Source organism: Geodermatophilus sp. SYSU D00879 (genome assembly GCF_054050375.1).
Window position 1 is genome coordinate 1 of record NZ_JBJGZF010000025.1, and the last position, 46,561, is coordinate 46,561.

General features: G+C 76.0%; 52 protein-coding genes and 1 tRNA gene. 33 read left to right on the plus strand and 20 right to left on the minus strand.

What is annotated here, in order from left to right:
• Positions 1 to 124: 124 nt before the first annotated feature.
• Positions 125 to 1,717, minus strand: coding sequence for an MFS transporter (locus ACI79B_RS21490; protein WP_456926031.1), 1,593 nt, complete (start codon positions 1,715 to 1,717; stop codon positions 125 to 127).
• Between the two features lie 78 nt (positions 1,718 to 1,795).
• On the opposite strand from ACI79B_RS21490, the gene ACI79B_RS21495 reads away from it, so the two are divergent.
• Genes ACI79B_RS21495 through ACI79B_RS21505 form a run of 3 tightly spaced genes read left to right on the plus strand, consistent with a single transcriptional unit; the run spans position 1,796 to position 4,403 of the window.
• A complete protein-coding gene (locus ACI79B_RS21495; protein WP_456926030.1) occupies positions 1,796 to 2,299 on the plus strand; it encodes a metallophosphoesterase family protein in 504 nt (167 codons plus the stop codon).
• The gene (locus ACI79B_RS21500) at positions 2,296 to 3,522 is read left to right on the plus strand and encodes an MFS transporter (RefSeq protein WP_456926029.1); all 1,227 of its coding nucleotides are present in this window, start codon (positions 2,296 to 2,298) and stop codon (positions 3,520 to 3,522) included. The genes ACI79B_RS21495 and ACI79B_RS21500 overlap by 4 nt, the downstream gene beginning before the upstream one ends.
• Before the next feature lie 29 nt (positions 3,523 to 3,551).
• Positions 3,552 to 4,403 (plus strand): putative RNA methyltransferase, encoded by an 852-nt coding sequence (locus ACI79B_RS21505; protein WP_456926481.1) that lies wholly within the window; start codon positions 3,552 to 3,554, stop codon positions 4,401 to 4,403.
• A 62-nt stretch (positions 4,404 to 4,465) separates the two neighbouring features.
• Here the strand turns inward: ACI79B_RS21505 and ACI79B_RS21510 are convergent, their stop codons facing one another.
• Positions 4,466 to 4,744, minus strand: a complete 279-nt coding sequence (locus ACI79B_RS21510; protein ID WP_456926028.1) for a GlsB/YeaQ/YmgE family stress response membrane protein — start codon at positions 4,742 to 4,744, stop codon at positions 4,466 to 4,468.
• A 205-nt stretch (positions 4,745 to 4,949) separates the two neighbouring features.
• On the opposite strand from ACI79B_RS21510, the gene ctaD reads away from it, so the two are divergent.
• Positions 4,950 to 6,707, plus strand: coding sequence for an aa3-type cytochrome oxidase subunit I (gene ctaD, locus ACI79B_RS21515; protein ID WP_456926027.1), 1,758 nt, complete (start codon positions 4,950 to 4,952; stop codon positions 6,705 to 6,707).
• Positions 6,708 to 6,872: 165 nt separating this feature from the next.
• Positions 6,873 to 8,141 carry a phosphoserine phosphatase SerB gene (gene serB, locus ACI79B_RS21520; RefSeq protein WP_456926026.1) on the plus strand — a complete coding sequence of 423 codons (1,269 nt, stop codon included), beginning with the start codon at positions 6,873 to 6,875 and terminating at the stop codon, positions 8,139 to 8,141.
• A gap of 122 nt (positions 8,142 to 8,263) precedes the next feature.
• Here the strand turns inward: serB and ACI79B_RS21525 are convergent, their stop codons facing one another.
• Together ACI79B_RS21525 and ACI79B_RS21530 are read right to left on the minus strand one after the other, a co-directional pair.
• Entirely contained in the window at positions 8,264 to 8,830 is a 567-nt protein-coding gene (locus ACI79B_RS21525) for an isochorismatase family protein (protein ID WP_456926025.1), read from the minus strand.
• A gap of 14 nt (positions 8,831 to 8,844) precedes the next feature.
• Entirely contained in the window at positions 8,845 to 10,128 is a 1,284-nt protein-coding gene (locus ACI79B_RS21530; protein WP_456926024.1) for a nicotinate phosphoribosyltransferase, read from the minus strand.
• Between the two features lie 72 nt (positions 10,129 to 10,200).
• On the opposite strand from ACI79B_RS21530, the gene clpS reads away from it, so the two are divergent.
• Positions 10,201 to 10,497, plus strand: a complete 297-nt coding sequence (gene clpS / locus ACI79B_RS21535) for an ATP-dependent Clp protease adapter ClpS (protein WP_456926023.1) — start codon at positions 10,201 to 10,203, stop codon at positions 10,495 to 10,497.
• Entirely contained in the window at positions 10,494 to 10,991 is a 498-nt protein-coding gene (locus tag ACI79B_RS21540) for a DUF2017 family protein (protein ID WP_456926022.1), read from the plus strand. Before clpS ends, ACI79B_RS21540 begins: the two co-directional genes overlap by 4 nt.
• Here ACI79B_RS21540 and ACI79B_RS21545 read toward each other — a convergent pair.
• A complete protein-coding gene (locus ACI79B_RS21545; RefSeq protein ID WP_456926021.1) occupies positions 10,930 to 11,286 on the minus strand; it encodes a hypothetical protein in 357 nt (118 codons plus the stop codon). The genes ACI79B_RS21540 and ACI79B_RS21545 overlap by 62 nt on opposite strands.
• A 107-nt stretch (positions 11,287 to 11,393) precedes the next feature.
• Here ACI79B_RS21545 and ACI79B_RS21550 point away from each other — a divergent pair, with 107 nt between their 5' ends.
• The 8 genes from ACI79B_RS21550 (at position 11,394) to ACI79B_RS21585 (ending at position 17,730) form a co-directional block, all read left to right on the plus strand.
• A complete protein-coding gene (locus ACI79B_RS21550; RefSeq protein WP_456926020.1) occupies positions 11,394 to 11,867 on the plus strand; it encodes a Mov34/MPN/PAD-1 family protein in 474 nt (157 codons plus the stop codon).
• Between the two features lie 159 nt (positions 11,868 to 12,026).
• Complete coding sequence (locus tag ACI79B_RS21555) at positions 12,027 to 12,305, plus strand: ubiquitin-like small modifier protein 1 (protein ID WP_456926019.1); 279 nt, start codon at positions 12,027 to 12,029, stop codon at positions 12,303 to 12,305.
• 44 nt (positions 12,306 to 12,349) lie between these two features.
• Positions 12,350 to 13,300, plus strand: coding sequence for a PLP-dependent cysteine synthase family protein (locus ACI79B_RS21560; RefSeq protein WP_456926017.1), 951 nt, complete (start codon positions 12,350 to 12,352; stop codon positions 13,298 to 13,300).
• Entirely contained in the window at positions 13,297 to 14,007 is a 711-nt protein-coding gene (locus ACI79B_RS21565; protein ID WP_456926016.1) for an HAD-IA family hydrolase, read from the plus strand. The genes ACI79B_RS21560 and ACI79B_RS21565 overlap by 4 nt, the downstream gene beginning before the upstream one ends.
• A 54-nt stretch (positions 14,008 to 14,061) precedes the next feature.
• Positions 14,062 to 14,799 (plus strand): MBL fold metallo-hydrolase, encoded by a 738-nt coding sequence (locus ACI79B_RS21570; RefSeq protein WP_456926015.1) that lies wholly within the window; start codon positions 14,062 to 14,064, stop codon positions 14,797 to 14,799.
• Between the two features lie 40 nt (positions 14,800 to 14,839).
• A complete protein-coding gene (locus tag ACI79B_RS21575; protein WP_456926014.1) occupies positions 14,840 to 15,793 on the plus strand; it encodes a DNA polymerase domain-containing protein in 954 nt (317 codons plus the stop codon).
• Between the two features lie 115 nt (positions 15,794 to 15,908).
• Complete coding sequence (locus ACI79B_RS21580) at positions 15,909 to 16,388, plus strand: DUF4262 domain-containing protein (protein ID WP_456926013.1); 480 nt, start codon at positions 15,909 to 15,911, stop codon at positions 16,386 to 16,388.
• 100 nt (positions 16,389 to 16,488) lie between these two features.
• On the plus strand, positions 16,489 to 17,730 hold the full coding sequence (locus tag ACI79B_RS21585) for a low temperature requirement protein A (RefSeq protein ID WP_456926012.1): 1,242 nt from the start codon (positions 16,489 to 16,491) through the stop codon (positions 17,728 to 17,730).
• A 16-nt stretch (positions 17,731 to 17,746) separates the two neighbouring features.
• Here the strand turns inward: ACI79B_RS21585 and gndA are convergent, their stop codons facing one another.
• The gene (gene gndA, locus ACI79B_RS21590; RefSeq protein WP_457000246.1) at positions 17,747 to 19,219 is read right to left on the minus strand and encodes an NADP-dependent phosphogluconate dehydrogenase; all 1,473 of its coding nucleotides are present in this window, start codon (positions 19,217 to 19,219) and stop codon (positions 17,747 to 17,749) included.
• A 175-nt stretch (positions 19,220 to 19,394) separates the two neighbouring features.
• Here gndA and ACI79B_RS21595 point away from each other — a divergent pair, with 175 nt between their 5' ends.
• Positions 19,395 to 19,985: a QsdR family transcriptional regulator gene (locus tag ACI79B_RS21595; protein WP_456926011.1), complete on the plus strand. Its 591-nt coding sequence runs from the start codon at positions 19,395 to 19,397 to the stop codon at positions 19,983 to 19,985.
• A 4-nt stretch (positions 19,986 to 19,989) separates the two neighbouring features.
• Here ACI79B_RS21595 and bcp read toward each other — a convergent pair whose 3' ends face one another.
• Both bcp and ACI79B_RS21605 read right to left on the minus strand, forming a co-directional pair.
• Positions 19,990 to 20,472, minus strand: a complete 483-nt coding sequence (gene bcp, locus ACI79B_RS21600) for a thioredoxin-dependent thiol peroxidase (RefSeq protein WP_456926010.1) — start codon at positions 20,470 to 20,472, stop codon at positions 19,990 to 19,992.
• Between the two features lie 48 nt (positions 20,473 to 20,520).
• Positions 20,521 to 20,925, minus strand: coding sequence for a YjbQ family protein (locus ACI79B_RS21605; RefSeq protein ID WP_456926009.1), 405 nt, complete (start codon positions 20,923 to 20,925; stop codon positions 20,521 to 20,523).
• A gap of 61 nt (positions 20,926 to 20,986) precedes the next feature.
• Between ACI79B_RS21605 and rph the strand changes: the two genes are divergently transcribed.
• The 3 genes from rph (at position 20,987) to ACI79B_RS21620 (ending at position 23,491) form a co-directional block, all read left to right on the plus strand.
• Complete coding sequence (rph, locus tag ACI79B_RS21610; protein ID WP_456926008.1) at positions 20,987 to 21,709, plus strand: ribonuclease PH; 723 nt, start codon at positions 20,987 to 20,989, stop codon at positions 21,707 to 21,709.
• Complete coding sequence (rdgB, locus tag ACI79B_RS21615; protein WP_456926007.1) at positions 21,706 to 22,317, plus strand: RdgB/HAM1 family non-canonical purine NTP pyrophosphatase; 612 nt, start codon at positions 21,706 to 21,708, stop codon at positions 22,315 to 22,317. The genes rph and rdgB overlap by 4 nt, the downstream gene beginning before the upstream one ends.
• Before the next feature lie 88 nt (positions 22,318 to 22,405).
• Entirely contained in the window at positions 22,406 to 23,491 is a 1,086-nt protein-coding gene (locus ACI79B_RS21620) for an HPP family protein (RefSeq protein WP_456926006.1), read from the plus strand.
• 2 nt (positions 23,492 to 23,493) lie between these two features.
• Here ACI79B_RS21620 and ACI79B_RS21625 read toward each other — a convergent pair whose 3' ends face one another.
• Positions 23,494 to 24,450, minus strand: a complete 957-nt coding sequence (locus tag ACI79B_RS21625) for a hypothetical protein (protein WP_456926005.1) — start codon at positions 24,448 to 24,450, stop codon at positions 23,494 to 23,496.
• A 223-nt stretch (positions 24,451 to 24,673) separates the two neighbouring features.
• On the opposite strand from ACI79B_RS21625, the gene ACI79B_RS21630 reads away from it, so the two are divergent.
• On the plus strand, positions 24,674 to 25,594 hold the full coding sequence (locus ACI79B_RS21630) for a DUF6910 family protein (RefSeq protein ID WP_456926004.1): 921 nt from the start codon (positions 24,674 to 24,676) through the stop codon (positions 25,592 to 25,594).
• Between the two features lie 8 nt (positions 25,595 to 25,602).
• Here ACI79B_RS21630 and ACI79B_RS21635 read toward each other — a convergent pair.
• Positions 25,603 to 25,683, minus strand: a tRNA-Leu gene (locus tag ACI79B_RS21635).
• A 102-nt stretch (positions 25,684 to 25,785) separates the two neighbouring features.
• Here ACI79B_RS21635 and ACI79B_RS21640 point away from each other — a divergent pair.
• Both ACI79B_RS21640 and ACI79B_RS21645 read left to right on the plus strand, forming a co-directional pair.
• The gene (locus tag ACI79B_RS21640; RefSeq protein ID WP_456926003.1) at positions 25,786 to 26,016 is read left to right on the plus strand and encodes a DUF3618 domain-containing protein; all 231 of its coding nucleotides are present in this window, start codon (positions 25,786 to 25,788) and stop codon (positions 26,014 to 26,016) included.
• A gap of 8 nt (positions 26,017 to 26,024) precedes the next feature.
• The gene (locus ACI79B_RS21645) at positions 26,025 to 26,522 is read left to right on the plus strand and encodes a DUF427 domain-containing protein (RefSeq protein ID WP_456926002.1); all 498 of its coding nucleotides are present in this window, start codon (positions 26,025 to 26,027) and stop codon (positions 26,520 to 26,522) included.
• A gap of 3 nt (positions 26,523 to 26,525) precedes the next feature.
• Here ACI79B_RS21645 and ACI79B_RS21650 read toward each other — a convergent pair whose 3' ends face one another.
• Positions 26,526 to 27,137: a TetR/AcrR family transcriptional regulator gene (locus ACI79B_RS21650; protein ID WP_456926001.1), complete on the minus strand. Its 612-nt coding sequence runs from the start codon at positions 27,135 to 27,137 to the stop codon at positions 26,526 to 26,528.
• Positions 27,138 to 27,258: 121 nt separating this feature from the next.
• Here ACI79B_RS21650 and ACI79B_RS21655 point away from each other — a divergent pair, with 121 nt between their 5' ends.
• Entirely contained in the window at positions 27,259 to 28,356 is a 1,098-nt protein-coding gene (locus tag ACI79B_RS21655; RefSeq protein ID WP_456926000.1) for an EAL domain-containing protein, read from the plus strand.
• Here ACI79B_RS21655 and ACI79B_RS21660 read toward each other — a convergent pair.
• Positions 28,334 to 28,915 carry a histidine phosphatase family protein gene (locus tag ACI79B_RS21660; protein ID WP_456925999.1) on the minus strand — a complete coding sequence of 194 codons (582 nt, stop codon included), beginning with the start codon at positions 28,913 to 28,915 and terminating at the stop codon, positions 28,334 to 28,336. The genes ACI79B_RS21655 and ACI79B_RS21660 overlap by 23 nt on opposite strands.
• 128 nt (positions 28,916 to 29,043) lie before the next feature.
• Here ACI79B_RS21660 and ACI79B_RS21665 point away from each other — a divergent pair, with 128 nt between their 5' ends.
• Positions 29,044 to 29,898 (plus strand): aldo/keto reductase, encoded by an 855-nt coding sequence (locus ACI79B_RS21665; protein WP_456925998.1) that lies wholly within the window; start codon positions 29,044 to 29,046, stop codon positions 29,896 to 29,898.
• 60 nt (positions 29,899 to 29,958) lie between these two features.
• Here ACI79B_RS21665 and ACI79B_RS21670 read toward each other — a convergent pair whose 3' ends face one another.
• Complete coding sequence (locus tag ACI79B_RS21670) at positions 29,959 to 30,498, minus strand: STAS domain-containing protein (RefSeq protein WP_456925997.1); 540 nt, start codon at positions 30,496 to 30,498, stop codon at positions 29,959 to 29,961.
• Positions 30,499 to 30,688: 190 nt separating this feature from the next.
• Here ACI79B_RS21670 and ACI79B_RS21675 point away from each other — a divergent pair, with 190 nt between their 5' ends.
• Together ACI79B_RS21675 and ACI79B_RS21680 are read left to right on the plus strand one after the other, a co-directional pair.
• Positions 30,689 to 31,843, plus strand: a complete 1,155-nt coding sequence (locus ACI79B_RS21675) for an acyl-CoA dehydrogenase family protein (RefSeq protein ID WP_456925996.1) — start codon at positions 30,689 to 30,691, stop codon at positions 31,841 to 31,843.
• Positions 31,836 to 32,510, plus strand: coding sequence for a PaaI family thioesterase (locus tag ACI79B_RS21680; protein ID WP_456925995.1), 675 nt, complete (start codon positions 31,836 to 31,838; stop codon positions 32,508 to 32,510). The genes ACI79B_RS21675 and ACI79B_RS21680 overlap by 8 nt, the downstream gene beginning before the upstream one ends.
• A 19-nt stretch (positions 32,511 to 32,529) precedes the next feature.
• Here ACI79B_RS21680 and ACI79B_RS21685 read toward each other — a convergent pair whose 3' ends face one another.
• The 6 genes from ACI79B_RS21685 to ACI79B_RS21710 all read right to left on the minus strand — a co-directional run bounded on the left by ACI79B_RS21685 (position 32,530) and on the right by ACI79B_RS21710 (position 38,092).
• Positions 32,530 to 33,192: an MBL fold metallo-hydrolase gene (locus ACI79B_RS21685; RefSeq protein WP_456925994.1), complete on the minus strand. Its 663-nt coding sequence runs from the start codon at positions 33,190 to 33,192 to the stop codon at positions 32,530 to 32,532.
• A 141-nt stretch (positions 33,193 to 33,333) separates the two neighbouring features.
• The gene (locus tag ACI79B_RS21690; protein ID WP_456925993.1) at positions 33,334 to 34,575 is read right to left on the minus strand and encodes a dihydrofolate reductase family protein; all 1,242 of its coding nucleotides are present in this window, start codon (positions 34,573 to 34,575) and stop codon (positions 33,334 to 33,336) included.
• Between the two features lie 261 nt (positions 34,576 to 34,836).
• Positions 34,837 to 35,955 (minus strand): NAD-dependent epimerase/dehydratase family protein, encoded by a 1,119-nt coding sequence (locus ACI79B_RS21695; protein WP_456925992.1) that lies wholly within the window; start codon positions 35,953 to 35,955, stop codon positions 34,837 to 34,839.
• A gap of 9 nt (positions 35,956 to 35,964) precedes the next feature.
• Positions 35,965 to 37,254, minus strand: a complete 1,290-nt coding sequence (locus tag ACI79B_RS21700) for an MFS transporter (RefSeq protein ID WP_456925991.1) — start codon at positions 37,252 to 37,254, stop codon at positions 35,965 to 35,967.
• A complete protein-coding gene (locus tag ACI79B_RS21705; RefSeq protein ID WP_456925990.1) occupies positions 37,251 to 37,832 on the minus strand; it encodes a helix-turn-helix domain-containing protein in 582 nt (193 codons plus the stop codon). Before ACI79B_RS21705 ends, ACI79B_RS21700 begins: the two co-directional genes overlap by 4 nt.
• Positions 37,833 to 37,891: 59 nt before the next feature.
• Positions 37,892 to 38,092, minus strand: a complete 201-nt coding sequence (locus tag ACI79B_RS21710) for a hypothetical protein (protein ID WP_456925989.1) — start codon at positions 38,090 to 38,092, stop codon at positions 37,892 to 37,894.
• A gap of 204 nt (positions 38,093 to 38,296) precedes the next feature.
• On the opposite strand from ACI79B_RS21710, the gene ACI79B_RS21715 reads away from it, so the two are divergent.
• Genes ACI79B_RS21715 through ACI79B_RS21725 form a run of 3 tightly spaced genes read left to right on the plus strand, consistent with a single transcriptional unit; the run spans position 38,297 to position 42,959 of the window.
• Positions 38,297 to 39,853, plus strand: a complete 1,557-nt coding sequence (locus tag ACI79B_RS21715; protein WP_457000245.1) for an MFS transporter — start codon at positions 38,297 to 38,299, stop codon at positions 39,851 to 39,853.
• Positions 39,850 to 41,532 (plus strand): FAD-dependent oxidoreductase, encoded by a 1,683-nt coding sequence (locus tag ACI79B_RS21720; protein ID WP_456925987.1) that lies wholly within the window; start codon positions 39,850 to 39,852, stop codon positions 41,530 to 41,532. Before ACI79B_RS21715 ends, ACI79B_RS21720 begins: the two co-directional genes overlap by 4 nt.
• Complete coding sequence (locus tag ACI79B_RS21725) at positions 41,529 to 42,959, plus strand: ATP-binding protein (protein ID WP_456925986.1); 1,431 nt, start codon at positions 41,529 to 41,531, stop codon at positions 42,957 to 42,959. The genes ACI79B_RS21720 and ACI79B_RS21725 overlap by 4 nt, the downstream gene beginning before the upstream one ends.
• 3 nt (positions 42,960 to 42,962) lie before the next feature.
• Here ACI79B_RS21725 and ACI79B_RS21730 read toward each other — a convergent pair whose 3' ends face one another.
• Positions 42,963 to 43,796, minus strand: a complete 834-nt coding sequence (locus tag ACI79B_RS21730; protein ID WP_456925985.1) for an alpha/beta fold hydrolase — start codon at positions 43,794 to 43,796, stop codon at positions 42,963 to 42,965.
• Positions 43,797 to 43,861: 65 nt separating this feature from the next.
• On the opposite strand from ACI79B_RS21730, the gene idi reads away from it, so the two are divergent.
• From idi to ACI79B_RS21750, 4 genes are all read left to right on the plus strand, one after another.
• Entirely contained in the window at positions 43,862 to 44,401 is a 540-nt protein-coding gene (gene idi / locus ACI79B_RS21735) for an isopentenyl-diphosphate Delta-isomerase (RefSeq protein ID WP_456925984.1), read from the plus strand.
• A 116-nt stretch (positions 44,402 to 44,517) separates the two neighbouring features.
• Complete coding sequence (locus ACI79B_RS21740; RefSeq protein WP_456925983.1) at positions 44,518 to 45,300, plus strand: polysaccharide deacetylase family protein; 783 nt, start codon at positions 44,518 to 44,520, stop codon at positions 45,298 to 45,300.
• Between the two features lie 108 nt (positions 45,301 to 45,408).
• A complete protein-coding gene (locus tag ACI79B_RS21745) occupies positions 45,409 to 46,182 on the plus strand; it encodes an SDR family NAD(P)-dependent oxidoreductase (protein WP_456925982.1) in 774 nt (257 codons plus the stop codon).
• On the plus strand, positions 46,179 to 46,436 hold the full coding sequence (locus ACI79B_RS21750; RefSeq protein WP_456925981.1) for a hypothetical protein: 258 nt from the start codon (positions 46,179 to 46,181) through the stop codon (positions 46,434 to 46,436). Before ACI79B_RS21745 ends, ACI79B_RS21750 begins: the two co-directional genes overlap by 4 nt.
• Positions 46,437 to 46,561 lie beyond the last annotated feature (125 nt).

Genomic DNA, 46,561 nt, shown 5'->3' on the forward strand with positions numbered 1-46,561 from the left:
CGACGACCCCGAGCTGCAGCCATAAAACGCCCCCCTCCGCAAGCACGCAACCCCCCCCGGCACCTGAACGCGGCACCGCCCGCGACCCGGGGCGGGGACGCGGGCGGTGCGCTGCGGAGGGGGGTCAGCCGACGTGGACGGCGACGTCGCCGGCCGGCAGGTCCTCCTTGGTGGCCTTGATGAGCACCGCGGCCACCAGCGCGCCGACGACGAGCAGCGCGGCCGCCCAGGTGAAGGCGGTGGTGTAGCCCTCCACCTGGCCCTGCAGGCCGACCGCCGGGTCCCGCGGGTCGGCGCCCGAGGTCAGCGCGTCCGCGGAGTAGGCGCTGATCGCGCCCACCGACAGCGAGGCCAGGACGGCGGTGCCGATCGAGGCGCCGACCTGCTGGGTGGCGTTGAGCATCGCGCTCGCCGCCCCCGCGTCGTGCTCGCCGGCGCCGACCAGCGCGAGGTTGGACAGCGGCACGAAGGTGAAGCCCAGGCCCAGGCCGAGCAGCAGCTGGCCGGGGAAGGGCAGCTCCCAGAAGCCCGTGTCCAGGCCGACGAACGACAGCGTGAACAGCCCGCCCGCGGCGAGCAGGCCGCCGAGCACCATGAGCGGCTTCGGGCCGACCCGCGGCACCAGCGCACTGGCCGCGCCGGCCGAGATGAACACGCCCAGCGTCGTCGGCAGCGAGGCGACGCCCGCGACGACCGGCTCGTAGCCGAGCACCTGCTGGAAGTACAGGCTCAGGAAGAAGAACGCCCCGATGAGCCCGGCACCGACCAGCGTCGAGGTGAGGTAGGCGCCGCCGCGGTTGCGGTCGAGCACGATGCGCATCGGCAGCAGCGGGTTGCGGGTGCGCAGCTCCAGCAGCACGAACAGCGCCACCAGCACGAGGCCCGCGACGATGAACACCCACGCCAGGCCGTCGGCCCAGCCGCTCTCGGGTGACACCAGCGTGGTGCCGCCCTGCGCGGCGGCCTGGGCGTTGGCGGCCGCGGCCTCGGCGGCGTTGGTCTGCGACGCCTCGGCCACCCGGGTGAAGCCGTAGACGATCGAGGCCAGGCCGAGGGTGACCAGCACGGCACCGGGGATGTCGTACTTGGTGTCCCCGGGCGCCCGGCTCTCCGGGACGATCGGGATCGCCAGGACGACGGCGAGCAGCGCGACCGGCAGGTTCACCCAGAAGCACCAGCGCCAGTCGGCGTACTCGGTCAGGACGCCGCCGAGCAGCAGGCCCACCGCCGACCCGCCGCCGGCGATCGCGCCGTAGACGCCGAACGCCTTGGCGCGCTCCTTCGGGTCGGTGAACAGCACGGTCAGCAGCGCGAGGGAGGCCGGCGCCAGCAGCGCGCCGAAGACGCCCTGCAGCGCGCGGGCGCCGAACAGCATCGCCTCGTTCTGCGCGATGCCGCCGAGCGCCGAGGCGATGGCGAAGCCGGCCGCGCCGACCAGGTAGGTGCGCTTGCGGCCCCAGAAGTCGGCGATGCGGCCGCCGAGGAGCAGGAAGCCGCCGAAGGTGAGGGTGTAGGCGGTGACGATCCACTGCTGGGTCGCGGCCGAGATGCCGAGGTCGGCCGACACCGCCGGCAGCGCGATGTTGACGATCGTGGCGTCGAGGATGACCAGCAGGACGGTCATCGCGATGACGCCGAGGGCGAGCCAGCGCTTCTCGTAGGGCGCCGCGCCCGGGGTGTCCGGCGCGGCGGCAGGGGTGGACGACGGGTGGGTCATGGGGTCCTCAGGGAGTCGTGAGAGGGGGCCGAGGTCGTCGGCCGAGGGAGCAACCTAGCCCCCTGCGACCATGGGGTCGTGTCCGTCTCGCTGGTGGTGACCGCCGACACGCACCTCCCGAAGCGGGCCCGTGACCTGCCTCATTCCCTGTGGGCGGCCATCGAGGCCGCCGATCTCGTCGTGCACGCCGGCGACTGGGTCGACGTCGCCCTGCTCGACGCCCTCGAGTCCCGCGCCCGGGCCCTGCTCGCGGTGTACGGCAACAACGACCACGGGCCCCTGCGCGAGCGGCTGCCGGAGGTGGCGCGCGCCGAGGTGGGCGGGCTGCGGGTCGCCGTCGTCCACGAGACCGGTGACGCCAGGGGCCGCGAGCGCCGCTGCGCCGCGCGCTTCCCGGACACCGACGTCCTGTTCTTCGGCCACAGCCACATCCCGTGGGACACCACCACCGACACCGGGCTCCGGCTGGTCAACCCCGGCTCGCCCACCGACCGGCGCCGGCAGCCGCACGGCACCTTCGTCACCGCGGTCGCCGACGGCGGGGCGCTCACCGAGGTGGTCTTCCACCCGGTCGCCCGGTGACGGCCCTCCCGCCGGCGTCCCCTCCCGCAGCCCGCTGGCGCCACCTCGCCGTCGGCCTGACCGGGCTGGTCGCCGCCTGCGCGGCGCAGAACGGGATGCCCTTCCTCACCCTCGCGCTGCGGGAGGAGGGGCTGACGCTGCCGCAGGCCGGCCTGCTGGTCGCCGCGCCCACCGCCGGCCTGGTGTGCGCGCTGCTGCTCTGGGGCGTGCTGGCCGACCGGTACGGCGAGCGGCTGGTGCTCTCCGCCGGGCTCGCGGTCGCCGCCGGAGCGCTGACCGGCGCCGCGCTGGCCGACGCCGCCGTGCCCACCGGCCTGTGGCTGCTGCTGGCCGGGGCCGGCAGCGCGTCGGTGCACGCGGCCAGCGGCCGGCTGGTGCTCGGCTGGTTCCCGCCGGAGCAGCGCGGGCTGGCGATGGGCGTCCGGCAGGCCGGGCAGCCGCTGGGCGTGGGCCTCGCCGCGCTGACGCTGCCGCGGCTGGCCACCGACGGCCCCGGCGGCGCCTTCGCGTTCCTCGCCGCCGGCTGCGCGGTCACCGCCGTCCTCGTCGGCCTGCTCGTCCGCGACCCGGCCCGGCCCCCGCGCACCGACGGCACACCTCGGCCGGCCTCGCCCTACCGCAACCCGGTGCTGTGGCGGGTCCACGCGGCCAGCACCCTGCTCGTCGTGCCGCAGTTCGCCGTCGCCGGGCTGGCCTTCGACTGGCTGGTGCGCGGCGCCGGCTGGAGTGCCGCCGGCGCCGGGACGCTGCTGGCGGTCACGCAGGCCGGCGGGGTCGCCGCGCGGCTCGGCGCGGGAACGTGGTCGGACCGGGTGGGCAGCCGGCTCGGGCCGCTGCGGCAGGTCGCGGGGGCGGTGGCCGTCGTCGTCGGGCTGCTCGCCGTCGTCGCGGCCCTGACGCCGGACCTCCTCGGGCCGGGGGCCGCCGCGGCGGCGGTGGCGCTGGCCGCGGTCGCCACGGTGAGCCCGAACGGGGTGGCGTTCACCTCGGTGGCCGAGCAGGCCGGCAGCGCCTGGGCCGGGCGCGCGCTGGGCGCGCACAACACCGCGCAGAACCTGGCGGCCGCGCTGACCGTCCCGCTCGCGGCGCTGCTCGCCGACGGCGGACCCGGCTACCCGGCCGCGTTCGCGCTCGGTGCGGCCGCCGCCGCGGCCGCCGTCGCCGTGGTGCCCGCCCGCACGGCCGAGCCGGCGCCGCCGCCGGTCCCGGCGGGTGCGCCGTGAGCCGGTGGCGGCCCTGGCCGCCGCGGGCGGTGGCGGTGCTGGCCTGTCCCGTCTGCGGCGCGGAGCTGGCCGCGCTCCCCGGCGACGCCGGCCTGCGCTGCCCGGCCGGCCACTCCTTCGACCGCGCCCGGCAGGGCCACGTGACGCTGCTGCCGCCGGGCCACACGCCCCCGACCGGGGACACCGCGGCCATGGTCGCCGACCGCGCGGAGGTGCTCGCCGCCGGCACCTACGCCGGGCTCACCCGGGTCCTGGCCGCCGCCGTCGCCGCGGGGGAGGGGCCGGTCGACGCCGTCCTCGACCTCGGCGGGGGGACCGGGCACCACCTGGCGGGCGTGCTGGACGCGCTACCCGGCGCCGTCGGCGTGGTGCTCGACTCCTCGCGGTACGCCGCCCGGCGCGCGGCCGGTGCCTCCCCGCGGGCGCTCGCCGTCGTCGCCGACACCTGGGCCCGGCTGCCGGTCCGCGACGCCGCCGTCGACCGGGCGATGGTGGTGTTCGCCCCGCGCAACGGCCCGGAGACCGCGCGGGTGCTGCGCCCCGGCGGCCGGCTGGTGGTCGCCACCCCGGCACCCGAGCACCTCGCCGAGCTGGTCGGCCCGCTGGGGCTGCTGCGGGTGGACCCGGAGAAGGAGGCCCGGCTGTCCGCGGCCCTGGAGCCGCACCTCGTGCCGGCCGGGCGCGTGCGGCACCGGGAGGAGCTCGAGCTCGACCGCCGCACCGTGACCACCGTCGTGGGGATGGGGCCGCACGCCCGGCACCTGACTCCCGAACGGCTGGCCGCCGCGGTCGCCGCCCTGCCGGAGCGGGTGCGGGTGACCCTCGCCGTCGACGTCACCACCTGGACGCCGCCCGCACACGCAGGAGGGGCCCGGCCGTGACGGCCGGGCCCCTCCTGGGCGACTGGGCGCAGGGCTCCCGAGGCGCCGGGAGTCCCCGCGGGTCAGACGCGCGTGCGGGTGCGTCCGCGGGTGGCGAAGACGTAGACCAGCAGCACGACGATCGCACCGAGGATCGAACCGATGATCCCGGCGGTGCCGAGCTCGAAGCCGTTGCCGCTGATCAGGCTGCCGAGCAGGTTCCCGACGAAGGAACCGATGATGCCGAGGACGATCGTCATCCCGACGCTCATCGACTGCTTGCCGGGGACGACGGCCCGTGCGATGAAGCCGGCGATGGCGCCGACCACGATGAGCACGATGATGTTCCAGAGAAGCTCCACTGTGGGGACCTCCTGAGGGGCTGGCCGGAGTGGCCGAGGCGCTGGGATCTCCAGGCTCGGACGGTCCTGTTCCCCTGGTGAGCAGCGCGGAAACCCGTCTTGATCATGACGTGACCTGGACGCCGTCCCCGGCGGCGCCGTGAGCACCGGCGCGCCTCCCCGGTCGGGCCCGACGGGCCCGACGCCCTCGGTCTAAGCTGCGCTCGTGACGATCGCGCCTGCACCGATCGTGAGCCGGCCCAGTCCGGCTCGCGAGGTCCAGCGGGGTGCGCGGCTCTCGAACCTGCTGCGGACCACGGACCACAAGACCATCGGCCTGATGTACATGGCCACCTCGTTCGCCTGGTTCATCGTGGGTGGCTTCATGGCCATGCTGATCCGCGGTGAGCTGGGACAGCCCGGGCTGCAGTTCCTGTCGCCCGAGCAGTACAACCAGCTCGTCACGATGCACGGCACGATCATGCTGCTGATGTTCGCGACGCCGTTGTTCTTCGCGTTCTCGAACCTCATCATGCCGCTGCAGATCGGCTCGCCGGACGTCGCCTTCCCGCGGCTGAACGCCTTCTCGTTCTGGCTGTTCTTCTTCGGCAGCCTCATCGCGGTCTCGGGCTTCTTCACGCCCAGCGGCGCGGCCGACTTCGGCTGGTACGCCTACGCCCCGCTGTCCGACGCCGTCCACTCCCCGGGCCCCGGCGCCAACCTGTGGTTCTCCGGCCTCGCGGTCAGCGGCCTCGGCACCATCCTCGGCGCGGTCAACTTCACCGCCACGATCGCCTGCCTCCGGGCGCCGGGCATGACCATGTTCCGGATGCCGATCTTCACCTGGAACACGCTGGTCACCAGCCTGCTGGTGCTGCTGGCCTTCCCGATCCTCACCGCGGCGATCTTCGGCATGCTGGCCGACCGCAACCTCGGCGCCCTCGTCTACTCGGACGAGAACGGCGGCCCGATGCTGTGGCAGCACCTGTTCTGGTTCTTCGGCCACCCCGAGGTCTACATCATCGCGCTGCCGTTCTTCGGCATCATCACCGAGATCATCCCGGTGTTCTCCCGCAAGCCGCTGTTCGGCTACAAGGGCATGGTCGGGGCCACGCTGCTCATCGGCGGCCTCTCGCTCACCGTGTGGGCGCACCACATGTACGCGACCGGCGCGGTGCTGCTGCCGTTCTTCGCGTTCCTGACCTACCTCATCGCCGTGCCGACCGGCATCAAGTTCTTCAACTGGATCGGCACCATGTGGCGCGGCCAGCTGACGTTCGAGACGCCGATGCTGTTCTCCATCGGCTTCCTGGTGACGTTCCTCCTGGGCGGCCTGACCGGCGTGCTGCTGGCCAGCCCGCCGCTGGACTGGCACGTCAACGACAGCTACTTCGTCGTCGCGCACTTCCACTACGTCGTCTTCGGCACCGTGGTGTTCGCCGCCTACGCCGGCATCTACTTCTGGTTCCCGAAGATGTCGGGCCGGATGATGGACGAGCGGCTGGGCAAGCTGCACTTCTGGCTGGTGTTCATCGGCTTCCACGCGACGTTCCTGGTCCAGCACTGGCTGGGCACCGAGGGCATGCCGCGCCGGTACGTCGACTACCTGCCCACCGACGGGTTCACCACCCTGCACGTGATCTCCACGATCGGGTCGTTCGTCCTGGGCGCCTCGACCATCCCGTGGCTGTACAACGTGGTGAAGTCGTGGAAGTACGGCCGGCTCGCGCTGCGCGACGACCCCTGGGGTCACGGCAACTCGCTGGAGTGGGCGACGTCCTCGCCGCCGCCGCGGCACAACTTCACCGAGATCCCGCGGATCCGGTCGGAGCGTCCGGCGTTCGAGGCGCACTACCCGCACCTGGTGGAGCGGCTGCACGCCGAGGCGCACGTCGGCAAGCGGCACCAGCCCTACGCCGGGGTCAGCGAGCTCGCCGAGGGCACCGGCCCGCGTCAGGGCCCGAACGACCCCGACCCCTTCTAGAAGGACCCCGCTGCCCCCCACCCCTCGCAGGCTCGGGGTGGGGCCCAGGAGCGGGGCCACCCGCAAGGCGCACCGCGTCACGACGACGCCCCGTCGGCTCCGGCCGGCGGGGCGTCGCCTCGTCTCCGGGGCCACCGCCCGGAGCCGCCGGGGGAGTGCGGCACGATGGCCGCCGTGCCGCTCGACCCCGCACCCCGCACGCGCCCGCAGGCCGCCCCCGACGGGCCCCGCGCGGTCCTCACGGTCACCGGCGCCGACCGGCCCGGCGTGACCGCCCGGCTCTTCGGGGCCCTCGCCTCCGGCGACCAGGGGCTGCCGCCGGTCGAGGTCGTCGACGTCGAGCAGGTCGTCGTGCACGGCCAGCTCGTCCTCGGGGTGGTCATCGGCGCCCGGCCGGCCGACGGCGCGGTGGACGAGGCCGGTTTCCTCGCCTGCCTGGGCCGGCTGGCCACCGAGGTCGCCCGCGCCACCGGGCTCCGGGTCGCGGTGGAGACCGCCTCGGACCGCGGCGCCGGCAGCACGCCCACCGGACGGCCGCACCACGTGATCCTGCTCGGCCGGCCCGTGCCGCCCTCCGCGGTCGCCGGCGCGGCCACCGCCATCGCGGGCGTCGGCGGCAACATCGACGCGATCCGGCGGCTGTCGGACCACCCGGTCACGTCCCTCGAGCTGACCGTCTCCGGCGCCGGGGCCACCGAGCTGCGCACCGCGCTGGCCGCCGTCGCCGCCGCCACCGGCGCCGACATCGCCGTCGAGCAGGTCGGGCTCGCCCGGCGCAGCAAGCGGCTGATCGTCCTCGACGTCGACTCCACGCTGGTGCGGGGCGAGGTCATCGACGAGCTGGCCGCCCGCGCCGGGCGCGCGGCCGAGGTCGCCCGGATCACCGCGGCGGCCATGAACGGGGAGCTGGACTTCGCCGAGTCGCTGCGGGCCCGGGTCGCCACGCTGGCGGGCCTGCCGGTCGAGGTGCTCGACGAGGTGCGGGAGCACCTGGAGCTCACCCCGGGCGCCCGCACGCTCATCCGCACGCTGCAGCGGCTCGGGTTCCGCTGCGGCATCGTCAGCGGCGGCTTCAGCCAGATCACCGACCCGCTGGCCGCCGCGCTCGGCCTCGACTTCGCCGCGGCCAACACCCTCGAGGTCGCCGACGGGAGGCTCACCGGCGGCCTGGTGGGCGAGATCGTCGACCGGGCGGGCAAGGCCCGGGCGCTGGCCCGGTTCGCCGCCGAGCACGGCATCCCGCTGGAGCAGACGGTCGCGGTCGGCGACGGCGCCAACGACCTCGACATGCTCAACGCCGCCGGGCTCGGCATCGCGTTCAACGCCAAGCCGGTGGTGCGCGAGCAGGCGCACACCGCGCTCAACCAGCCCTACCTCGACGCCGTCCTGCAGGTGCTCGGCTTCACCCGCGACGAGGTGATGGACGCGCTCTGACATCGCCGTCCTACCGGAGGGCACCGCGGCCAGGTGCCCGCGAGGACCCTGGTGCCCCCCACGCCTTCGGGCCCGCCACCGGGCACGACCACCCGCAGGGGCGGCTCACCTCGGGGGCGGGGTCAGGGGTGGGTGACCGCGCCCTCGAGCTCGACGCCGGCGGTGCGCAGCTGGTCCAGCGCCGCCTCGGTCGAGGCCTCGGACACCCCCGCGGTGAGGTCGAGCAGCACGCGGGTCGCGAAGCCGGCCGCGACGGCGTCCAGCGCGGTGGCCCGCACGCAGTGGTCGGTCGCGATCCCGACGACGTCGACGGCGTCCACGCCCCGCTCGCGCAGCCAGTCCGCCAGCGGCACGCCGTCGGCCCGCCCCTCGAAGCCGGAGTAGGCCGCCGCGTAGTGGCCCTTGTCGAAGACGGCGTCGAGCGGCCCGCGGTCCAGCGACGGGTGCAGCTCGAGCCCGCTCGTGCCGGCGACGCAGTGCGCCGGCCAGGTCTCCAGGTAGTCGGGCTGCTCGTGGAAGTGGTCGCCCGGGTCGACGTGGTGGTCGCGGGTGGCGACCACGTACGCGTAGTCCGCGGACCTCACGTGCTCGGTGATGGCCGCCGCCACCGCCGCACCCCCGGCCACCGCCAGGCTGCCGCCCTCGCAGAAGTCGTTCTGCACGTCCACCACCAGCAGTGCGCGCGTCACTGCGGGACCTCCGTTCACGCCGTCACCGTCTCCAGTGCGGGTTCCCCACGGGAGAGCGCCCATGCCTCCTGCGGCAGGGCCTCGCGCGCCCGGCGGTGGTGCGCGGCCGCCGCCTCGAGCGCGTCGGCCGGCGACGACGGCGCCACCGGCTCGCCGCCGCGGACCAGCTCCACCACCAGCCGCCGGTCGCCGTCGCGCGGCTCGACCGGCCCGCTGCTGACCACCTCGGCGGTCGCCGTCCCGTCGGGGTCGTGCCGGCGGACGGCGGCCTTGCGGCCGCCGGTGGAGTTCTTGCCCTCCGAGCGCTTGGCCACCGGCACGCCGTCGCGCTGGACCAGCTTGTAGACCATGCCGGCGGTCGGCGCGCCCGACCCGGTGACCAGCGAGGTGCCGACGCCGTAGCCGTCGACCGGCGCGGCCATGAGCCCGGCGATCGCGTACTCGTCGAGGTCGCTGGTGACGATGATCCGCGTCTTCGTGGCGCCGAGGTCGTCGAGCTGGCGGCGGGCGGCGGTGGCCAGCGTCGGCAGGTCGCCGGAGTCCAGCCGGATGGCGCCGAGCTCCGGCCCGGCCACCTCGACCGCCGTCCGGATGCCCTGGGCGACGTCGTAGGTGTCCACCAGCAGCGTGGTGCCGACGCCCAGGGTGTCCACCTGCGCGCGGAAGGCGGCGGCCTCGTCGTCGTGCAGGAGGGTGAAGGCGTGCGCGCTGGTGCCCGTCGTCGGCACCCCGTACCGGCGGCCGGCCTCCAGGTTGGAGCTGGCGGTGAAGCCGACCAGGTACGCCGCCCGGGCCGCGGCGACCGCGGCCTGCTCGTGGGTGCGCCGCGAGCCCATCTCGATGCACGGCCGCTCGCAGGCCGCCCCCACCATGCGGGCCGCGGCCGAGGCGATCGCGCTGTCGTGGTTGAGCACGGAGAGGACGAGGGTCTCCAGCAGCACGCCCCCGGCGAAGGGTGCGCGCACGGTGAGCACCGGGGAGCCGGGGAAGAACAGCTCGCCCTCGGCGTAGCCGTCGACGTCGCCGGAGAAGCGGAAGTCGGCCAGCCAGTCCAGCAGCCGCGCGTCGGTCAGGCCCTGCTCGCGGAGGGTGGCCAGCTCCTCGTCGCCGAAGCGGAAGGAGGGCAGCAGCTCCAGGAGCCGGCCGGTGCCGGCGACCACGCCGTAGCGGCGGCCGTGCGGGAGGCGCCGGGCGAAGACCTCGAAGACGCAGTCCCGGTCGGCGGTGCCGTCGGCCAGGGCGGCGGCGACCATGGTCAGCTCGTACCGGTCGGTGAGCAGGGCGGTACCCGTCGGCATGATCCGAACCCTAGGTCGACCGCCGCGACCGCACCCGGGGGAGCGGGGGAGGGACCGTCCTAGAGTGGTCGGGTGGCCGGACCACTCGCGCCGACACGGACGCCCGAATCCACGGTCGAGGAGACCGCCGACCTCGACCGGCCCTGGGTCACCATCGTCTGGAACGACCCGGTGAACCTCATGACCTACGTCACCCACGTGCTGCGGGAGCTGTTCGGCTACGACGAGCCGACGGCGACCACGCTCATGCTGCAGGTGCACAACGACGGCAAGGCGGTGGTCAGCTCCGGGCCGCGCGAGCGGATGGAGCACGACACCAGCCGGCTGCACGCCTACGGCCTGTGGGCCACCTACCAGCAGGACGCATGAGGCCGTTCCGCCGCAAGGGGTCCGACGTCGTCGCGCGGCTCGAGCCGGCCGAGGCCGGCGTCCTCGGGCTGCTGCTCGACCAGCTCGAGCAGCTGCTGGGCGCCGACCCCGAGGACGTCGACGGCGACCCGGTGGTCGCCCGGCTGCTGCCGGCCGGGCACCGCACCGACCCGGAGATCGCCGCCGACTACCGCGAGCTGACCGAGTCGGCGCTGCGCGCGGGCAAGACCGACGACCTGGCCGCGGTCCGGGCCACCCTCCCCGCCGACGGCGGCGAGGTGCGGCTGGACCGGGACCAGGCCGGCGCGTGGCTGCGCACCACCAACGACCTGCGGCTGGCGCTGGGCGAGCGGATCGGGATCACCGAGGAGACCGAGCCGCCCGAGGACCCGGCGGGGGAGGAGGGCCAGCAGCTGGCCGTCTACTACTGGCTCACCGGGCTGCAGGGCTCGCTCGTCGACGCGGTCGCCGCCGGGCGCGGCGCCCGAAGGTGAGCAGCACCAGCGTCGCCAGCAGCAGGTCCAGCACGAAGAAGACCAGCACCAGGCTGGGCAGCTCCAGCTCGCGGACGGCCGCCCCGACGGTGGAGACGAGCGTGACCGCCGACAGGGCGAGCACCAGCAGGAGCACCAGCACCCGCAGCGCGACGAGCAGCACCAGCGACAGGCGGTCGGCGGCGACGTCGCTGCTGTAGTGCCCGCTGCGCAGGGTCAGCCCCCGGAGCCCGAGCCACAGGGTCGGCAGCGCGACGGCGACCACGCCGGCCGCCATGATCAGCTCGAGCACCACGGGTCCGCACCGTATCCGGTCGGTGACGACCGGGTGTCCTGCCCCGGTCGGGCGAGGGTCCTCCGGTGCCCGCGGTGCCGCTCCCGGGCGCCGCCTAGACTGGGGGCGTGCTGCGCATCGACCGCGCGACCTACGACGCCATCGTGGCCCACGCCCGGGAGGACCACCCGGACGAGGCCTGTGGCGTCGTCGCCGGGCCCGAGGGCAGCGACCGTCCCGAGCGGTTCATCCCGATGCTCAACGCCGCCCGCTCGCCGACGTTCTACGAGTTCGACTCGGCGGACCTGCTGCGCCTGTACCGGGAGATGGACGACCGGGACGAGGAGCCGGTGGTGATCTACCACTCGCACACCGCCACCGAGGCGCACCCCTCGCGGACGGACATCGCGTACGCGTCCGAGCCGAACGCCCACTACGTGCTCGTCTCGACCCGCCACCACGGCCGGGAGACCGGCCTGGCCGGGGACGACGTCGAGTTCCGCAGCTTCCGGATCGTCGACGGCGAGGTGAGCGAGGAGGACGTCGAGGTCGTCGAGTCCTACCTGTTCGGCCACTCGCCGACCACCGTCGTCTACGACTGAGGAAGGACCCCGTCCTCCTGCCCCTCGCGAGCCGGGGCGGTGCCCTGGACGGGGCCTGCCGCGGAATGACCCGCGGCGAGCGGGCGTTGCCCGCACCGACACGCGCTCGCGTCGAGCGCTCCCGCACGTCCCCCACCCTCCCGAGGAGAACCGCACGCCATGGCCATCGAGGTCCGGATCCCGACCATCCTGCGCACCCACACCGGCGGCAACAAGACCGTCGAGGGCAGCGGGGACACCCTCGGCGCGCTCGTCGACGACCTCGACGCCAAGCACCCCGGCCTCAAGGGCCGCCTGGTGACCGAGGAGGGCAAGCTGCACCGCTTCGTCAACGTCTACGTCAACGACGAGGACGTGCGGTTCACCGGCGCCCTCGACACCTCGGTCAAGGACGGCGACTCGGTCACGATCCTCCCGGCGGTCGCCGGCGGCTGCTGAGGCCGCCCCGTCCCCTCCCGTCCCCAGACCCGGAAGAGCTCTCGATGGCCCGCTTCAACTCCCTCGTCGACTCCCTCGGCGGCACCCCGCTGGTCGGGCTGCCGAACCTGTCGCCGACGCCGGACGTGCGGCTGTGGGCGAAGCTCGAGGACCACAACCCCACCGGGTCGATCAAGGACCGCGCCGCGATCTCGATGATCGAGGCGGCGGAGAAGGACGGCACGCTGCAGCCGGGCGCCACCATCCTCGAGCCGACCAGCGGCAACACCGGCATCTCGCTGGCGATGGTGGCCCGGCAGCGCGGCTACCGGCTCATCTGCGTCATGCCGGAGAACACCTCCGTCGAGCGGCGCCAGCTGCTGGAGATGTACGGCGCGCAGATCGTCAGCTCGCCGGCGGCCGGCGGCTCCAACCAGGCCGTCGCGATGGCCAAGGAGATGGCCGCCGAGCACGACGACTGGGTGATGCTCTACCAGTACGGCAACCCGGCCAACGCCGAGGCGCACTACACCGGCACCGCCCCGGAGATCCTCGCCGACCTGCCGTCGATCACCCACTTCGTCGCGGGGCTGGGCACCACCGGGACGCTCATGGGCTGCTCGCGCTACTTCCGCGAGCACAAGCCCGGGGTGCAGGTGATCGCCGCCGAGCCGCGCTACGGCGAGCTGGTCTACGGCCTGCGCAACATCGACGAGGGCTTCATCCCGGAGCTCTACGACGCCTCGCTGCTGGACTCCCGGTTCTCCGTGGGCCCCGAGGACGCCGTCCACCGCACCCGGCAGCTGGTCGAGCGGGAGGGCATCTTCGCCGGCATCTCGACCGGCGCGATCCTGCACGCCGCGCTGGGCGTCGCCGACCGCGAGGTCGCGGCCGGCCGCAAGGCCGACATCGTGTTCATCGTCTGCGACGGCGGCTGGAAGTACCTGTCCACCGGCGCCTACGCCGGCACGCTGGAGGAGGCCACCGCGGCCCTCGAGGGTCAGCTCTGGGCATGACGAAGGGCCACCCTGCCCCCCGCCGCTCGCACGCTCGCGGCGGGGGGCAGGGTGGCCGACGGCTCCTCGCCAGGGGCCTGCTCTTCGACAACGACGGCGTCCTGGTCGACTCCGACGCCGCCGTCACCTCCTCCTGGTCCCGCTGGGCCACCGAGCACGGCCTGGTGTCCGCCGACGTGCTGGCCGTCGTGCACGGCCGGCGGTCGGCCGACACCGTAGCCGACCTGGTGCCCGGGCCCGGCCGGGCCGCCGCGACGGCGCTCATCGACCGGTACGAGCTCGAGGACGCGACCACCGTGGCCGCCGTCCCCGGCGCCGCCGACCTCCTGGCCGGCCTGCCCGCCGGCGTCTGGGCGGTGGTCACCTCCGGCACCCCCGACCTCGCCACCGCCCGCCTGACCGCCGCGGGGCTGCCGCTGCCCGGCGCCCTGGTCACCGCCCGCGACGTGCGCACCGGCAAGCCCGACCCCGAGGGCTACCGCCTCGGCGCCCGTCTGCTCGGCGTGCCGCCGGAGGACACCGTGGTGTTCGAGGACAGCCCCGCGGGCATCGCCGCCGGCCGGGCGGCCGGCGCGGGGGTCGTCGGCGTGGGGGAGCGGGCCCTCGGCGCCGGGGCCGACGTCGTCGTCCGCGACCTGGGCGGCCTGTCCTGGGCCGACGGCGTCCTGTCCGTCCCGGCCGCCGCCCTGCTCCCGACCGGCGGTTAGCCTGGCGCCCGCCATGGACAGCGGATGGACGTGCGACCGGCCGGGGGGCGCGGCATGAGGCTCACGGTCGTGGGCTGCTCGGGCAGCGGGCCCGGCCCCGCGTCGGCGGCCTCCTGCTACCTCGTCGAGCACGACGGCTTCCGGGTGCTGCTCGACCTCGGCAGCGGGTCGTTCGGGGCGCTGCAGGCGCTGGCCGATCCCGACTCGATCGACGCGGTCTACCTGTCCCACCTGCACGCCGACCACTGCCTCGACGTCGTCCCGTTCGTGGTGTGGCACCGCTACTCGGGCCGCTCGTCGCGGCGCCGGGTCCCGCTGATCGCCCCCGCCGGCGCCGAGCGGCGGCTGGGCCTGGTCTACGACGAGGGCGGCGCGCCGCTGACCGACGTCTTCGACTTCGCGGCCACCCCGGTGTCGGCCGTCCTCGGCCCGTTCACCGTGCAGACCGCGCGCACCGCGCACCCGGTCGAGTGCCACGCCGTCCGGCTGACCGCGCACGACAGCTCGCTGGTCTACACCGGCGACACCGGGCCGTCGCAGGCCGTCGTCGACCTCGCGCACGGCGCCGACGTGCTGCTGGCCGAGGCCGCCCACCCCGACCGGGACGGGCTGCCGCCGGACCTGCACCTCACCGGCCGGCAGGCGGGGGAGGCCGCGGCCGCGGCCGGGGTGCGGCGGCTGCTGGTCACGCACGTGCCGGCGTGGGTGGACCCCGTCGCGCAGCTCGCCGCGGCGCGGACGGCGTTCCCCGGCGCGGAGCTGGCCACCCCGGGCGCCACGTACGACGTGTAGCCGTCTTGCCGCGCCCGGGCGGGGCGGGCACGGTGGGCCGGTGGTCGACGACGAACGGGACGGCGTCCGGCTGACCAGCCTCGACGCGCCGCTGGGCGACGGGCTGGGGGTCACCAAGGGCGACCTGGTCGACCACCTCGACGCGTTCGCCGACCGGCTGGTGCCCCAGCTGGCCGGCCGGCCGCTGTCGGTGAAGCGGGTGCGGCCCGGCCAGGAGCCGTTCATGCAGCGCAACGTGGCCAAGGGCGCGCCGGACTGGGTGCGCACCGTGCCCGTGTGGTCCTTCGGTGCCCACCGCGAGGTGCACCAGGTGCTGTGCGACGACCGCCGCACCCTGCTGTGGCTGGCCAACCAGCGGGCGGTGGAGTTCCACGTCCCGTTCTCCCGCGCCGGCGCGGAGACCGAGCCGACCGGCATCGTGCTCGACCTCGACCCGCCGGAGGGCGCCGACTTCGCGGTGGTCGTGCAGGCGGCGGAGCTGGTGCGGCGGGCGCTGGCCGGCGCCGGGCTGGCCGGGGCGGTGAAGACCAGCGGGTCCAAGGGGGTGCACGTCGTCGTCCCGGTCCGGGGCGTCGGACCCGAGGACGCCGCCGCCGCGACCCGCGCGCTCGCCGCCCGCGCCGCGGCCCTCGACCCGGACCTGGCCACGACCGCCTACATCAAGGAGGACCGGCACGGCCGGGTGTTCCTCGACTCCACCCGCTCCGGGTCCTCGACGATCGTGGCCGCCTACAGCCCGCGGATCCGCCCGGGCCTGCCGGTGTCCGCGCCGGTCGCGTGGGAGGACCTGCCCTCGGTCCGGCCGGGCGACGTCACGGTGAGGACCGCGCCGGACCGGCTGGGGGACGGCGACCTCTGGGCGCGGCTGCTGCCCGCGCCGCAGGAGCTCCCGGCCGACCTGGTCGCCGAGGGCCACACCATCCCGGTCGCGCGGGTGGCCGCGATGCACGAGGGCAAGCGGCGGGCACGGGCCAAGCGGTCCGCGGAGGGCTGAGCCGGGCGACCCGGGGACCGACGGTCCGGCCGCCGTCGTCCACAAGGGGGACCCGCGTCCACCACCGGGTGTGCGCGGCCGCGTCCTGTCGGTGCCGACCCGCAGGCTCCCGGGCATGACGCACGACCCGCAGACCACCGCCTGGCTGGACCAGGAGGACGCCCACCTCGCCGCCGTCATCCGCCGCACCCGCTTCGCCGTGCAGTACGTCGGGCCGGGGGACCGTCCCGACGAGCCGGCGTTCGGCTACACCATCGGCCTGTTCGGCCTCGGCCACCCCGAGCTGGTGCTCGTCGGGCGCGGGACCTCCGCCACGCACTCCCTGCTCGACGCGGTGGCCCGCGAGGTCGTGGCCGGCCGGTCGCTGGTGCCCGGGGAGCTGCTCGAGGCCGGCCGGGAGGAGCTGGTCGTGGAGGAGTGCCCCAACCCGGGCGAGGTCCTGCTCGGCGCCAACCGCTGGTACCAGCGGCCGGCCGAGTACTCGGTGCCCGCGCACGTGCTCACCTGGGCCTCGCCCGCCGGGTGCTTCCCGTGGGACCCGGGCTGGGACGGCGGCCGGTACGGGCAGCCCCGCCCGGGCACCTGGACGGCCTGAGTCCGCCCTGCGAGAACACCCCTCGTCCCGGGCGCGGGACGGGGCCAGGATGGCCCGCGTCGCGGGAGGCCGGGACGCGCCCGGCGGGCGGGAGGTGCACGTGACCGCGCGAGCCGATCGACCGTCCGGGGTGCGCGCCCGCGCCCGGGTGCTGCCGACGACGGAGCACCACACGGTCACCACGTTGGAGCTCTTCTTCGACCTGGTCTTCGTCTTCGCGATCACCCAGGTCACCGCCTTCATGGCCGAGGACATCGGCTGGCGCAGCGCGGTGCGCGGCCTGCTCGTCCTCGCGCTGCTGTGGTGGGCCTGGAGCAGCTACGCGTGGCTCGGCAACCAGGCCCGGGCCGACGAGGGCGTCGTCCGCGGTGCGCTGATCACCGTGATGGGCGCGCTGTTCCTCGTCGCGCTGTCGATCCCCGAGGCCTGGCGCGACGAGGGCGACGGGTTCAGCGCCCCGCTGGTGCTGGCCGCGTGCATCGCCGTGGTGCGCCTCGGTCACCTCGCGCTCTACCTCGTCGCGGCGGGGGACGACGCCGGGTTGCGCCGGCAGCTGCTGCGGACCGCGGTCCCGGTCGTCCTGGCCGCCGGGCTCCTGGTGGCCGGGGCGCTGGCCGGCGGCTCGACCCAGACGCTGCTGTGGGTCCTGGCGCTGCTGGTCGACTACACCGGCATCTACGTCGCCGGCGCCGACTGGCGGTTGCCGGCGCCGCGGCACTTCGCCGAGCGGCACGGCCTCATCGTGATCATCGCCCTCGGCGAGTCGATCATCGCGGTCGGCGTGGGGGTCACCGACCTGCCGCTGACCCTGCCGATCGCGGCCGTCGCGCTCCTCGGGCTCACGGTGAGCGTGTGCCTGTGGTGGTCCTACTTCGACGTGGTCGCCCCGGTGGCGGAGCGGGTGCTGGCCGGCAAGCCGGACGCGGACCGGGTCCGGCTGGCCCGCGACTCGTACACCTACATGCACTTCCCGATGATCGCCGGGATCATCTTCCTCGCCCTCGGGCTGAAGAAGGTCGCCGAGTACGTCGGCGACGTCGAGCACCACGACCTGACCGACCCGCTCACGGGCACCGGCCTGTGGTCGCTCTACGCCGGCGTCGCGGTGTACCTGCTGGCGCACCTGGCCTTCCGGCTGCGCAACGTCGGGTCGGTCAACCGGCCGCGGGCCGTCGTCGCGGTGGTGCTGCTGCTCGCGCCGCTGGCCGTGGCGTCCCTGCCGGCGCTGGCGCAGCTCGCGGTGCTCGCCGCCGTCCTGGTGGCGCTGCTGACCTTCGAGGTGGTCCGCTACGCGGACGCGCGGGCGCGGGTGCGGGCGGAGGCGGCCGCCGAGCACGGCTGACCGCCGCCGTCCGTCCTCAGCCGGTCCGCACCTCCCGGGGGTCCTCGGCCCAGACCGTGTGGAAGACGCCGTCCCGGTCGACCCGCCGGTAGGTGTGCGCGCCGAACAGGTCGCGCAGGCCCTGGACCAGCGCGGCGGGCAGCCGCTCGGCGCGCAGGCCGTCGTAGTGGGCCAGCGCGGTGGAGAAGCCCGGTGCCGGGATGCCGGCCCGGGCGGCCTCGACGACGACCGTCCGCCAGCCCTCGAGGCAGTCGGCGACCGCGTCGCGGAAGTAGCCGTGGGTGAGCAGGGTCGTGAGGTCCGGCTCGTCGGCGTAGGCCTGGCGGATCCGGTCGAGGAAGCGGGCCCGGATGATGCAGCCGCCGCGCCAGATGGTGGCCAGCGCGCCGGGGTCGACGGTCCACCCGTGCTCGCGGGCGCCGGCGGCGATCTGGTCGAACCCCTGCGCGTAGGCGACCACCTTGGAGGCGTACAGCGCCTGCCGGACCGCCTCGACGAACGCGTCCCGGTCGGCCACCGGCTCCGGCGCGGACGACGGGCCGGGCAGTACCGCCCGGGCGGCGGCCCGCTGCGCGGTGTGCCCGGACAGCGAGCGGGCGAACACCGCCTCGGCGATCCCGCTGACCGGCACCCCCAGGTCGAGCGCCGACTGCACCGTCCAGCGCCCGGTGCCCTTCTGCTCGGCCTGGTCGAGGACGACGTCGACGAAGGGCCGGCCGGTCGCGGCGTCGACGTGGCCCAGCACCTCGGCGGTGATCTCGACGAGGTAGGACTCCAGGTCCCCGGCGTTCCACCCGGCGAACACCTCGCCGATCTCGGCGGGGGACAGGCCGAGCCGGGCGCGCAGCAGGTCGTGGGCCTCGGCGATGAGCTGCATGTCGGCGTACTCGATGCCGTTGTGCACCATCTTCACGAAGTGGCCGGCGCCGTCGCTGCCGACGTGGGTGCAGCACGGGGTGCCGTCGACCACCGCCGCGATCGACTCCAGCAGCGGCCCCACGATCGCGTAGGCCTCGGCCGAGCCGCCGGGCATGATGCTCGGCCCGAGCAGGGCGCCCTCCTCACCGCCGCTGATCCCACAGCCGACGAAGTGCACGCCGCGCTCCGCCAGCGCCTGCGTCCGGCGGATCGTGTCGGTGTAGCGGGCGTTGCCGCCGTCGACGAGCACGTCGCCGGGCTCCAGCAGGAGCGCGACCTCCTCGACGACCGCGTCGGTCGGTGCGCCGGCCTGCACCATGACGACGACCTTGCGCGGCCGGGCCAGCGCGGCGACGAACTCCTCGACCGAGCCGGTCGGGACGAAGGCGCCCTCGTCCCCGTGTGCGGCCACCAGGGCGTCGGTGCGCGCCTGCGTCCGGTTGTGGAGCACCACCCGGCAGCCGTGGCGGGCGAGGTTGCGGGCCAGGTTGGCGCCCATCGTGGCCAGCCCGGTGACGCCGATGTCGCCGTCGGGGGCAGGGGCCCGTCCGGGCTGCTCATGTCCGCCGATGCTCGTCCACCGGCCCCCGCGGCGGCACCCCGGCGGACCCGGTCGGCACGGTCCGCCCCGGTGTCCTGACGACGGGGGCGGCCGCCGTGCACGCACGGTGGCCGCCCTCCCGCGTGCGGGTGAGGCCGGTGCCGCGGCCGTGTCCGCGCCGGACGCCCCCGCCTACGCTGCGTCCGTGATCGCGCCGCGTGAAGAGGTCGTCCGCCGGGCGGCGCGGACCCTCCTCGACGGCGAGCGGCTCGACACCACGACCCTCTCCGCCCAGCTGGGCATCTCGCGCGTGACGCTGTTCCGCCGGGTGGGCAACCGGGACGCCATCCTCGGCGAGGCGATGTGGTGGCTGGCCGAGCGCACGCTGCGTCGAGCCGCGGAGGCGCACGACGCCCGGCCCGAGGGCGCGGAGCCCGCCGGCCGGCTGCGCAGCCTGGCGGTCATCGAGGACTACCGCCACGTCCTGGGCACCGCGACGTCGCTGCGCCGCTTCATCGACGACGAGCCGACCACGGCGATGCGCGTCCTCACCGACCCGCGCGGCCGGGTGCAGCCGCGGCTCGTCGAGGCCTACACCGCGCTGTTCGAGCGCGACGTCGAGGAGCGCGGGCTCACGCCGGAGGTGCCGCTGCCGGTGCTGGCCTACGCCGTCGTCCGGCTGGGGGAGTCGTTCCTCTACTCCGACGTCATGGTCGCCCGCGACCCCGACCTCAAGGCCGCGACGACGGTGGTCGACGCGCTGGTGACCGGCGTGCTCGGCGTCCGCGGGAACTGAGCGCTCAGCCCAGGCCGAGGTCGCGGCGCAGCTTCGCGACGTGCCCGGTGGCCTTGACGTTGTAGGCGGCCCGCTCGATGCGGCCCTCGGCATCGACGACGAAGGTCGAGCGGATGACGCCCTGCACCTCCTTGCCGTACAGCTTCTTGGTGCCGAAGGCGCCGTAGGCGGTGAGCACCTGCTTGTCCGGGTCGGACAGCAGGGTGATGTTCAGGCCCTCCTGCTCGCGGAAGCGCTGCAGCTTCTCCGGCGGGTCGGGGGAGATGCCGATGATGTCCAGCCCGGCCTCGGCCAGCTCGCCGGCCGCGGCGGTGAAGTCGACGGCCTGGGTGGTGCAGCCCGGGGTCAGGGCGGCGGGGTAGCAGTAGACGATCACCCGGCGGCCGCGGCGGTCGGCGAGGGAGACCGGGGTGCCGTCGGCGTCGGGCAGCGTGAAGTCCGGCGCCGGGTCACCGGGCGCGAGGCGGACGGAAGCGGTCTCGGTCACGCCCGCCATGATGCCGTGCCCGCCCGACGGGGGAGGGGAGCAGGGGCGTCAGCCGCGGAGGAACGACAGCCGCACGTGCCGCTCGGGGTTGTCGCCGTTGGGGTCCACCAGGCAGATCCGCTGCCAGGTGCCCAGCTGGAGCCGGCCCCCGAGCACCGGCACGCTCAGGTGCGGCGGCACGAACGCCGGCAGCACGTGGTCGCGCCCGTGACCGGGGCTGCCGTGCCGGTGGCGCCAGCGGCCGTCGCGGGGCAGCAGCTCGTCGAGCTGGGCGAGCAGGTCGTCGTCGCTGCCCGCGCCGGTCTCGATGACCGCGAGCCCGGCCGTGGCGTGCGGGACGAACACCTGCAGCAGGCCGTCGTCCTCCTGCCGGACGAAGTCCTCGCACTCGCCGGTCAGGTCGACCACCACCGGCGCGCCGCCGGTCCGCACCCTCCGCAGCTCCGATCGCACGCCGTCGATCGTGACAGCTCGCCGGGAGGACGGCGTGCCGACGTCGATAGGCTCGGTGCCCGTGACCCGCCCCGACGGCCGCGCGGCCGACCAGCTCCGCCCGGTGACCATCACCCGCAACTGGCTCGACCACGCCGAGGGCTCGGTGCTCGTCGAGTTCGGCCGCACCCGCGTGCTGTGCGCGGCCAGCGTCACCGAGGGCGTGCCGCGCTGGCGCAAGGGCTCGGGCCTGGGCTGGGTCACCGCCGAGTACGCCATGCTGCCGCGCGCCACGCACACCCGCGGCGACCGCGAGTCGGTCAAGGGCCGCATCGGCGGGCGCACCCACGAGATCAGCCGGCTCATCGGCCGCTCGCTGCGCGCCTCGATCGACCTCGCGGCGCTGGGGGAGAACAGCATCGCCCTCGACTGCGACGTCCTGCAGGCCGACGGCGGCACCCGGACGGCGGCCATCACCGGCGCCTACGTCGCCCTCGCCGACGCCGTCGCGTGGCTGGCCGACCGGAAGAAGCTGGCGAAGAAGCAGCCGATCGTGCAGTCGGTGGCGGCGGTGAGCGTCGGCGTGATCGACGGCGAGCCGCGGCTGGACCTCGCCTACGAGGAGGACGTGCGCGCCGGCACCGACATGAACGTCGTCTGCACCGGCGAGGGCGGCTTCGTCGAGGTGCAGGGCACCGCGGAGGGTGCGGTGTTCGACCGGCCCACCCTCGACCGGCTGCTCGACCTCGCCGTCGCCGGGTGCGCCGAGCTCACCCGCGTCCAGCAGGAGGCGCTGCAGCGATGACGACCCGCCTGCTGCTGGCCACCCGCAACGCCGGCAAGCTCGCCGAGCTGCAGCGGCTGCTGTCCGACGCCGTCCCGGGGATCGAGGTGGTCGGCCTGCGTGACGTGCCCGAGTACCCGGAGGCGCCCGAGACCGGCGCGACGTTCGCGGAGAACGCGCTGCTCAAGGCGCGCGAGGCGGTCCGGTACACGGGCCTGCCGGCGGTGGCGGACGACTCGGGCCTCGCCGTCGACGCGCTCAACGGGATGCCCGGGGTGCTCTCGGCGCGGTGGTCGGGCCGGCACGGCGACGACGCCGCCAACACCGCCCTGCTGCTCGGCCAGATCGGCGACGTCCCCGACGAGCGGCGCGGCGGGGCGTTCGTGTGTGCTGCCGCCCTGGTCACCCCGGACGGCGCGGAGTCGGTCGTCGAGCGGCAGTGGCGCGGCCGGGTGGTCCGCGAGCCGCGCGGCAGCAACGGCTTCGGGTACGACCCGGTGTTCGTCGCCGACGGCCTGGACCGCACCGCCGCCGAGCTCGAGCCCGCGGAGAAGGACGCCCGCAGCCACCGCGGGCAGGCCTTCGCGGCGCTGGTCCCGGTGATCGCGCAGACGCTCGGCGCGGCCTGACCTCCGCGCCGGGGCGGCACCCCGGCGCCGCCCCGACGACGTAGGGTCCACGCCCGCGGCGGGCGGGGGCCCTCCGGAGGGGAGCGGGGTGCGCGCGGACGTCAGGGCGTGGAGGACCGGGCTGCGGCCCTCACCGGTGGGCTACCGCCGCTCGGAGGTGCTCCGCGGCGGGCTCGGCGCCCTGGCCGGCATCGCGCTGGCCGCGCTCACCGCCCACGCGGTCCCCGGCGGGCCGGCCGGGCTGCCGTGGATCGTCGCGCCGATGGGCGCCACCGCGGTGCTGCTGTTCGCCGCGCCGGCCAGCCCGCTGGCCCAGCCCTATCCCGTGCTGGCGGGCAACACGGTGTCCACGCTGGTCGGCGTCGCGGCGGGCAAGCTGTTCGACGACGTCACGCTCGCCGCGGCGGTCGCCGTCGGCGTGGCGATCCCGCTGATGATGGTGCTGCGCTGCGTGCACCCGCCGGGCGGGGCGTGCGCGCTGTTCGCGGCGGTCGGCGAGGCGGCGGTGGCCGACCACGGCTGGGCGTTCGCGCTGTGGCCGGTCGGCGTCGACACCCTCGTGCTGCTGCTCGTGGCGGCGCTGGTGAACAACCTGACCGGCCGGCCCTACCCGCACGTGCCCGAGCCGCCGCGCAGCGGACCCGAGGCGCCGCCCACCGAGCGGGTCGGGCTGCAGGCCGAGGACGTCACGGCGGCCATGCAGCGGCTGGACCGCGGCCTGGACGTGCTGCCCGGCGACGTGCTGGCGCTGGTCCGCGACGCCGAGGCGCACGCCCTGGACCGCCGGCTCGGCCAGCTGCGCGTGGGCGCGCTGATGGAGCGCGACGTGCGGACCGTGCAGCCCGACGAGACCCTCTACCGCGCGCGGATGCTCATGAACCAGCACGCGGTGAAGGCGCTGCCGGTGGTCACGCCCGACCGCCGGGTGGTCGGCATCGTCACCGTCCACGACCTGTTCAACCTCGACGTCGTGGACTTCGACCCGGTCGCGAAGGTCATGACCACCCCGGTCACCACCGTCGGCGCCGACACCCCGGTCTCCGAGCTGGTCGGGCTGATGGCCGACCGCGGGCTGCGGCACCTGCCGGTGGTCGACGCCGACGACCGGCTCGCCGGGATCGTCACCCGCGCCGAGCTGGTCGCCGTCCTGCACCGGGCGCTGGTCGGCTCCTGAGCTCAGGCGGCCGGCTGCGCCTCGCTGCCGGCGTCGGCCTGCGCCCCGGTGCCCGCCTCGGCCTGCGGCTCGGTGCCCGAGCCGCTGCCCGAGCCGGAGCCCGACCCGCTGTCCGAGCCGGAGTCCGAGCCGGTGCCCGGGTCGCCGTCGGACCCGCTGCCCGAGTCGGTCCCCGGCGCCTGCGTCGACGGCTCGGCGGGCGCGGACTCCTCGGCGTCGTCGCCGGTGCCGTCCTCGCCGTCCTCGTCGCTGCCGCTCCCGGTGGCGGGCGCGGACTCCTCGGGCGGCGTCGCGCTCTCCCCGGCGTCCCCGGGCGTGCCCGTGGCCGGCGCCTCGGTCGTCGGGGTGGCCGGGTCGGAGTCCGACGGGGTCACGTCGCGCGAGGACGAGGCGTTGGACAGCTCGCCGATCGTGGTGGACGACGAGGAGTCCTCGGTCCCGCCGACCAGCGCCGACACCGGCTTCTGCCCGATCAGCTCGATCGCGGTGACGATCCCCATCGCCAGGACGAAGACCGCGGCCGCGTACGCCGCCACCCGCGGCCAGCGGATCCGCCGTCGCGGTGCCGGGGCCCGGCGCGGGTCCAGGTGCGCGGGCAGCTCCCGGGTCGCCGCCTCGTCGGCGGCGGTCCCGGCCGCGGGCAGCTCCCGGGTCGCCGCCTCGCCGGCCGTGGAGGCGGGGCGGGGCGCCAGCTGCTCGCGGGCCTTCCGCAGCTTCTCGCTCGTGCGGTTCAGGGAGGTGCTGTAGAGCGCGGAGCCGACGGTGCTGACGACGCTGACGAGCGCCGCGCCGATCACCGTGCCGGCGACGCCGAAGAACGAGGCGAGGACCGCCGCGGACACCGCGGCCAGGGCACCGGCCGCCACCTGGGTGACGGTGAGCGAGGTGCGGGGCTTGTCGGGGACCGGCTCGGGGTTCGTGCCGGGGGAGGGGCTGGTCTCGGTGCGCGGGGAGGTCATGAGCTCCGACGGGTCGTGTCCGGAGGACTGTGTGCAGGGGAAGAGGACCGGCCCCGGGCACCCCGTCGTGCGGCCGGCCGGCCGACCCGAGGCTACGTCGGCTTCGCCGCGCGTGCAGCGGCCCTGGGCGGAGTTCAGCGTGCTGACCTGCGGAAAGACGATTGTGTGATCCGTCCCGGCACCTGCCCGCGTGAGGCCGCCCCCGAGCGGGCACCCCGTCCCCGTGCGCGTCGACCTCACCGCCGTCCGCGGGCTCCGCTTCGACGACGGGACGCCGGTGACCGCGGCCTCGGGCCTCGCGCCCCTGGGCGACGGCTGGCTCGTGGCCCAGGACGACGCCACGTCCGCGGCCTGGCAGCGCCCGGGCGGCGTCGTCCCGGTGCGGCTGCTGCCGCCGGTCGAGGGGCACGACCGGTTCTCCGAGGCGGCCGGGACCAAGTCCCTCAAGCCCGACCTGGAGACGGCCAGCCCGGTGGAGGTCGGCGGGTGGCCCGCGGTGCTGCTGCTCGGGTCGGGGTCGACCCCGCGGCGCACCCGCGGGGTGCTGGTCGTCCTCGACGGCGACCGGCCGTCCGCCCGGGCGGCCGACCTCGGCCCGCTGTACGCCGCGGTCGGCGACCGCCTCGGGGTGCCGGACGGGCAGCGGAACCTGGAGGGCGCCGCCCGCGCGGGCGACGTCCTCCGCTGGTATCAGCGCGGCAACCGCGCCGCCGGGGTGCCGAACGCCTGCGTCGAGGTCCCGCTGGCGCCGTTGCTGGCAGCCGTGCACGGGCGCGCGGACCCCGGCGCGGTGCCGCTGGGGCCGGTGCACGTCCTCGACCTCGGCGAGGTCGCCGGCGTCGGGCTCGCCGTCACTGACGCCGTCGCCCTGCCCGACGGCCGGGAGTTGCTCTCCGCGGCGGCGGAGGACACGCCGAACGCCGTCGACGACGGCCCGGTGGTGGCCACGGCGCTCGTCCTGGTCGAGCACGGGCGGGTGCTCGACGTCGCGCCGGTGCCGGAGGTGGACGGGCGGGTCGCGAAGGTCGAGGGCCTGGCCCTGCGCGGCGTGGACGGCGACCGGGTGGACCTGCTGGCGGTGGTCGACGCCGACGACCCGGGGCTCGCCTCGCCGCAGGTCGAGCTCACCGTGCGCCTGGGCTGACCCCTGGGTGCGGGAGGCGGGAGTCGAACCCGCACGCCCGAGGGCACCAGATCCTAAGTCTGGCGTGGCTGCCGTTACACCACTCCCGCGTGGCCGCCGAGTCTAGGGCGCATCCGGGGGCGCATCGCCCGCGCGGGTGCCGCTGATCACCGGAACGGGCCGGTCGGCGCGGTGTCTGGCAGGCTGTCGCCGTGCCTCGCGACCCTCGAGAGATCCAGCTGGAGATCGACGCCGCCCGTGAGTCGCTGGCGGCCACCCTGGACCAGTTGGCGTACCGGAGCAGCCCGACGCGGCTCCGCGCCCAGGGGCAGGCCGCCGTCGTGCGCTTCCTGCAGACGACGGCGGGGCGCGCCACCGTCGGCGCCCTCGGCCTGCTGGTGACGCTCGTCGTCGTCCAGAAGGCCCGGCACCGCAACGACTGAGCCGCACCGTGCGCCCGCCGCGCCGCGACCCGGTCGGCCCGGGTCAGGAGTCGGTCTGGGACTACCCACGCCCGCCGTCGGCGGAGGTGACGCCGCGCCGCGTCGTCGTCGAGCTGGGCGGGCGGGTGGTCGGGGAGACCGGCCGCGCGGTGCGGGTCTGCGAGACCAGCCACCCGCCGGTCTACTACGTGCCCCGCGAGGACGTCGTCCCCGGCGTGCTCGAGCGGGCCGCCGGCTCGTCGTGGTGCGAGTGGAAGGGGCGGGCGACCTACTGGGACGCCGTCGTCGACGGGCGGCGCTACCCGGCGGTCGGTTGGTCCTACGAGGACCCGACCCCGGGGTACGAGCACCTGCGCGGGGCGGTGGCGTTCTACCCGAGCCGGGTCGACCGGGCGCTGGTCGACGGCGAGCAGGTGCGCGCGCAGGCGGGGGACTTCTACGGCGGCTGGATCACCGCGGACGTCGTCGGCCCGTTCAAGGGCGAGCCGGGCACGCTCGGCTGGTGAGCGTCAGCCCCGGCGGACCAGCGGGAGCACCACGGTCTCGAGCACGGCGTCGGCGTAGGCGGCGTCCACCGGCTCGCGGGTGACCAGCCAGCGCTGCACGAGCAGCGCGGTGGTGGCCTCGGCGGGGATCGACTGCGGCAGCCCGGGGCCCACCTCGCCGCGCGCCTGGGCGCGGGTCCACACCTCGTCGTAGGCCCGCCGCCAGACGGCCAGCGGGCCATCGCGGAACGCCTCGATCAGCGCCGGCTCGTGCTGCATCGCCGCGAGCAGCGAGCGGGTCGCGGCCCCGACCGGGCTGGCCATCATCTCCACCATGCGGTGCACGAGCTGGCGCAGGTCGCCCTCGAGCGACCCGGTGTCGGCGGTGACCGTCCAGGCCCGGTTGAGGTCGGAGACGGTGTCGACGACGAGGTCCTGCTTCGTGCGCCAGCGGCGGTAGATGGTCGCCTTCCCGACGCCGGCCTCCGCCGCCACGGCGTCCATGGTCAGCGCGCCGTACCCGACCTCCCCGAGCAGCCGGAGGATGGCCGCGCGGATGACGTCGTCGCGGCTGGGGTCGCGCGGGCGGCCGCCGCGGCCTGTGCGCGTCGGCGGCTCGGTGAGCACAGCAGCCATGTAGCGACAGTAGGGCCTCCGTGCCGTGTGCAGACCGGTCCGCGGCGCGGCATCCTGAACGGTCGGACCTCGCCCGCGCGCCTGCCCGCCCCGGCCGGGCGGGTCGGTCATCCTGCTGCGCGTGGCGAGTCCGATCGGCGCGGCGCGGCGGCGCGAGCAGTGGCCCCTGCCCGAGGCCGCGACCCGCGTGCTGCTGGCGACCGCGGAGGAGAACGTGCTGCCCGCCGTGGCCGCGGTCGCCCGGTCGGCCGGGCTGTCGGTCTTCGCAGCCCCCGGCCTGCTCGACCTCTCCGACGAGCGCGACGGCGTCGGCGTGGAGGTCTTCTTCGACCGGCTCTCCCGCGCGCTGACCGGCGCCGAGGCCGAAGCGGTGCGGGTGGCCACCGACCCGGCCAACGAGTACACCGCGCTGACCCTCGGCCTGCTCACCGCGCCGACGCTGGCGCAGGAGCTGGCCCGCCGCGGGGTGACCGCCGAGGTCGGCGTGCTCGCCGAGGCCGAGCTGTGGTCGGCGTACCAGCCGATCGTGGCGCTGGCCGACCGCGCCGTCGTCGCCCACGAGGCGCTGCTGCGCGGGGACTCCGACGGGCGCACCGTCGACGGCGGCGACCTGTTCTTCGTGGCCGACTCCGCCGGCTGGCTGACCCGGCTGGACCGGGTCGGCCGCGAGTGCGCCATCGCCGGCGCCGCCGGCTGGCTGGGCGGCGGCGACCTGTTCGTCAACACCCGGCCCACCTCGGTGCTGCACCCCGACGCCGACCTCGCCAGCACCGTCGAGGCGCTGGAGGCCGCGGGGCTGGAGCCGCGGCAGCTGGTGCTGGAGGTGGGGGAGCGGGCCGCCGTCGCCGACCGCGGGCACCTGCTCGCCGTCCTCGAGTCCTACCGCGAGCGCGGCTGGCGGGTGGCGCTCGACGAGGTGGCCGCCGGGTGGTCCAGCCGCTCGCTGCTCGACGTCGTCCGGCCCGACGTGGTCAAGCTCGGCCGGGCGCTGGTGTCCGCGCTGCCCGACGACGGCGCCCGCGCGGTGGTGCGCACGGTGACCGAGCACGCGCACCGGCTCGGCGCGGTCGTCGTCGCGGAGGGGGTGGAGACCGAGCAGGTGGCCGCCGAGGTGGCCGCGCTCGGCGCCGACCTCGCGCAGGGCTGGCTGTTCGGCCGGCCCGCCGCGCCCGCCGGCGCCGCCGCGCCGGCGGAGCTCAGCCCAGTCCCCATCCCGTGAGCACCGGGCGCGCGTGCTCGTGCCCGAGCACGCCGTAGGCGCCGGCCGGCAGCGCGAACAGCGCCCCCGCGGCGGGTTCGAGGCCCAGCCAGCGGGCGGTGAGGACGCGCAGCACGTGCCCGTGCGCGACGAGGGCGACGTCACCGTCGGCGAGCCGCGCCCGCGCCCGGTCGAGCACCCGGTCCACCCGCGCGCCGACCTGCTCGAGGGTCTCGCCGGGGGTCTCGCCCGCCACCACCGGGTCGCGCCAGACCGACCACTCGCGGCCGAGCTCCTCGCTGATCTCGGCGGTGGTGCGGCCCTCGTAGCCGCCGTAGTCGAGCTCGACGAGGTCCTCGTCCACAGCGGTGGCGGTCAGCCCGGCCAGCTCGGCGGTGCGCCGGGCGCGCTGCCGGGGACTGGTCCACACCTCGACGACGTGCCGCTCGGCCAGCGCCGGGGCCAGGGAGCGGGCCCGCTCCTCGCCCTCGGGCAGCAGGGGCAGGTCTGTCACGCCGGTGTGCTGGCCGCTCCTGCTCCACTCGGTCGCGCCGTGCCGCAGCACCAGGATCTCGCCCATCGCCGTCCTCTCGTTCGCGTGTCGCCGGTCACATCGTCGGCGCGCCGGGAAGAGCGACGCGGACCGCCGTGCTGGCGGGGTGCGGGACCCCGGGCAGCCGGCCCGGGGCACACGCACCGGGAGGGTCCATGACCGCCACCGCACCTGCCGACACCTTCGCCATCGGCGGTGACCTCGCCGTCCACCGGCTCGGCTACGGCGCCATGCAGCTGCCCGGCCCGGGCGTCTGGGGCGAGCCGGCCGACCGCGACGCCGCGCTGCGGGTGGTCCGCGCCGCCGTCGAGCAGGGCGTCGACCTCATCGACACCGCCGACTCCTATGGGCCGTTCGTCAGCGAGCAGATCATCGCCGAGGCGCTGCACCCGTACCCGGAGGGCCTGGTCATCGCCACCAAGGCCGGCCTGACCCGCCAGGGCCCGGGCGTCTGGACGCCGGTCGGGCGCCCGGCCTACCTCAAGCAGCAGGTCGAGCTGTCGCTGCGCCACCTGCGGGTCGAGCGCATCGACCTCATCCAGCTGCACCGCATCGACGCCGAGGTGCCGCTGGCCGACCAGCTCGGCGCGTTCAGGGAGCTGCAGGACGAGGGCAAGGTCCGCCACATCGGCGTCTCCGAGGTCTCGGTCGAGGAACTGCGGGCGGCGCGCGAGATCGTCGACGTCGTCAGCGTCCAGAACCTCTACAACCTGACCAACCGGCAGTCGCAGGACGTCCTGGACCACGCCACCGACAACGGGATCGCGTTCATCCCGTGGTTCCCGATCGCGACCGGCGACCTCGCCGCCCCGCACAGCCCGGTGGCCGACATCGCCCGCGAGCTGGACGCCACCCCGGCGCAGGTCGCGCTGGCCTGGCTGCTGCAGAAGTCGCCGGTGGTGCTGCCCATCCCGGGCACGAAGTCGGTGGACCACCTCACCGAGAACATGGGCGCGGCGCAGCTGACCCTCTCCGACGAGGACATGGCCCGCCTGGACGCCCTGGCCTAGTCGCACCCCGCTCGTGCCCCGGTCCGCCGCGCGCGGGCCGGGGCACGAGCGCGTCCGGCGTCAGCGCCAGCGGTCCAGCGGGACGGGGACACGGCGGCGGGACGCCCCGGCCGGTCCCCGCATCGGGTGCGCCGAGGCCCGCGGCCGGCGGGCGTCCTCGAGCGCCGGGGCCTGCAGGTCCGCCGCGGCGAGCAGCGCCCCGACGGGGAGGGGCTGGGTCGGGCGCGGGTCGGTCACGGACTCCGGCGCCGGCCGCGGCAGGGGCCGCACCGGGTCGGCGCCGGTCAGCGGGCCGTCGAGCTCGAGGACGCCGGCGAGGCCGGCCTCGGCCACCTGGCGGCGGGTGGCCGCGGGCGCGCCGACCACCCGGCACCGCCGGCCGGCGGCGGTGAGGGTGTCGCTGAAGCCGGCGAGGGTCCGCAGCGCCGCACGGTCGTGGAAGCGGGCGCCGGCCACGTCGACGACGACGCTGGGGGTGCCGTGCTCGGCGGCGCGGGTCAGGCCGGCCGCCAGGCGGGGGAGGGTCGGCCGGCCGGCGTCGCCGGTCAGGCGGACGACGACCTGGTCCGGTGCGGGCACGACGGCGACGGAGAGGTGCACGAGGGCTCCCGGGGGGAGGACGCGGCGCCGCTGGTTCGGGTGCCGTCGGTGACGCTAGTGCGGCTGACCGTGACCGGCAACGGGGTGTGTCCGGTTCACGACGTTCCGTCCTCGGCCGTCCGCAACACCTCCGCCGTCGTGTTGCACCCCCGGCTCGTCGGGAGGCCGCCGGAGGCGGCACCATGGGGGCGTGGACGCCGAGGACTTCACGCAGATCCGGGACGCGGTGCGCCAGCTGGTGCGGGAGGTGGTCGTCCCGCGCGAGGAGGAGATCGACCTCGACGACCGCATCCCCGAGGAGCTGCGCGGCGCGGCGGCGGACATGGGCCTGTTCGGCTACGCGCTGCCCGAGGAGTACGGCGGCCTGGGCGTCTCCATGAGCGAGGACGTCGAGCTGGCCTTCGAGTTCGGCTACACGACGCCGGCCTTCCGCTCGCTGTTCGGCACGAACAACGGCATCGCCGGCCAGGTGATCGCGAAGTTCGGCAGCGAGGAGCAGAAGAAGGCCTACCTGCCGCGGCTGGCCGCCGGCGAGCTGATCGGCTCCTTCGCGCTCACCGAGGCCGAGGCCGGCTCCGATCCGGCGGGCCTGCGCACCAGCGCCCGCCGCGACGGCGACGGCTGGGTGCTCGACGGTGCCAAGCGGTACATCACGAACGCGCCGCTGGCCGACCTGTTCGTCGTCTTCGCCCGCACCGACCCGGAGGAGAAGGGCGGGCGCGGGATCTCCAGCTTCGTCGTCGACGCGAAGGCGCCCGGCGTCTCGCTCGGCCCCAAGGACAAGAAGATGGGCCAGTCGGGGGCGTGGACCTCGGAGGTCTTCTTCGACGACGTCCACGTGCCGGCCGACGCGCTGATCGGCGAGGAGGGGCGCGGCTACTCGAAGGCGCTCACCGTGCTCTCCCGCGGCCGGCTGCACGTCGCGGCGCTGTGCGTGGGGATGGCGCAGCGGGTGCTCGACGAGTCGGTCGCCTACGCCGCCACGGCCAAGCAGGGCGGCGCCCCGATCGGCCGGTTCCAGCTGGTGCAGGCGCTGATCGCGGACATGCACGCCGAGACCCTGGCCGGGAAGGCGATGGTCCGCGAGGTCGCCGCCCGCTACGACTCCGGCGAGGACACCTCGATCGGGCCGTCGTCGGCGAAGCTGTGGTGCAGCGAGATGGTCGGCCGGGCCACCGACCGCGCCGTCCAGGTGCACGGCGGGCTCGGCTACCTGCGGACCACGCCGGTCGAGCGCTTCTACCGCGACGCCCGCCTCTACCGGCTGTACGAGGGCACCAGCGAGGTGCAGCGGGTCATCATCGGCGGCGGGCTCCTGCGCGCGGCCGGCATGCCGCGTGGCTGAGCCCTCACCGGACGAGCGGGCCGCCCGGCGGGTCGCCGTCGGGGAGCTGGGCGACGCGCTGCGCGATCTGGTCGACGCTGCCGTCCGCACGGAGGTGCCGGAGGCCGAGCTCCAGGCGGCCGCCGCCGTCGCGCGGGAGCTGGCCGCGCGGCTGCGGGCAACCGGCCGCGGGCTGCACGAGATCGCCCGCGTCGACGACCCGGAGACCGGCGAGCGCTGGTACAGCCCGGTGTACGGGCCGGGCAGCCCGGTGGCGCCGCCGCTGGTGGCCACCGACACCCCCGACGGGACGGCGACCGGCCGGGTCACCGTGGGCAAGGCCCACGAGGGGCCGCCCGGGCTGGTGCACGGCGGCGTGGTGGCCACGCTGCTCGACCACGTCCTGGCCCGCGCGCTGCGCGCCGCCGGCCGCGGCGGGCTGACCGCGACCCTGACCGTGAGGTACCGGCGCCCGGTGCACCTCGGGGTGCCGCTGCTGCTGACCGCCGAGATGGGGGAGACCGTCGGCCGGCGCACCACCGCGCACGCCCGGCTGGTGGCCGAGGACAGCCCCGAGGTGGTGCTCGCCGAGGCCGAGGGCCTGTTCGTGGCGCTGCGCGCGGAGCAGGCCGCTGACGTCTTCGCGTCCACCGGCCGCTCGGTCGGCGCCTGGACGACGCGCGCCTGACCCCGAGCCGTCCCGCGGCTCAGACGGTGCGGGGTCGCCAGGCTTCGTGCTCGTGCGCGAGCCAGACCAGCTCGGGGTCGAGCGCCCGCACCAGCAGCTGGCCCTCGGTGTGCGGCTCGTCGAGCTCGCCGAACCAGACCGCCATGTCGCCGCCGATGACGATCGGACGCCCGCCGGTCTCGACGACGACCACCTGCGTGCCGGGTGTGTGGCCCGGCGCCGGGAGGAGCCGGACCCCGGGGAGCAGTTCGAGCTCGCCGTCGACCGGCACGTACCGCACGCCGGGGGCGTCGACCCACTCGCGGATGGTGTAGCCGTCCCGGCTGCGCGCGTCGTCGAGCTCCCGACGCTGGACGTGGATCGGCTTCCCGGCGAAGAGGTGGTTGCCTCCGCAGTGGTCGAAGTGCAGGTGCGTGTTGACGACGACGTCGATCCCGGCCAGGTCGAAGTCCTGCTCGCTGAGGGGCCGGAGGCGGGGATCCAGGTCGGCTCCCGCTGGGTGCAGCTCCGTCATGCCGGTGTCGACCAGCACACGCGCGTCGGGATGGTCGATCACGTGCACGTAGACCGGCATCCGCTCACCCTCGGCGAGCAGGTCGGCGACGAGGACCGGCGTGATGGTGACGGGAGCGGCGGTGTCCGTCGTGGACCGATCGCCGGGATGGTGGGGGACGTGGGTCATGACGAGCTCCTCCGCCGTCTGCGCGGCTGCTGGGTGAGGTCACGCTCCTGCGTAGACGGTGCGAGCCGTCGTGACTCATCGGTGCGCTCAGCGGCCCGTCCAGGGCGACAGCCGAGCCCGCGCCGATCCGATGTCGGGCACTCAGTGCCTGGTCTCGTACCTGGTCAGGAGCACGCCGTCGGGGAACGTCCGGGTCTCCACCAGGGTCAGGTCCACCCAGTTGTCCAGGGCCGTGAAGAACGGCGTGCCGCCGCCCACCAGGACCGGGTGGGTGACGATCGCGTACTCGTCGACCAGCCCGGCCCGCATGGCCGCCGCGGCGAGGGTGGCGCCGCCGATGTCCATGGGGCCGCCGTCCTCGGTCTTGAGCCGGGTGATCTCGGTGACCGCGTCGCCGGCGACCAGGCGGGCGTTCCAGTCGACCGCGCTGATCGTGGAGGAGAACACCACCTTCGGCATGTCCCGCCAGCGGCGGGCGTACTCGAGGTGTGCCGGTGTGGCGCCGGGCTGCCGGTCGGCTGTGGGCCAGTGGGAGCTCATCGTCTCCCACAGTCTGCGCCCGTACAGCGCCGTGCCCGTCGCCCCCACCCGGTCGGACCACCACTGGAACAGCTCGTCGCTCGGCACGCTCCAGCCGAGGTCGTCGCCGGGCGCGGCGATGTAGCCGTCCAGGCTCACGTTCATGCCGAAGGTCAGTTTCCGCATGGCGTCATGCCTCTCGTGAGTCGGTGATCGGCGTACCGACCAGCACGGCGCGAGGAAATCATCGGTCGGGCCCCGCCGAAGGCACGGGCCTCGTGTCCCGTGTCCCGGTCCCGGTTGCAGCCGGGACGTCCAGCCGGGGGCCTGGTGCTTGCCGCGGTGGTGCGTGGTGCAGGAGCCGGCGAGGTTCGCTGCCGACGTCGGGCCCTCGGGCCAGGCGCGGACGTGGTCGAGCTCGCCGTTCCCGGGGACGTGGCGGCGGCAGCCGGGGAAGCGGCAGCGCCGGTCGCGGGCGCGGACGTGGCGGTCGAGCGCGGTGCCCGGCCGGTAGTCCGGGCTGTCGGCCGGCACGCCGAGGCCGGGGCGGCCGGTGAGGTCGTGGTCGCAGCTGTCGGGGGCGCGCCGGCAGGCGGGGCGGCCGCAGGTGCCCCCGCGGCGCAGCTCGGGCAGGTCGGTGAGGGCGAGCAGGGCGCCGGTGACGGCGTCGGTGAGCGCGATGCGCGGCCGGTCCGCGAGTCCACCGTCGGCGGTCCGGCGGAGCAGGGCGGCCAGCGCAGCCCGGTCACCGTCCGCGGCGACGTCCAGGGCGGTGAGCGCGTCCGGTGCCGTCGACACCCGGCCGGCGGGACCGGCCGCCCAGGCGGCCTCGTCGGCGGCGTCCGCCCGCTCCGCTGTGCGCACCGTCCGGGAGGCGTGGCCGAGCGCACGCTCGAGGACCAGCAGTGCCTCGCTCGCCGCGTCGACCGCGCTGTCCGCCGCTGCCCACCAGCCCGATCCGGGTGACGGGACGGCAGGGGAGGGCTCAGGTGCGCCGCGCGTTTCGGGCCAGGGTGCGGTGGCCTGTTCGTAGGTCCCGTCCGGGGTGCCCGGTGGTGGGTCGTCGCCGAAGCCGCGTCGCCCTGTCGGCGGAGGAACGCGTGGTCAGGGACGTGGAGCGGCTCCTCAGCCCGGGCGGTGGTCCGGCACGTTGGCCGGGTCGCCGCCCGGGTCGTGCTCCTTGCCGCCGGTCGGGGCCAGCAGCGGGCCGGGCCCGCCGTCCCCGCGGCCGAGGGCGGCCACGAACTGGCGCAGGACGTCGTCGCCGCGGTAGGCGGGCTGCCAGTCCAGCTGCGTGCGGGCACGGGCGGTCTCGAGCACCGGCGACTGCAGGGCGAGGTCCAGCCAGCCCGGCTCCGTGGGCACCAGGCGCGCGTGGAAGGCCGCGCTCAGGCCGGCGCGCAGCACCGCCGCCGGCACCGGCACCCGGACGGTGCCGAGCGCCCGGGCGATCCCGTCGGCGTCGAGGGCCGGGTCGGCGGAGAGGTTGAACGGGCCGGGCGCGCGCCGGTCGAGCATCCGGGTGATGGCGTCGGCGACGTCGTCGGCGTGGATGAAGCCGACCCGCAGCGACGGCAGGGGCAGCGGCAGCCGCGAGGCGACCTGCCCGGGCACCAGCCGGGCGGCGCCGAGCAGCAGCGGCCCGAGGAAGTAGCGGCCGATCTCGCTGGCCGCCTCCGGCTGCATGACCAGGGTCGGGCGGACGACGGTCAGCGTGACGTCCCGCCTCCGCCCCACCACCTCGCGCACCACCCGCTCGGCCTCGGACTTCTGCCGGCTGTACTGCGAGCTCGGGATGCCGGTGACCGGCCAGTCCTCGGTCACCGGCCGGTCCCCGCCCCCGGCGGCGTAGGCGCCGAGCGAGGACATGTGCACCACGTGCCGCACCCCCGCCGCCACCGCGGCCCGCACCACCCGGCGGGTGCCGTTGACGTTCGCCTCGTGCAGCTCGTCGGGCCTGCGGCCCGGCTGCAGCACCCAGGCCAGGTGGACGACGGCGTCGACGTCCTCGAGCAGGTTGGTCAGCGCCTGCTCGCTGGACGTCTCCCCGAGGTCGGCGGTGTACCAGGTGACGGAGTCGTAGGGCGCGGTGTCCGGCGGCTGCCGGCGGGCCAGCCCGCGGACCTCGGCCACCCCGCTGCCCGGCGCGGTCAGCCGCCGCAGCAGCGCCGTCCCGACATTGCCGCTCGCGCCGGTGACGGCGACCCGGAGGCCCTTCAGGTGGTCGCGGGGGAGATCAGCCATGCCCCGCCGCTACCCGCGCTGCCGCGAGGCAACCGGGGCGGCCGGCCCGGACGCGGCCGCCGCCCCGGAGCGCAGCCCGAGGGACACCGCCGCGACGACGAGCAGCGCCCCCGCGGCCACCCAGAACCCGGTCGCGGTGCCCAGCGCGTCGGCCAGCCGCAGCACCAGCAGGCTGGCGAGCAGGCCGCCGACCTGCAGCGTCAGCGACGACGCCGACAGCGCGGTCGCCCGCTGCCCGGCGGCCACCCGCGCGTGCAGCGCGTCCTTCCACAGCGGCCACGCCGCGGCGTTGCCCACGTAGAAGACGGTGAACAGCCCGCCCAGCGCCAGCGGCCCGCCGAGGGGGACGACCGCGACGGCGAGCGCGCCGAGCAGGGCCAGCCCCGCCGTCGCCGCGCCCGCCGACCCCCGCGCCGCCCGGCGGGCGAGGGGCGCGAGCAGCGCACCGACCCCGGCCGCCGCGTACGACACCGCCATCACCACGCCGAAGACCGCGGCGCCCTCGGCGTCGTCGCCGGTGAGCGCGGCGACGTGCAGCGGCCCCACCAGCTCCAGCGTGCTCAGCGTGCAGCCGACCAACAGGGAGATCGCCAGCAGCCGGCGCAGCACCCGGTCCCGGACGACCAGCCGCGCGGTCCCGCGGACGACCGCGGGCACCTCCCGGACGCCGGCGCGCAGGGCGGCCGCCCCCGCGTGCCGCGCGGGGCCCACCGGGACGACGAGCCCCGCGACGGCGGCCACCGCCAGCAGCGCCACCACCGCGGCGGCCAGCACCGGCAGCACGAGCACCGCGTCGCCCGTGCCCACCGCCACCAGGGGCAGCAGCCCGCCGAGCACCGCGCCCAGGCACAGGCCGGCCCCGTCGGCGGCGCCCGCGCGGGACAGTCCCGGGGTCACGTCCGCGGACGGGTCGGCGGCGTGGACGGCGTCGACGTACCAGGCCTCCAGCGGCCCGGAGTCCAGCGCCCGGCCGACGCCCTTGAGCGCCCACGCCACCGCGAAGGCCGCGACGGAGTGCGCGAGGGCCGAGGCGACCAGCCCGGCGGCGGTCATCAGCCCGGACAGCACGAGGACCTGCCGGGTGCCGATCGCGTCGGCCAGCCCGCCGGTGGGCAGCTCCAGCAGGAGGGTGACCAGCGAGTACACCGCGACGACGACGCCGACGTCCGCCGGGGAGAGCCCGCGCGAGGCGGCCAGCAGCACCGACACCGGCGCGGCGAGCCCGATCGGGAGCCAGCGCAGCGCGGTCAGCCCGACGAACCGGCGGCCGGCCGAGCGGACGGTCAGCGGCGCGCTCACGCCGGGTCCTCGGTGAGCGGGAAGAGGTCCAGCAGCACGTGGACCAGCGGCTGGCCGGGCTCCTCGCGCTCGGCCCGCCAGCGGGCGAGCACGCCGTTGAGCTCCTCGGTGAGCGCGGCGGTGGCCTCCGGCGACAGGTGCAGCGCCCAGTCGTTGAGCGAGACGGCGTCGCGCCAGACCGGCTCGAGGGCCTCGCGCTGCTCGGCGTGCGCGGCGAGCATCCGGCGCTGCCGGCCCAGCGACTGGTGGGTCAGCTCCTCGACGACCTCGCGGCCACCGGGCTGGCCGACCAGGTCCTCGGTGCGCCACCGGGTGCTGCGGTGCCGCGCGCGCCACCAGCGCTCGCGCGCGGTGCCCTGGCCGGCCACCTCCTCGACGAAGCCGAGGTCGGCGAGCTGGCGCAGGTGGTAGCTGGTCGTCCCGCTGCTCTCGCCCAGGCGCTGGCCCAGCCGGGAGGCCGTGGACGGCCCCTCCGACCGCAGCAGGGCGAGCAGCCCGGTGCGGATCGGGTGCGCCAGCGCCCGCAGCGTCCGCGGGTCGGTGACGTCGACGGTCTCCTCGGGGGCGTTCTCGGACACGCCCCCCACGCTAGAGATGCAGAGACCTCTTTGCAAAGAGGTCTCTGCATCCGGTGCGGTCAGCCGTCCGAGTCCTCGCCGTCGGTGGCGTCCTCGACCTCCTGCTCGGCCTCGTCGACGCCCTCCTCGACGTTCTGCTCCACCTCGTCGTTGACGACGTCGGAGCCGCAGGCGGCGACGGTGAACGGGGACGCGGCGAGGGCGAGGCCGACGGCGGCCAGGCGCCAGCTGCGGCGGCGGGGCGTGGTGGCGAGCGACATGGTGGCTCCCTGGGGATCGGGGGTGGGGGCACGGGGTGCCCCGGACCGGCGGCGTCCATGCGCCCCGGCCGCCGCCCGGGGTGATTGACAGCCCGCGACCGGCGGGGCGAGGCTCGCGGCCACAGGCATCCGCCGACGTCGCCGGGCCTCGGAGCAGCGCACGCGCGCTGCCCGGCACCGGTGGGGGATCGAGGTGGCGCTCAGGTGACGTCCCGGGTGCAGCCGACCCCGGCGGAGGGCCTGCGGATGGGCACCCCGCGGGGGCGGTGGGTGCTGCTGACCACCGTCCTGGGGTCCAGCCTGGCGCTGCTGGACAGCACCGTGGTCAACGTGGCCCTCGAGCGCATCGGCGCCGACCTCGGCTCCGGGTTCACCGGGCTGCAGTGGACGGTGAACGCCTACACGCTCACCCTCGCCTCGCTGATCCTGCTCGGCGGCTCGCTCAGCGACCGGTTCGGCCGGCGGCGCGTGTTCGTCGTCGGCGTCGTCTGGTTCGCCGCCGCGTCGCTGCTGTGCGGGCTGGCCCCGGACACCGGGACGCTCGTGGTCGCCCGCGCGCTGCAGGGGGTCGGGGGAGCACTGCTGACCCCGGGCAGCCTGGCGATCATCTCGGCGTCCTTCGCCGGGGAGGACCGCGCCGCGGCGGTCGGCGCGTGGTCGGGGCTGGGCGGGGTGGCCGGCGCGGTCGGGCCCTTCGTCGGCGGCTGGCTGGTGGAGTGGAGCTGGCGGGCGGTCTTCCTGGTCAACATCCCGCTGGCCGTCGTGATCGTCTTCGTCGCGGCCCGGCACGTGCCCGAGACCCGCGACCCCGCCGCCGCGCCCGGGCTGGACTGGACCGGGACCGTCCTGGTGGTCGTCGGCCTCGGCGGGCTCACCTACGCCCTCACCGCCGCCGGCGGGCCGAGCCCCGGGCCGGCGGTCTGGGCCTGGGGGATCGCCGCGGTGGTCGCGCTGGCCGCCTTCGTCGTCGTGCAGCGTCGCTCCCGCCACCCGCTGGTGCCGCCCGTGCTCTTCCGCAGCCGGCAGTTCACCTCCGCCAACGTGGTGACGCTCCTGGTCTACGCCCCGCTCGGGGTCGTCTTCGTGCTGCTGGTGCTGCAGCTGCAGGTCGTGTCCGGCTACAGCCCACTGCTGGCGGGGACCGCGCTGCTGCCCGTCACCGTGCTCATGCTGCTGTTCTCCTCGCGGGCCGGCGCCCTCGCCCAGCGCATCGGGCCGCGGCCGCTGATGACCCTCGGGCCGCTGCTGTCGGCCGCCGGCCTGCTGCTCATGCTGCGGATCGGCGAGGACGCCTCCTACCTGCTCGACGTCCTGCCGGCCACGGTCGTGTTCGGCGCCGGGCTGACCCTGCTGGTCGCCCCGCTCACCGCGACCGTCCTCGACTCCGCCGACGACCGGTACGCCGGCGTCGCGTCCGGGGTCAACAACGCCGTCGCCCGGGCGGCCAGCCTCCTCGCGGTGGCCGTCGTCCCGGTCGTGGCGGGCATCGGCGGCGACGACTACACCGACCCCGCCGCCTTCGGCGCCGGCTTCCGGACGGCGGTGCTCGTCTGCGCCGCGCTGCTGGTCGCGGGCGCGCTCGTCGCCCTCGCCGGGATCCGCCGGCCGCTGCGCACCGCGGAGGCCGAGGGGCGGCTGCCGGTCGAGGAGTACCCGCACTGCAACGTCGAGGGCCCGCAGCTGTACCCGCGCGAGCCCGTGGGCTCCCGCCCGGCCCGCGGGGGCGGTCCCCGCGGCCCCGACCCCCTGGAGGACCAGTGACCCAGGCCCCCGAGCCCGCCGGGCGGGCCCGGCCCGTCCTGCTCACCGTCGACGACGACCCCGGGGTGTCCCGGGCGGTGGCGCGCGACCTGCGCCGCCACTACGGCGAGCGGTTCCGGGTGGTCCGGGCCTCCTCCGGCGAGGAGGCGCTCGGGGCGCTGCGGGAGCTCAAGCTGCGCGGGGACCGGGTGGCGGCGGTGCTCGCCGACTACCGGATGCCCGGGATGAACGGCATCGAGTTCCTCGAGCAGGCGATGGACCTCTTCCCCCGGGCGCGCCGGGCGCTGCTCACCGCCTACGCCGACACCGACGCCGCCATCCAGGCGATCAACCTCGTCGACGTCGACCACTACCTGCTCAAGCCGTGGGAGCCGCCCGAGGAGAAGCTCTACCCGGTCGTCGACGCCATGGTCGCGTCCTGGGAGGCCAGCCCCGACACCGCCGTCGAGGACGTCAAGCTGGTCGGCCACCACTGGTCGGCGCCGTCGTTCGCGGCCCGGGACTTCCTGGCCCGCAACGCCGTCCCGTACCGCTGGTACAGCGTCGAGGAGCCCGAGGGGCGGCGGCTGCTCGCCGCGGCCGGCGCGGGTCCCGACGACGTCCCGGTCGTGGTGCCGCCGGGCGGGGAGGCGCTGCTCGCGCCGACCGAGGCCGAGCTCGCCGCCGCGGTCGGGCTCACGGTCGAGCCGAGCACCGACTTCTACGACCTGATCGTGGTCGGCGGCGGCCCGGCGGGGCTCGGCGCCGCCGTCTACGGCGCCTCCGAGGGGCTGCGCACCGTGCTGGTCGAGCGGCAGGCCACCGGCGGGCAGGCCGGGCAGAGCAGCCGGATCGAGAACTACCTCGGCTTCCCCGACGGCGTCTCCGGCGGGCAGCTGGCCGAGCGCGCCCGGCGGCAGGCCATCCGGTTCGGCACCGAGGTGCTCACCGCGCGCAAGGTGACCGCGCTCGAGGTCCGCGGCTCGGCCCGGGTGGTGCACTTCGCCGACGGCGGCAGCATCGCCGCGCACGCGGTCGTGCTGGCCACCGGCGTCGCCTACCGGACGCTGCCGGCCCCGGGCGCCGACGGGTTCACCGGCCGCGGCGTCTACTACGGCTCGGCGATCACCGAGGCCGAGGCCTGCGCCGACCAGCCGGTCTACGTCGTCGGCGGGGCGAACTCGGCGGGGCAGTCGGCGGTGTTCTTCTCCCGGCACGCCAGCTGCGTCACGCTGGTGGTCCGCGGCTCCTCGCTGGAGGCGTCCATGTCGCACTACCTGGTGCAGCAGCTGGCCGCGATCCCGAACGTCGTCGTCCGGACCGGCACCACGGTGACCGCCGTGCTGGGCGACGACCACCTGGAGCAGATCGAGCTCAGCGACCGCTCCGGCCGGGTGGAGACCGTGCCGACGTCGCACCTGTTCGTCTTCATCGGCGCCGAGCCGCGCACCGACTGGCTCGACGGCGTCCTCGCCCGCGACGAGCGCGGGTTCGTGCTCACCGGCCCGGAGCTGCTCGTCGACGGCGAGCGGCCCCCGGGCTGGCGGCTGCAGCGCGACCCGTTCTTCCTCGAGTCCAGCGTCCCGGGCGTGTTCGTCGCCGGCGACGTCCGCGCCCAGTCGGTGAAGCGGGTGGCCTCCGCCGTCGGCGAGGGCGCCATGGCGGTCACGCTGGTGCACCGGTACCTGGAGGACCGGTGACCGCGCCCACCCGCCTGGAGCCCGCGCGGCTGCGGGAGCTGTTCCTGTTCACCGACCTCGACGAGGCGCAGCTGGCGTGGGTGGCGGAGACCGGCGACGTCGTCGCGTTCCCCGCCGGCAGCGACGTCTCGACCGAGGGCGAGCCGGCCGAGTGCTTCTACGTGCTCCTGACCGGCACGCTGCGGATGGTCCGGCGGGTGGGCCGCGACGAGGTGGAGACCACGCGCACCGACCAGCCGGGCGTGTTCAGCGGCGCGGTGCAGTTCTACCTCGGCGACCAGGTCCCGCAGGTCTACCCGGCGACGGTGCGCGCGGTCACCGACTGCACCTTCCTGGCGCTGCCCGCCGCCGAGTTCGCCGCGGTGTTCCGCCGCTGGTACCCGATGGCCGTCCACCTGCTGCAGGGCCTGTTCCTGGGCACGCGCAACTCCGAGGAGCTGGTCGGCCAGCGGGAGCGGCTGCTGGCGCTGGGCAAGCTGACCGCGGGGCTCACCCACGAGCTCAACAACCCGGCCGCGGCCGCGTCCCGGGCCACCGCGGCGCTGCGCGAGCGGGTCGCCGGCATGCGGCACAAGCTCGCGCTGCTGGCCGACGGCACCTTCGACGGCTCCCAGCTGCGCCGGCTGACCGAGCTGCAGGAGCGGTTCGTCGCGGGCATCGGCAGCGCGGCCGAGCTGAGCGCGCTGGAGCGGTCGGACCGGGAGGACGAGCTCGGCGACTGGCTCGAGGACCACGGCGTCGACCGGCCCTGGGAGCTGGCGTCGGTGTTCGTCCCGGCCGGGCTGGACCCGACGTCGCTGGAGGCGGTCGCCGACGCCGTCGAACCCGACTTCCTCGAGCCGGCGCTGCGCTGGCTGGCCTACACCGTCGAGACCGAGATGCTGCTCGCCGAGATCCTCGACAGCACCTCGCGGATCTCCCACCTGGTGGGCGCGGCCAAGCAGTACTCGCAGGTCGACCGCACGCCGCACCAGCTCACCGACCCGCACGCCGGGCTGGACGCGACGCTGGTCATGCTCAGCGCGAAGACCGGGCCGGGGATCCGCGTGGTCAAGGAGTACGACCGGTCGATGCCGCCGGTGCCGGCCTACGCCGCCGAGCTCAACCAGGTGTGGACCAACCTCATCGACAACGCCCTCGACGCGATGGCGGGGGAGGGCACGCTCACCCTGCGCACCGCCGTCGACGGCGACAACGCCGTCGTCGAGGTCGCCGACACCGGCCCGGGCATCCCGGAGACCATGCGGCGCCGGGTGTTCGAGCCGTTCTTCACCACCAAGCCGGTGGGACACGGCACCGGCCTCGGGCTGGACGTCGCCTGGCGCATCGTCACCAACCGGCACGGCGGGGTGATCAAGGTGCGCTCGGAGCCGGGGAACACCCGGTTCGTGGTGCGGCTGCCGCTGTCCGAGCCGCCGGAGGCCTGAGCCTCAGGCCGCCGCCCGGGTGTGCTCGACGACGAGTGCGGCGGTGCGCTCGGCGGCGAGCTCGGGGATCCAGTGCGGCACGTCCTCGAGCACCTCGAGCCGGTAGGGGCCGCGCACGTGGTCGCGCGTGCGCTCGGTGGCGGCGCGGCCGAGGAACGTGTCGCCGGTGCTCCACACGTGCAGCGCCGGCGCGGTGACCTCGCCGACGGCGTCCCGGGCGCCGAAGGACACCGCCCGGTACCAGGCCAGCGCGCTCGACAGCGCCCCCGGCTCGCGCATGCGCTCGACGTACCGGTCGACGGCGTCCGCGGGCAGCCCGCCGTTCTCCAGCACGCCGCGCAGCGCCGCGCCGCCGCGGGCGAGCAGCAGCCGCTCGGGCAGCACGGGGACCTGGAAGGCGGCCATGTAGGACGAGCGCAGCCCCTGGTCGCTGGTGAGCACCGCGCGCGCCACCGCGGCCGGGTGCGGCGTGGACAGCGAGGTCAGCGTGCGCACCCGGTCGGGGTGCCAGGCGCCCAGCGCCCAGGCGACCGCGCCGCCCCAGTCGTGCCCGACGACGTGCGCGCTCTTCAGCCCCGCGGCGTCCAGCAGGGCCAGGACGTCGCCGGCCACCGCCCGCAGCCGGTATGCCGACCGCCCGCGCGGCCGGGCGCCGGGGCTGTAGCCGCGCTGGTCGAACGCCAGGGTGCGCAGGCCCGCGGCGTGCAGCAGCGGAGCCATCCGGTCGAAGGCGCCGGCGTCCTGCGGGAAGCCGTGCAGGAGCACCACCGGCTCGCCGCCGGGCGGGCCGTCGTCGCGGACGTCGAAGGTCAGGCCGTCGTTCCGGAACCCCTGCATGCCCCTCCGGTGCCCGCCCGGCGGCTGCCGGAACCCCCCGCGTCGGGGACGATGGGGGAGTGACGGTGACCGCGACGGAGCTGATCGTGCTGGTCGACGACGACGGGACGCCGATCGGCACGATGCCCAAGCCGCTCGTGCACCACGGCGAGACGCCGCTGCACCGCGCGTTCTCCGCCTACCTGTTCGCCGACGACGGCCGGCTGCTGGTCACCCGCCGCGCCGCGGGCAAGCAGACCTTCCCGGGCATGTGGACCAACACCGTCTGCGGCCACCCCGGCCCCGGCGAGGACGACGGCGCCGCGATCGCCCGCCGCGCCTCCCAGGAGCTGGGCCTTCAGGTGGCCGACCTGCGCCCGGCGCTGCCCGGCTACCGCTACTGCGCCGAGTTCCGCGGCGTCGTCGAGAACGAGGTCTGCCCGGTCTACCTGGGGCGCTTCACCGGCACGCCCGACCCCGACCCGGCCGAGGTGGGGGAGTGGGAGCTGCTGGAGTGGGCGGCGTTCCGCCGCCGCCAGGAGGACTCCGAGCGCGACGAGTGGTCGCCCTGGTGCCGCGAGCAGGCGCGCCTGATCGAGCAGGCCGGGCTGGTGCCGGCGGCCTGAGTCCGCCTTGCGCAGGCAAAAGGCGGTAGTCGCCGGGACACGGACGGTGGCGGGCGCGCCCGGCCGCTCGTGTCGCTGCGCCGGACGCGCCGGAGCGCCCTCCTAGCGTCCGCCGCGTGGACCGCCGGGGCTTCCTCCTCCTGCTCGCCACCGGACTCGCCGGGGCCGCCGTCGGGCGCGGCGCCGCCGAGCTGGACCTGGCGGCACCCGACCTCGTCGCCCCGCCGCCCGCCGCGGCCGCCGAGCCCACGGCCCCGGGCGGGCTGGTCGCCGTCCCCGCCCCGGCCGGCGTCGTCGACCAGATCCCCGGCCGGGGCAACCAGCTGGCCCTGACCATCGACGACGGCAGCGACGGCGAGGTGGTCGCGGCGCTGGTCACCCTCGCCCGCGAGACCGGCACCCGGCTGACGTTCTTCCCCAACGGCAGCTACCGCACGTGGGGCGACAACGCCCGCGACCTGTGGCCGCTGATCGAGTCCGGCCAGGTCGCCTTCGGCAACCACACCTGGTCGCACCCGGACCTCACCACCGTCTCCGACGCCGAGGTGGCCGAGGAACTGCGGCGCAACCAGGAGTTCATGCGCCGCACCCTCGGCGTCACCGACACCCCGTTCTGGCGGCCGCCGTTCGGCTCGCACGACGAGCGCGTCGACGCCATCGCCGCCGACCTCGGCCACCCGACCACGGTCATGTGGAACGGCACCTTCGACGACGCCCGCGCGGTCGGCGCCGAGGAGCTCATGGCCGCCGCGGAGCAGTGGTTCGCCGCCCGGGCGATCATCGTCGGCCACGCCAACCAGCCGGCCATCACCACCGTGCTCGACCGGATGCTGGAGCTGATCGAGACCCGGCAGCTGCAGACGGTGACCCTCGCCGACGTCTGGTCCTCCCCGGCCTGACCGCTCCGACCTGCGGGCCGCGCGGACCTCGGCGAGAGTGGCGGGGACGCATCGTGATCACGGTCCCGTCGGTCGTGTACCGGTGGGGGCCGGAGGACGGAGGAACGGGTGGCAGGGGACCTGAAGGGCCGCGTGGCGCTGGTCACCGGCGGGGCCAGCGGGCTGGGCCGGGCGACGTGCGTGTCGCTGGCGGAGGCCGGCGCGCACGTCGTCGTCGCCGACATCGACGCCGACGGCAGCGAGCGCACCCGCGAGCTGGTGACCGACGCGGGCGGCAGCGCCGAGGTCGTCCCGCTGGACGTCACCGACGACGCCAGCCGCCGCGAGGTCGTGGCCCGGCTCTTCGACCAGCACGGCGACGCCTTCGACGTCCTGGTCAACGTGGCCGGCATCGACCGCCCGGGCTACGTCACCGACATCGACCTCGACGACTACCGCCGGGTCATGGCGGTCAACTGCGAGGGCCCGATCTTCCTCACCAGCGAGTTCGTGAAGCGGGTCCAGCACCTGCCGGAGGGCCGTACCGCCGACGTCGTGCACGTGGTGTCGCTGTCGGCGATCACCTCGGGCAGCGGCGCGATCGCCTACAACGGCTCCAAGGCCGGCTTCCTCAACGCCACCCGCTGCATCCAGCGCGAGCTGCGGGAGAAGGCCGTGACGCTCGAGGACGGCAGCGAGCGGCCCTTCCCGGCGCGGGTCATGAGCGTCATCCCGGCGGCGATGGACACGCCGATGATGGAGCAGTGGGGCATCCCCGGGCACCTGATGATGCCGCCGTCGGCGGTGGCCGACACCGTCCGCACGCTGCTCCTGCTGCACCCCTCGGCGTTCGTGCCGGAGATGCAGGTGGTGCCGCGCCTCGAGCCCAACTTCCCGCGATGACCGACCCGGACCTCCCCGACAGCGGCATGGCCTCCGGCTCGGACGCCGGCCAGCCGGGGGAGCACCTCGGCGGCGGCGACCTGCGCCCCGACGAGCAGCGCCTGCTCGCCGAGCTGACGCGCGGCGTCGACGCCCCGCCGGACGGCACCGAGGCCGAGGTGCGCGCGGCCGAGGACGAGGCGCCGCTGCCCGACGACGGCGGTCCCCAGGACGACGGCCTGGCGGCCGGCTTCTCGGACCCGCCCACCGGCTGAGTCCGGGGGGGGGGCGGGGGGGGGGCGGGGGGGGGGGGGGGGGGGGGGGGGGGGCCGGGGGGGGGGGGGGGGGGGCGGGGGGGGGGGGGGGCGGGGGGGGGGGGGGGGGGGGGGGCGGGGGGGGG

Excerpts from the sequence above, each read along its gene's own strand:
- ACI79B_RS21490 (WP_456926031.1), bottom strand. The coding sequence starts at position 1,717 with ATGACCCACCCGTCGTCCACCCCTGCCGCCGCGCCGGACACCCCGGGC.
- serB (WP_456926026.1), top strand. The coding sequence starts at position 6,873 with ATGGCCGCCGTGCCGCTCGACCCCGCACCCCGCACGCGCCCGCAGGCC.
- ACI79B_RS21530 (WP_456926024.1), bottom strand. The coding sequence starts at position 10,128 with ATGCCGACGGGTACCGCCCTGCTCACCGACCGGTACGAGCTGACCATG.
- ACI79B_RS21540 (WP_456926022.1), top strand. The coding sequence starts at position 10,494 with ATGAGGCCGTTCCGCCGCAAGGGGTCCGACGTCGTCGCGCGGCTCGAG.
- ACI79B_RS21555 (WP_456926019.1), top strand. The coding sequence starts at position 12,027 with ATGGCCATCGAGGTCCGGATCCCGACCATCCTGCGCACCCACACCGGC.
- ACI79B_RS21560 (WP_456926017.1), top strand. The coding sequence starts at position 12,350 with ATGGCCCGCTTCAACTCCCTCGTCGACTCCCTCGGCGGCACCCCGCTG.
- ACI79B_RS21565 (WP_456926016.1), top strand. The coding sequence starts at position 13,297 with ATGACGAAGGGCCACCCTGCCCCCCGCCGCTCGCACGCTCGCGGCGGG.
- ACI79B_RS21570 (WP_456926015.1), top strand. The coding sequence starts at position 14,062 with ATGAGGCTCACGGTCGTGGGCTGCTCGGGCAGCGGGCCCGGCCCCGCG.
- ACI79B_RS21580 (WP_456926013.1), top strand. The coding sequence starts at position 15,909 with ATGACGCACGACCCGCAGACCACCGCCTGGCTGGACCAGGAGGACGCC.
- rdgB (WP_456926007.1), top strand. The coding sequence starts at position 21,706 with ATGACGACCCGCCTGCTGCTGGCCACCCGCAACGCCGGCAAGCTCGCC.
- ACI79B_RS21625 (WP_456926005.1), bottom strand. The coding sequence starts at position 24,450 with ATGACCTCCCCGCGCACCGAGACCAGCCCCTCCCCCGGCACGAACCCC.
- ACI79B_RS21650 (WP_456926001.1), bottom strand. The coding sequence starts at position 27,137 with ATGGCTGCTGTGCTCACCGAGCCGCCGACGCGCACAGGCCGCGGCGGC.
- ACI79B_RS21660 (WP_456925999.1), bottom strand. The coding sequence starts at position 28,915 with ATGGGCGAGATCCTGGTGCTGCGGCACGGCGCGACCGAGTGGAGCAGG.
- ACI79B_RS21665 (WP_456925998.1), top strand. The coding sequence starts at position 29,044 with ATGACCGCCACCGCACCTGCCGACACCTTCGCCATCGGCGGTGACCTC.
- ACI79B_RS21685 (WP_456925994.1), bottom strand. The coding sequence starts at position 33,192 with ATGACCCACGTCCCCCACCATCCCGGCGATCGGTCCACGACGGACACC.
- ACI79B_RS21695 (WP_456925992.1), bottom strand. The coding sequence starts at position 35,955 with ATGGCTGATCTCCCCCGCGACCACCTGAAGGGCCTCCGGGTCGCCGTC.
- ACI79B_RS21710 (WP_456925989.1), bottom strand. The coding sequence starts at position 38,092 with ATGTCGCTCGCCACCACGCCCCGCCGCCGCAGCTGGCGCCTGGCCGCC.
- ACI79B_RS21730 (WP_456925985.1), bottom strand. The coding sequence starts at position 43,796 with ATGCAGGGGTTCCGGAACGACGGCCTGACCTTCGACGTCCGCGACGAC.
- ACI79B_RS21750 (WP_456925981.1), top strand. The coding sequence starts at position 46,179 with ATGACCGACCCGGACCTCCCCGACAGCGGCATGGCCTCCGGCTCGGAC.